50 protein-coding genes and 8 tRNA genes (1 of these 58 running past the window's edge) are annotated in these 57671 nt (G+C 58.5%); 47 read left to right on the top strand and 11 right to left on the bottom strand.

What is annotated here, in order from left to right:
* Positions 1–77: 77 nt before the first annotated feature.
* The 3 genes from GJV78_RS01360 to GJV78_RS01350 form a co-directional block, all read right to left on the bottom strand.
* Entirely contained in the window at positions 78–2228 is a 2151-nt protein-coding gene (locus tag GJV78_RS01360; protein ID WP_155106622.1) for a type I secretion system permease/ATPase, read from the bottom strand.
* Between the two features lie 13 nt (positions 2229–2241).
* On the bottom strand, positions 2242–3882 hold the full coding sequence (locus tag GJV78_RS01355; protein WP_155106621.1) for a TolC family outer membrane protein: 1641 nt from the start codon (positions 3880–3882) through the stop codon (positions 2242–2244).
* An 89-nt stretch (positions 3883–3971) separates the two neighbouring features.
* Entirely contained in the window at positions 3972–6569 is a 2598-nt protein-coding gene (locus GJV78_RS01350) for a phage tail protein (protein WP_407929008.1), read from the bottom strand.
* A gap of 316 nt (positions 6570–6885) precedes the next feature.
* Between GJV78_RS01350 and GJV78_RS01345 the strand changes: the two genes are divergently transcribed.
* Positions 6886–7554, top strand: coding sequence for a helix-turn-helix domain-containing protein (locus GJV78_RS01345; RefSeq protein WP_155106619.1), 669 nt, complete (start codon positions 6886–6888; stop codon positions 7552–7554).
* A gap of 413 nt (positions 7555–7967) precedes the next feature.
* On the opposite strand, the gene GJV78_RS01340 is transcribed toward GJV78_RS01345, so the two are convergent.
* Positions 7968–8174 carry a YbfA family protein gene (locus GJV78_RS01340; RefSeq protein WP_155106618.1) on the bottom strand — a complete coding sequence of 69 codons (207 nt, stop codon included), beginning with the start codon at positions 8172–8174 and terminating at the stop codon, positions 7968–7970.
* A 743-nt stretch (positions 8175–8917) separates the two neighbouring features.
* Between GJV78_RS01340 and speFL the strand changes: the two genes are divergently transcribed.
* The 4 genes from speFL to GJV78_RS01320 all read left to right on the top strand — a co-directional run bounded on the left by speFL (position 8918) and on the right by GJV78_RS01320 (position 13434).
* Entirely contained in the window at positions 8918–9022 is a 105-nt protein-coding gene (gene speFL / locus GJV78_RS01335; RefSeq protein WP_155106617.1) for a leader peptide SpeFL, read from the top strand.
* Between the two features lie 357 nt (positions 9023–9379).
* Positions 9380–11578 carry an ornithine decarboxylase SpeF gene (gene speF / locus GJV78_RS01330; RefSeq protein WP_155106616.1) on the top strand — a complete coding sequence of 733 codons (2199 nt, stop codon included), beginning with the start codon at positions 9380–9382 and terminating at the stop codon, positions 11576–11578.
* Positions 11575–12894 carry a putrescine-ornithine antiporter gene (potE, locus tag GJV78_RS01325; protein ID WP_155106615.1) on the top strand — a complete coding sequence of 440 codons (1320 nt, stop codon included), beginning with the start codon at positions 11575–11577 and terminating at the stop codon, positions 12892–12894. Before speF ends, potE begins: the two co-directional genes overlap by 4 nt.
* 63 nt (positions 12895–12957) lie before the next feature.
* A complete protein-coding gene (locus GJV78_RS01320) occupies positions 12958–13434 on the top strand; it encodes a pyridoxamine 5'-phosphate oxidase family protein (RefSeq protein WP_155106614.1) in 477 nt (158 codons plus the stop codon).
* A gap of 85 nt (positions 13435–13519) precedes the next feature.
* Here the strand turns inward: GJV78_RS01320 and pgm are convergent, their stop codons facing one another.
* Entirely contained in the window at positions 13520–15160 is a 1641-nt protein-coding gene (gene pgm / locus GJV78_RS01315) for a phosphoglucomutase (alpha-D-glucose-1,6-bisphosphate-dependent) (RefSeq protein WP_155106613.1), read from the bottom strand.
* Positions 15161–15184: 24 nt separating this feature from the next.
* The gene (seqA, locus tag GJV78_RS01310) at positions 15185–15730 is read right to left on the bottom strand and encodes a replication initiation negative regulator SeqA (protein WP_155106612.1); all 546 of its coding nucleotides are present in this window, start codon (positions 15728–15730) and stop codon (positions 15185–15187) included.
* A 183-nt stretch (positions 15731–15913) separates the two neighbouring features.
* Between seqA and ybfF the strand changes: the two genes are divergently transcribed.
* The 5 genes from ybfF to fur all read left to right on the top strand — a co-directional run bounded on the left by ybfF (position 15914) and on the right by fur (position 18532).
* Entirely contained in the window at positions 15914–16678 is a 765-nt protein-coding gene (gene ybfF, locus GJV78_RS01305; protein WP_155106611.1) for an esterase, read from the top strand.
* Positions 16679–16829: 151 nt separating this feature from the next.
* Positions 16830–17123 (top strand): LexA regulated protein, encoded by a 294-nt coding sequence (gene ybfE, locus GJV78_RS01300; RefSeq protein WP_155106678.1) that lies wholly within the window; start codon positions 16830–16832, stop codon positions 17121–17123.
* A gap of 149 nt (positions 17124–17272) precedes the next feature.
* A complete protein-coding gene (gene fldA / locus GJV78_RS01295; protein WP_155106610.1) occupies positions 17273–17803 on the top strand; it encodes a flavodoxin FldA in 531 nt (176 codons plus the stop codon).
* A gap of 203 nt (positions 17804–18006) precedes the next feature.
* Entirely contained in the window at positions 18007–18093 is an 87-nt protein-coding gene (locus tag GJV78_RS01290; RefSeq protein WP_155106677.1) for a ryhB-regulated fur leader peptide, read from the top strand.
* Complete coding sequence (gene fur / locus GJV78_RS01285) at positions 18086–18532, top strand: ferric iron uptake transcriptional regulator (protein WP_155106609.1); 447 nt, start codon at positions 18086–18088, stop codon at positions 18530–18532. Before GJV78_RS01290 ends, fur begins: the two co-directional genes overlap by 8 nt.
* Before the next feature lie 207 nt (positions 18533–18739).
* Here the strand turns inward: fur and glnS are convergent, their stop codons facing one another.
* Positions 18740–20407: a glutamine--tRNA ligase gene (glnS, locus tag GJV78_RS01280; protein WP_155106608.1), complete on the bottom strand. Its 1668-nt coding sequence runs from the start codon at positions 20405–20407 to the stop codon at positions 18740–18742.
* 172 nt (positions 20408–20579) lie between these two features.
* A complete protein-coding gene (nagE, locus tag GJV78_RS01275; protein WP_155106607.1) occupies positions 20580–22529 on the bottom strand; it encodes a PTS N-acetyl glucosamine transporter subunit IIABC in 1950 nt (649 codons plus the stop codon).
* 335 nt (positions 22530–22864) lie between these two features.
* Between nagE and nagB the strand changes: the two genes are divergently transcribed.
* From nagB to GJV78_RS01205, 14 genes are all read left to right on the top strand, one after another.
* Positions 22865–23665 carry a glucosamine-6-phosphate deaminase gene (gene nagB, locus GJV78_RS01270; protein ID WP_155106606.1) on the top strand — a complete coding sequence of 267 codons (801 nt, stop codon included), beginning with the start codon at positions 22865–22867 and terminating at the stop codon, positions 23663–23665.
* A 59-nt stretch (positions 23666–23724) separates the two neighbouring features.
* Entirely contained in the window at positions 23725–24873 is a 1149-nt protein-coding gene (gene nagA / locus GJV78_RS01265; protein WP_155106605.1) for an N-acetylglucosamine-6-phosphate deacetylase, read from the top strand.
* A gap of 8 nt (positions 24874–24881) precedes the next feature.
* On the top strand, positions 24882–26102 hold the full coding sequence (nagC, locus tag GJV78_RS01260; protein ID WP_155106604.1) for a DNA-binding transcriptional regulator NagC: 1221 nt from the start codon (positions 24882–24884) through the stop codon (positions 26100–26102).
* A gap of 271 nt (positions 26103–26373) precedes the next feature.
* Positions 26374–27126: an HAD-IIA family hydrolase gene (locus tag GJV78_RS01255; RefSeq protein ID WP_155106603.1), complete on the top strand. Its 753-nt coding sequence runs from the start codon at positions 26374–26376 to the stop codon at positions 27124–27126.
* A 268-nt stretch (positions 27127–27394) separates the two neighbouring features.
* Positions 27395–29059, top strand: coding sequence for an asparagine synthase B (gene asnB / locus GJV78_RS01250; RefSeq protein WP_155106602.1), 1665 nt, complete (start codon positions 27395–27397; stop codon positions 29057–29059).
* A gap of 218 nt (positions 29060–29277) precedes the next feature.
* Positions 29278–29354 (top strand) — tRNA-Met (locus GJV78_RS01245).
* A gap of 8 nt (positions 29355–29362) precedes the next feature.
* Positions 29363–29447, top strand: a tRNA-Leu gene (locus GJV78_RS01240).
* A 35-nt stretch (positions 29448–29482) separates the two neighbouring features.
* Positions 29483–29557 (top strand) — tRNA-Gln (locus tag GJV78_RS01235).
* Positions 29558–29592: 35 nt separating this feature from the next.
* Positions 29593–29667 (top strand) — tRNA-Gln (locus GJV78_RS01230).
* Between the two features lie 35 nt (positions 29668–29702).
* Positions 29703–29777, top strand: a tRNA-Gln gene (locus tag GJV78_RS01225).
* A 12-nt stretch (positions 29778–29789) separates the two neighbouring features.
* Positions 29790–29866, top strand: a tRNA-Met gene (locus GJV78_RS01220).
* A gap of 159 nt (positions 29867–30025) precedes the next feature.
* Positions 30026–30100 (top strand) — tRNA-Gln (locus GJV78_RS01215).
* A gap of 101 nt (positions 30101–30201) precedes the next feature.
* Positions 30202–30276: transfer RNA gene (locus GJV78_RS01210), tRNA-Gln, on the top strand.
* A 116-nt stretch (positions 30277–30392) separates the two neighbouring features.
* Positions 30393–30977, top strand: coding sequence for a hypothetical protein (locus GJV78_RS01205; protein WP_155106601.1), 585 nt, complete (start codon positions 30393–30395; stop codon positions 30975–30977).
* Between the two features lie 7 nt (positions 30978–30984).
* On the opposite strand, the gene ubiF is transcribed toward GJV78_RS01205, so the two are convergent.
* Complete coding sequence (gene ubiF / locus GJV78_RS01200) at positions 30985–32160, bottom strand: 3-demethoxyubiquinol 3-hydroxylase (RefSeq protein ID WP_155106600.1); 1176 nt, start codon at positions 32158–32160, stop codon at positions 30985–30987.
* A 147-nt stretch (positions 32161–32307) separates the two neighbouring features.
* Between ubiF and miaB the strand changes: the two genes are divergently transcribed.
* The 9 genes from miaB (at position 32308) to GJV78_RS01155 (ending at position 41649) form a co-directional block, all read left to right on the top strand.
* Complete coding sequence (miaB, locus tag GJV78_RS01195) at positions 32308–33732, top strand: tRNA (N6-isopentenyl adenosine(37)-C2)-methylthiotransferase MiaB (protein ID WP_155106599.1); 1425 nt, start codon at positions 32308–32310, stop codon at positions 33730–33732.
* Between the two features lie 216 nt (positions 33733–33948).
* On the top strand, positions 33949–34995 hold the full coding sequence (locus GJV78_RS01190; protein WP_155106598.1) for a PhoH family protein: 1047 nt from the start codon (positions 33949–33951) through the stop codon (positions 34993–34995).
* Entirely contained in the window at positions 34992–35462 is a 471-nt protein-coding gene (gene ybeY, locus GJV78_RS01185) for an rRNA maturation RNase YbeY (RefSeq protein WP_155106597.1), read from the top strand. Before GJV78_RS01190 ends, ybeY begins: the two co-directional genes overlap by 4 nt.
* Before the next feature lie 96 nt (positions 35463–35558).
* Positions 35559–36437, top strand: a complete 879-nt coding sequence (corC, locus tag GJV78_RS01180; protein WP_155106596.1) for a CNNM family magnesium/cobalt transport protein CorC — start codon at positions 35559–35561, stop codon at positions 36435–36437.
* A gap of 22 nt (positions 36438–36459) precedes the next feature.
* Positions 36460–38013 carry an apolipoprotein N-acyltransferase gene (gene lnt, locus GJV78_RS01175; RefSeq protein ID WP_155106595.1) on the top strand — a complete coding sequence of 518 codons (1554 nt, stop codon included), beginning with the start codon at positions 36460–36462 and terminating at the stop codon, positions 38011–38013.
* Between the two features lie 360 nt (positions 38014–38373).
* Complete coding sequence (locus GJV78_RS01170) at positions 38374–39291, top strand: amino acid ABC transporter substrate-binding protein (RefSeq protein ID WP_155106594.1); 918 nt, start codon at positions 38374–38376, stop codon at positions 39289–39291.
* A 218-nt stretch (positions 39292–39509) separates the two neighbouring features.
* Positions 39510–40250 (top strand): amino acid ABC transporter permease, encoded by a 741-nt coding sequence (locus tag GJV78_RS01165; protein WP_155106593.1) that lies wholly within the window; start codon positions 39510–39512, stop codon positions 40248–40250.
* Positions 40250–40924, top strand: coding sequence for a glutamate/aspartate ABC transporter permease GltK (gene gltK, locus GJV78_RS01160; protein WP_155106592.1), 675 nt, complete (start codon positions 40250–40252; stop codon positions 40922–40924). Before GJV78_RS01165 ends, gltK begins: the two co-directional genes overlap by 1 nt.
* The gene (locus GJV78_RS01155; protein WP_155106591.1) at positions 40924–41649 is read left to right on the top strand and encodes an amino acid ABC transporter ATP-binding protein; all 726 of its coding nucleotides are present in this window, start codon (positions 40924–40926) and stop codon (positions 41647–41649) included. Before gltK ends, GJV78_RS01155 begins: the two co-directional genes overlap by 1 nt.
* A 53-nt stretch (positions 41650–41702) precedes the next feature.
* Here GJV78_RS01155 and GJV78_RS01150 read toward each other — a convergent pair whose 3' ends face one another.
* Positions 41703–42185, bottom strand: a complete 483-nt coding sequence (locus GJV78_RS01150) for a zinc ribbon-containing protein (RefSeq protein WP_155106590.1) — start codon at positions 42183–42185, stop codon at positions 41703–41705.
* 223 nt (positions 42186–42408) lie between these two features.
* Here GJV78_RS01150 and leuS point away from each other — a divergent pair, with 223 nt between their 5' ends.
* The 4 genes from leuS to nadD are packed head-to-tail and all read left to right on the top strand — an operon-like array spanning position 42409 to position 47279.
* On the top strand, positions 42409–44991 hold the full coding sequence (gene leuS, locus GJV78_RS01145) for a leucine--tRNA ligase (RefSeq protein ID WP_155106589.1): 2583 nt from the start codon (positions 42409–42411) through the stop codon (positions 44989–44991).
* Between the two features lie 14 nt (positions 44992–45005).
* Positions 45006–45605, top strand: a complete 600-nt coding sequence (lptE, locus tag GJV78_RS01140) for an LPS assembly lipoprotein LptE (RefSeq protein WP_167519302.1) — start codon at positions 45006–45008, stop codon at positions 45603–45605.
* On the top strand, positions 45605–46636 hold the full coding sequence (holA, locus tag GJV78_RS01135; protein WP_155106588.1) for a DNA polymerase III subunit delta: 1032 nt from the start codon (positions 45605–45607) through the stop codon (positions 46634–46636). Before lptE ends, holA begins: the two co-directional genes overlap by 1 nt.
* A complete protein-coding gene (nadD, locus tag GJV78_RS01130) occupies positions 46629–47279 on the top strand; it encodes a nicotinate-nucleotide adenylyltransferase (protein WP_155106587.1) in 651 nt (216 codons plus the stop codon). The genes holA and nadD overlap by 8 nt, the downstream gene beginning before the upstream one ends.
* Here the strand turns inward: nadD and cobD are convergent.
* Positions 47254–48348, bottom strand: a complete 1095-nt coding sequence (cobD, locus tag GJV78_RS01125; protein WP_155106586.1) for a threonine-phosphate decarboxylase CobD — start codon at positions 48346–48348, stop codon at positions 47254–47256. The two genes, nadD and cobD, sit on opposite strands and share 26 nt — an antisense overlap.
* 94 nt (positions 48349–48442) lie before the next feature.
* Here cobD and GJV78_RS01120 point away from each other — a divergent pair, with 94 nt between their 5' ends.
* From GJV78_RS01120 to GJV78_RS01075, 10 genes are all read left to right on the top strand, one after another.
* Complete coding sequence (locus GJV78_RS01120; protein ID WP_155106585.1) at positions 48443–49051, top strand: adenosylcobalamin/alpha-ribazole phosphatase; 609 nt, start codon at positions 48443–48445, stop codon at positions 49049–49051.
* A 249-nt stretch (positions 49052–49300) separates the two neighbouring features.
* Positions 49301–49618 (top strand): ribosome silencing factor, encoded by a 318-nt coding sequence (rsfS, locus tag GJV78_RS01115; RefSeq protein ID WP_155106584.1) that lies wholly within the window; start codon positions 49301–49303, stop codon positions 49616–49618.
* 3 nt (positions 49619–49621) lie between these two features.
* Complete coding sequence (gene rlmH, locus GJV78_RS01110) at positions 49622–50089, top strand: 23S rRNA (pseudouridine(1915)-N(3))-methyltransferase RlmH (protein ID WP_167519301.1); 468 nt, start codon at positions 49622–49624, stop codon at positions 50087–50089.
* A gap of 30 nt (positions 50090–50119) precedes the next feature.
* Entirely contained in the window at positions 50120–52021 is a 1902-nt protein-coding gene (gene mrdA / locus GJV78_RS01105) for a peptidoglycan DD-transpeptidase MrdA (protein ID WP_155106583.1), read from the top strand.
* Between the two features lie 2 nt (positions 52022–52023).
* Positions 52024–53136: a peptidoglycan glycosyltransferase MrdB gene (gene mrdB, locus GJV78_RS01100; protein WP_155106582.1), complete on the top strand. Its 1113-nt coding sequence runs from the start codon at positions 52024–52026 to the stop codon at positions 53134–53136.
* 10 nt (positions 53137–53146) lie between these two features.
* Positions 53147–54229 carry an endolytic peptidoglycan transglycosylase RlpA gene (gene rlpA / locus GJV78_RS01095; RefSeq protein WP_155106581.1) on the top strand — a complete coding sequence of 361 codons (1083 nt, stop codon included), beginning with the start codon at positions 53147–53149 and terminating at the stop codon, positions 54227–54229.
* 237 nt (positions 54230–54466) lie between these two features.
* On the top strand, positions 54467–55678 hold the full coding sequence (gene dacA, locus GJV78_RS01090; RefSeq protein ID WP_155106580.1) for a D-alanyl-D-alanine carboxypeptidase DacA: 1212 nt from the start codon (positions 54467–54469) through the stop codon (positions 55676–55678).
* Between the two features lie 106 nt (positions 55679–55784).
* Positions 55785–56048: a DUF493 family protein YbeD gene (ybeD, locus tag GJV78_RS01085; RefSeq protein WP_155106579.1), complete on the top strand. Its 264-nt coding sequence runs from the start codon at positions 55785–55787 to the stop codon at positions 56046–56048.
* 209 nt (positions 56049–56257) lie between these two features.
* Positions 56258–56899, top strand: a complete 642-nt coding sequence (gene lipB / locus GJV78_RS01080; RefSeq protein WP_155106578.1) for a lipoyl(octanoyl) transferase LipB — start codon at positions 56258–56260, stop codon at positions 56897–56899.
* Between the two features lie 307 nt (positions 56900–57206).
* Positions 57207–57671, top strand: partial view of a YbeF family transcriptional regulator gene (locus GJV78_RS01075; RefSeq protein ID WP_167519300.1) — the beginning only. It continues 489 nt past the right edge of the window; the window shows 465 of its 954 coding nt (coding positions 1–465); its start codon is at positions 57207–57209; the stop codon falls past the right edge of the window.

Here is a 57671-nt window from a genome sequence, read left to right as displayed (position 1 = left end):
TCCAGCGCGTTGCCCGCCGTTCGCCATAGCTGGCGCAGAGTTAATTTTTTTGCCTTTTCCATTCAGTACGCCTTCTGCTAAAGCGAGTCGATCAGCTGTTCCCGCGGGGCGTCAATGACGATTCTCCCCTGCGACAGCACGATCGTTCTTTCGGTCAGTTCCAGAACCTTTTTGCGATGGGTGGCAATCAGTACCGTTCTTCCGGCCAGCCATGGCTTCATGCGGCGAATAAACTCGGCCTCTGTCTCTTCATCCATCGCCGCGGTGGGCTCATCGAGCAGAACGATCGACGGGTCGCGCAGGATCAGGCGGCTAAGCAACAGCGCCTGCTGCTGGCCGCCGGAGAGACCGATTCCCCCCTCCGCGATAAGGTGGTCAAGGCCGTCGGGCAGCTGATTGATAAAGGAGAGGGCCCCGGTTTTCTCCAGCGCGGCTACCAGCTCGCCGTCGCTGGCCAGCGGCATTCCGAGGGTTAAATTTTCGCGGATCGAGCCGTGGAACAGGCGCGAGCGCTGGGTCAGCAGGCCGATATCGCGGTGCAGATCCGCCGGATCGATGTTGTTCAGACGAATGTTGTCCAGCACAATCGAGCCGTTAGTGCAGAGCATATTGCCAGCCAGGGCGTTGAGCAGCGACGATTTCCCCGAGCCGTTGCGCCCCAGCAGGGCGATCCTTTCACCGGGGCGAATGGTCAGCGAATCAATATGCAGGACGCTCTGCCGGCTGGAGGCATGGTGGCGAAAATCGGCATCGGTGAGCACGAAGCCGCCGTGCAGAAAGGGCTTATGTACCCGCCTGCCGCTGCTTAACTCATCGGTCGGCAGCGCCATAATGCTGTCCAGCCCGGCAATAGCCACCTTCGTCTGCTGCCAGCGGGTCAGAATATTGGCAATCTGGGCGACGGGTGCCATCATCCGCGAGCTTAAGATCGAGGAGGCCACCAGCGCCCCGGTGGAAAGCTCGCCGCTCATCGCCAGCGGCGTTCCCGCCGCCACCACGCAGACGAACACGGCGTTCTGGATCAGATAGGACCACGAGGTGAGCTTATGGGTAAGATGCTTCAGATCGAGGCTACTGCTGGCGGTTGTGGCGCTATAGTTCAGCCACTGCTGCTGAAAGCGGTACTCCGCCTGCAGGGACTTGATGTCGTCCAGCCCCTGGATGCTCTCCACCAGCATGGCGCTGCGCAGGTTCGACTCCCGCATGGCGCTGCGGGCCAGTAGCGCCAGCTTTTTCTGACACAAAAAGCCCGGCAGCACCATCAGGATCATCCCGGCCAGCGGAACCAGAAACAGCATTCCGCCCAGCAGATAAATCACCAGCAAAAACAGAAAGAAAAACGGCAGATCCGCCATCGCGACGACGGTGGAGGAGGTGATCATCTCCCGCACCTGGTCCAGCTCGCGGATTTGCGAAATAAAAGTGCCGGTGGACTGGGGCCGGTGCGCCGAGTGAATGCGCAGCACGCGGCCAAACACCCGGTCGGCCATCCGCAGATCGGCGCGCTTGCCCACGATATCAATCACGCTGTAGCGCATCAGGCGCAGCGTCAGATCGAAGATAAAGGCCAGCACCACACCGGAAAAGAGCACCCACAGCGTCGGCCAGGACTGGGCGGGAATGATCCTGTCGTAGGTTTGCATGGAATAGGTAATGCCCGCCAGGCCAAGAAGGTTGATAAACAGCGAGCCGAGAATCACGTAATAGTAGGGGCGCATATCCTGGAAGATAATCTGCCAGGCCCAGTGCCTCTCAACCGGGCGAATATAGTCATCGACCCGGGGATCGGCGACGTTTTTCAGCGGACGCAGCAGGATAACGCGCAGCGCGTTCTGCTGCAGCTCGTCGTAGCTTAAGGTAGTCAGCAGCCCCTGCTCATCGGCATAGGCGCAGATCACATCCCGATCGTTTTCAATATTTTTAATCAGCGCAAAGCGGCCGTCGCGCATTTCAACAATGACCGGCAGCAGCCAGCTGCTGAAGGTGAACTGACCGATCGGCGTGATCTTCATCATCAGCCCGGCCTGTTTCGCCATCGCTCTCAGCACGTCATCTTTTTCGCTCTCATTGCACCAGCGGGCGGCGATAAGAATGTTTTGTTCAGAAATATCCAGCCGGTAGTGGTGGGCGATTTGTACTACCGCCTCTTTCCATAGCTCATAGTAGAAGTAGTCCACCGGCCGATCCTGCTGGTAATCGGGCGCGACGGCGGCGTTGTCGAAATCCATACGGAGGCATTCCTTATTCAGTAAAATAGCTCACCAGGTTTCCCGAGGTGTAAAGACAGTCGAGGGACAGCGTTGCGACGGTAAACTGACCATTCAGAATTTCCATTCTGGTCTGGTGAATTTCTGACTCCGCGCTGAGCAGATCGGAGAAAGAACGGTTGCCCAGTTCCAGATACTGCAGCCGGTAGAGATCGCGGGTGCGGATCGACTCTTTTTCACGCACCCGGCGGGCGCTGAGGCTTTCGTGCAGGCTGGCGATCTGGCTGCTGGCCTCAACGATCTTGCGTCGGGCCTCCGTTTTTTCCGCGTCCAGATTGAACTGGGACGCCTGTAACGCCCGCTCCGCCTGCTGAGTACGCGACAGGCGCGCCCCGCCCTCATACAGCGGCGCGCTGACGTTAAGAAAAATGCCCCACTCACCCTTACTGGCCCGGTTGCCGCGGCTGTCGCTGCGGTTTTCCAGCTCATACTCCCAGGTCGGGTTGACGGAGATGGTCGGGTAGTACTCCGCCCTGAACGCCTTCACCTGCTCTTTCGCCATCTTTATTTGCGCCTCCGCCAGGGCGATGGCCGGCGAGGTCAGATGATGGATATCCACGCGCTGGCAGGCGGCGTCCATTCCCTGGGGAAACTCCCGCTGCAGAGCGCCGGAAAGCGGCCGGTTGACGAGGCTGTCGAGCGCTGAGTTCCAGCGCCAGGCCTGCGCTTCATATTCATGCAGCTGCGCCTCGGCGGCGGCCAGCCTTACCTTTGACTGCGAATAATCAGACTCCGCGCTCGCGCCCAGCTTCGCGCGCCTTTGCGCCAGCGCGTTGATGGCGCTAATCCCCTGCACCTGCCCACGGGCGACTTCCACCATCTGCTGATAGCGAATCGCCTGGAGAAAGGCGCTGGCGGCCTCATAAGCAATATCGTTAATGCTTTTATCCAGCGAAAAGCCCGAGCGGTGGGTGGTGGCATCGGCCAGTTCAACCTTGCTGCTGGTTTTGCCAAAGTCATAAATCATCTGGCTGGCGTTAAGCGACAGGGTGTTGGATTTCTCATTGTCCCGCCGGTAGCTGTCCTGCTCGATGCCCGATTTGACCCTCGCGCTCAGGGTGGGATACCAGCCGGCCTTCGCCTCCTCGATCGACGCCTTGCTTTGCGCATACTCGCGCTCCGCGCGTTTGATGGTGGGGTGCCACTTCATCGCCAGCCTGACCGCGTCGCCCAGGGAGACGGCCGCGCCGCGCGACGACCTGCCGGGGTCGCGAACCGCGGGTGCGGCCTGAAGGCGCGGCGTTTCCTGTTTAGCGGCGATCGGGGTAGCGGTATTACCGCCATCGACCGCAAAGAGCGCGCCGCTCTTCCCGGCGGGGCGCGGAGGTTTGTCGGGCTTTGTCGCCCCGGCCACGGCGGGCAGAGAGTCGGCGCGTTTACGGTTCAGAAAAGCCGACGGGCTTTCGCGACGCTGGCTCTTCGTCCCGGAGGCGACGCGCGGCGCAGGCGCTGCGGGCGTCGCCGGTTGGACGGCGGGCGGCGCGGCTTCTGGCTCTGGGCCTGGCTCGTCAAAGGTGACGGGCCATATCAGCTCTGCGCCATGACTTTCCGAAGCCTGCGTCGCGGCAATCGCGGCCAGCAGCAGCGTGGCCAGCGGCAAATAGCGTCTGTTCATGAAGGCTAATTCTCATGATCGGTTCAGAACGAAACTTACTGGGTAAAAGAGGTGTTCGCGCGCTCTGTAAGAGCGCGCGTTTCCTGATATTACGCAGCAACCGGAAGCGACGAGTACATCTCGTCGGCTGCTGAAGGTGAATGATAATTTGTGACTGAAGAGGCTGGCTGATGATCCGCCAGCGGAGCACCCTTACTCTCCGCTGTTTCAGGCACCAGCTTGCTTAAGTTAATCTCGCCGCTTGCGTCGTGAGATTTCAGCAGCGCTTTCACCTCCGTCGAGCCGTCAGACGTTTGCTTGTTGAGCAATGTCTGCAGCATCTCCTGAAGCTCGCTGCCGTCGCCGTTGGTCACCTTACCGTCCGCGAAAGATTCCAGAACGGTTTTGATTAAATCAACGAAACCTGTGAACCATTTACCGGGCAGAGCGAGAGCGCTTTTAATGACGTCAATGCCGCTGTTAATGACGTCGAGGATATCCGAGCCCAGCTTCTCCAGCGACTCAAAAGGATTGCTCATCAGACCCTTGATGGTATCCATTATCGGTGCGACAATTTTTTCCAGCGGATTCTTGATAAAAGATTCGTACAGCGTTTTAAATACGTCGTTAATTGTATCCTGGAATACCTGGCCCTTAAGCGCCCACGCATCATCCCAGACGCCGCCTATCTGGGTAAACCCGTCCACAAAGTAATCCAGGATTTTCCCCGGAATATCTGAAATCACCTTCCAGACATTGGAAGCAACATTACTAATAACGCCGCCAACGACATCCGCCACAATGCCCACCCACTTCGTCGGGTTTATATAGTCAAGCAGGGTCATCCCCTGCAGGGCGTCGGAGATCCCCTTACCGATGCCGGAGAATATGGCGTCAGCGGCTTCAAAGAGTACGTTAACCGCGCCGCCCGGTATCTCTGTAATTTTGTTCCAGATGACCCCCACCTCTTTCGCAGCCCACGCAAACGGCTCGGTAATAAAGAAACCGAGCGCGCTGACCACCGATACAATGGCGCTGGCCCCACCGCTGACGAATGTACCCAGAACGTTCAGAACGGAGTCGATGCCCGATATAATTCCACTCGCGGCGGAGTGTAAAAACTCAAGCGGCTTTGAATTGATGACTTCGTCCCACACTTTGGCAGCGGAGTCGCCTATGCCGTTGACAAAGGTGCCAATAGCTTCGCCAATGGTCGCTTGTTCAGCCAGCTGTACGCCTTTATCGATAGGCTGCACAGCATCCACATCGATCGGCGTGACCTTCTGCGGCTTAAGCGCGGCGTCAACCGCAGGATTAATGTTATCCACGTCGGCGTTGGCCTTTGCCACCGCGGCGTTGGCCGCCTCCATCGCCTGACGCGCGCCGATCAGCGTCAGGTTCGCCTCCTCAATCGCCTTGTTCACTTCCTCAATGCGATCGGTCCGGTTGTCCTTCAGCACCTCCGCTTTCAGCGCCAGCGCCGCCGTCAGAGCGTCTTCCGCCTGCGCCTTCTGCTCTATCGCTACCTTCAACGCGGCCTCTGCGTCTTCCACGGCCTTGTAGGCCGTTTCCAGATCCAGCACGCTCTGCTCGGCCTGAGCGATGGAATCGGCCAGCGCGTCGTTCAGGGCGCTGTCTTTAGCATACTGCTCCTGCAGCGCCTTCAGACGGGCAGAGGCCTGGGTAACGTTGATCCCCTCCTGCTGCGCGAAGGCGATCTGCTGGGTCAGCAGATCGATTTGCGCCGCCAGGGCCTGCAGGCTCTGGCCGGACGCGGCCAGCTTCGCCTTTGCGTCGTCAATGGCGTCAGCCGCAGGCTGCTTATTGGCAATATCCACGGCCGTGCTGGTACTCTCCAGCGCCTTTGCCACCTGCGCTTCGGCCGCGTTGGCACCCTCTGCGGTTAAAATGACGGCGGTATTCGCCAGCTCGCCCGCCTGCACCAGCAGAGCGTCAGCATTAGCGCTGTCCGCTGCGGCCTGGGCATAGGTTTTTTCCGCTGCGGCGGTATCGATGCCCAACACCTTCGCGGCGTCAACGGCGCTCTTCAGCCTGGCGTTGGCGTCATTAAGAGCCTCCTGCGCTTTCTTAAGCGTCGCAGTGGCCTCCTCGACCGCACCGATGGTCGCGGCGGTCGGGTCATCCTGCATCGCTTTCATCGCTTCAGACAGAGCGTCCTGCGCCTGCGCCAGCTCGCTCTCTTTGGCGACCGTAGCGTTTTGCGCCTGGTCCAGCGCCTGCTTTTCTTTGCTGTCTCCACTGTGCTTGCTGCTGTGGGAGTCGCTATTGTTATGGTTATAAACGGCAACGCCGAGTCCGGCCGCGGCGACGGCGACCAGCGGCACCAGCCATACGGCGGTGCTGACCTCGCCCTCGGCTTCAGGCGCGGGGCGCTCGTCGGCAGCCTTTACCGGCACAAAGGAGAGTCCGGCAAAATGTTCAGCATTGTAATTGGCTTCCCAGGCTTTTCCGCCCTCTTCAAGAATCAGCTTGTTCTTTACACCACCTTCCGTTTTAAAAAAATCCTCCACGATAAATTTAGTGCCATCTTTTTGCAGAAGGATAAGATTGTCCTTATCCTTCTGTGCACCGCTAATCATCTTCTTCGACAGTGCGACTTTCACTGTCGTCCCCACTTGAGAGATCTTTATATGTTTTTGTCCAGCAGCCACTTCCATGTTTTTCCCTGCGGCATTTATAATTTCCATTTTTCGCATATAGCCTCACCCCTTTTATAAAAGTTTATTCCCCACGAATAGAAATGGCCTGACCCAGGCCGGTAATAAGAATAATCGAATAATTCCCCAAATAACACATAGGGTAGGTTAATTAAGAAAGCATTTAGTTTACCTGTAGCCACGCTTCATCAAACCAGTAATATCAATGAGTTAGATGTTTTTCTCATTCGGAATTTTCCTGGTCTTTATCAGGAAAATTCTCTTTTTCGTTCGAAAATTTGACTTTCACTGTAGAGAAATTCTTAAAAATCATTATAACCTCATCCTGCCGAGATAAACGACTACTATGGATGGGGTAACCATGGGAACAAAGAATACCAACAGGATAATTATTGTCGGAACCTGCCAATACACATCACTGGGCATAGCATCGCTACTTGATTACTTGTTTTACAGTAAAATTGTCTTTTACAAACGTTTCAGCGATATAGAGGAGGGGAGTAATGATTTTCTTACTATTGCGGCAATAGATGAGAATGATATTACTTACGACGATGTAATTTACCTTAAAAACCGCATGAAGAAAAATAACTGTAAGAATTTACTTATTTTATGCGATACGATGCTGAGGAGCATTTCACAATCAGTATTTAATATAAGTTGCGTTTATCTGCGGCGAAATATTTCTTTAAAAGAACTGCATCCTGTTATTGTAGATGTCCTCCTCCACGATCATAACGAAAATAAGCTGTCGCTAAAGCCGCAGCTAACCGGACTGGAGTCGCAGATCCTGATGATGCTCTCCGACGGGTTTACCGTTTCCGAGATCTCACGCATCAAGAACAGGAACTACAAAACCATCAGTAGCCACAAATACAATCTGATGAAAAAAATGGGGATGCCCAACACACGCAAATCGCTTTCCGTTCTGTCACTCTATCTCAAGTCAATTCGGGTGCCCGGTGAAGGAAACATAGCGCCGCGACGCTATGCAAACAGCAAAGAGCGCCACTGATCTGAACTCTACACCGCCCCCAGGCCGTCGGGGGCTTTTCCTTTGTGGCGGTCATGCCCTGACAGGCACCCGCTATTTTTTGAAGGATTGACGCCCGGACAGTAGAACGAAGGCTGCTCCCCGTAACAACCTGAAACGTTACGGCGCGTTTGTTCACCCGGCCAGCGTAAAGCCGCTTTCCCGCTGCGTGCATTCTCGTTCAATCAGCGTCTTTAACACGCGCTTCTCTTTACAGAACCTCTGAGCTGGAGATTCAGGTGCAAAAACGATGGAGCCGGCAGGATCTACAGATAAAAAAAACCGCCAATGGATTATTGGCGGTTTTCTGGCTCAGACTATTTTTCTTAACCGGGGTGGCCCGCGTCTTGTCCGGGAGGCTTACCCGACATGCCCGGATGATTAAAGAATACAGCCTAATAGAAGTCGCAGGTGGCCTTTTCAGCCTGCTCCATCCACACCGGCTTATCGCTGGTCTTGCTCCAGACCCGGTGCAGATAGCTATAAAAACGCGCGCGATCCTTCCAGAACAGCATCACCGGCAGCGCCAGTACGCCAGCCAGCACGGCAAAAGTACGGCGCAGCAGAACCACGTGCAGCGGATAGTCTTTGTAAAGTTCCATACCTTTCTCCCCTTATCTGTTCGGTGAAGTGCACCGGTAAATTGAAGCTGGTTATCTGCCGAAAAGAGTAGCGCTTTGTTCGTAATTTTACTACTCATCCGACCACTTATTTATAGTTATCGGAGCCAAATTTACATTCATCACGTAATTAAGTTACAAAAAAGTTAATTTATTACTAACTATTAGTTAAACAAAAGGCAACTTCTTTATAGCTTCCGCCATCCTGCCGCGGTCGTCCGGGAAAACAGGCCAGAGAACAACCTGCGCTTTACCCCATCACAACAAAACTAACATGAAGGCCGGGCCACTATCCGGCGTCGTGCAGATCCCGACCGCCTGCCATTCTCCTGACGGCGGCCAGCGGAGCGTACCTGGGCGACGCCGATATGCTGGCGATGCTCCCCGGACGCCAATTTGCGTTTTGCCCGCTGGCGGCAGGCTTATGGAGAAGCCGGGACATCATAGAGTCAGGATACCTGTAGGCTGCAATGTGGCGGAGAGATATTTTTATATTATCCGGAATCATCAACTATTAATGCATGGATCCCAGGTTAAATTTCGCCGATATTAAAAGCACACTCTTTTAACAGCGGGGAAACAATACAACATGTTATATCGCGAGTTCTCTGCACAATAATAAATCATTTTGCCGATGCGCGACTTTTATTGACCTTCTCCAGGAGGTGTGATACTTTTCCGGGTAAAAGAACTCCCCCTTAACTTCTACAGTAAAGGTGACCACAATGGAAAATAACAGCCGTACCATGCCCCATATTCGGCGGACAACCCATATCATGATGTTCTCTCACCGCAACAGCTTCGACTTTCACTTCTTCAACGCCCGCTAAACCTTCAACTCAGGGCACTCCAGTACACAGGCCTCTCTGTATCGCAGCCTGCCTGTAGCACGGTGCTCAAGCGCAAAAACCCTATAAATCCTGATACATTCATGCTGCAGAAAGCCTGCTATAGCCTGAATCCCAGCCCATTGTTTTATCTGCGGCCAGGGAAACAGAGACAGCTGGTCACAGGCAACCTGAATAATATCGGCGATCCCCGTGACCGGACGGGCGTGGGTTTATTGCATCCAGAAAAAGTAATTTACTGATTTATTTATCAGCGGCATTACTTTGCTTTTTTCCGGCGCTATCAATTTCCATTCGGGAAATTGTTGACCTGCTATTTGTGAAAATAAAGAGTTGAATATGTCTGAATTAAAAATTGCCGTAAGTCGTTCCTGCCCGGATTGTTTTTCCAGCCAGCGCAGCATCGTTAATATTGATGAAACCAATTTCATTGACGTTGCCGCTGCGGTGTTATCCGTTGAAGATATTGAAAAAGGCAAACTCGACGAAATTAACGCAACCGGCTACGGTATTCCGGTATTTATCGCCACGGAAAGCGCAGAGCGCGTCCCCGCCGCCTGGCTGCCGCGCATTTCCGGTGTGTTTGAGCATAATGAAGCCCGCACCGGGTTCTACGGCCGCCAGCTGGAGACTGCCGCCAGCCATTACGAAACTCAGCTGCGCCCGCCGTTCTTCAGCGCGCTGGTCGACTATGTGAAACAGGGCAACAGCGCCTTTGACTGCCCCGGGCACCAGGGCGGTGAATTCTTCCGCCGTCATCCTGCGGGCAACCAGTTCGTGGAATATTTTGGCGAAACGCTGTTCCGCTCCGACCTGTGCAACGCCGACGTGGCGATGGGCGACCTGCTGATCCACGAAGGCGCGCCGTGCAACGCTCAACAGCACGCGGCGAAAGTGTTTAACGCCGACAAAACCTACTTCGTGCTGAACGGTACCTCCTCCTCTAACAAAGTGGTGCTCAACGCCCTGCTCACCCCCGGCGACCTGGTGCTGTTTGACCGCAACAACCATAAATCGAACCACCACGGCGCGCTGTTACAGGCTGGCGCTACGCCAATCTATCTGGAAACCGCCCGCAACCCCTACGGCTTTATCGGCGGTATCGACGCCCACTGCTTTGAAGAGAGCTATCTGCGCGAACTGATCGCCGAAGCAGCCCCCCAGCGCGCTAAGGACGCGCGTCCGTTCCGGCTGGCGGTTATTCAGTTAGGCACCTACGACGGCACCATCTATAACGCCCGTCAGGTGGTGGATAAAATCGGTCACCTGTGCGACTACATCCTGTTTGACTCCGCGTGGGTCGGCTACGAACAGTTTATCCCGATGATGGCCGACTGCTCGCCGCTGCTGCTGGAGCTGAACGAAAACGATCCGGGCATTCTGGTGACCCAGTCGGTGCACAAACAGCAGGCCGGTTTCTCCCAAACCTCGCAGATCCACAAAAAGGACAGCCATATTAAAGGCCAGTCCCGCTATGTGCCGCATAAGCGCATGAACAACGCCTTTATGATGCACGCCTCCACCAGCCCGTTCTACCCGCTGTTCGCCGCCCTCGACGTGAACGCCAAAATGCATGAAGGCGTCAGCGGCCGCAACATGTGGATGGCGTGCGTGGCCAACGGTATCGACGCGCGTAAGCTGATCCTCGATAACTGCCGCCACATCCGGCCGTTCGTCCCGGCAACCGTGGACGGCAAACCGTGGCAGTCTTACCCGACAGAGGAGATCGCCAACAACCTGCGCTTCTTCCACTTCGTTCCGGGCGAACGCTGGCACGCCTTTGACGGCTACGCCGAGCATCAGTATTTCGTCGATCCGTGCAAACTGCTGCTGACCACCCCCGGCATCAACGCGGGCAGCGGCGAATATGAAGCCTTTGGCGTTCCGGCCACCATCCTCGCCAACTTCCTGCGCGAAAACGGCGTGGTGCCGGAGAAATGCGACCTGAACTCGATCCTGTTCCTGCTGACCCCGGCGGAAGATATGGCCAAGCTGCAGCAGCTGGTAGCGCTGCTGGTACGCTTTGAAAAACTGCTGGAGTCCGATGCGCCGCTGGCCGAGGTTCTGCCCTCAATCTACAAACAGCACGAAGCGCGCTATGCCGGCTACACCCTGCGCCAGCTGTGCCAGGAGATGCACGATCTGTACGCCCGTCATAACGTTAAGCAGCTGCAGAAAGAGATGTTCCGTAAAGCCCACTTCCCGCGCGTTAGCATGAACCCGCAGGAGGCCAACTACGCCTACCTGCGTGGAGAAGTCGATCTGGTGCGTCTGCCGGATGCCGAAGGCCGTATCGCGGCGGAAGGTGCCCTGCCGTATCCTCCGGGAGTGCTGTGCGTGGTTCCGGGCGAAGTCTGGGGCGGTGCGGTTCTGCGCTACTTCAGCGCGCTGGAGGAGGGGATCAACCTGCTGCCGGGCTTTGCGCCTGAACTGCAGGGGGTCTACATCGAAGAGCGGGACGGTCGCAAAGAGGTCTGGTGCTACGTGATTAAGCAGCACAAAGAAGAGCGCGCCTTATTAAAAGGGGAAAACTTATGAGCAAAGCCAAAGCCAATAAGATGGGCGTTGTTCAGCTCACCATCCTGACGATGGTTAACATGATGGGCTCCGGCATCATCATGTTGCCCACCAAGCTGGCGGAGGTCGGGACCATCTCGATTATCTCCTGGCTGGTGACCGCCGTCGGCTCGATGGCGCTGGCCTGGGCATTCGCCAAATGCGGCATGTTCAGCCGTAAACCCGGCGGCATGGGCGGCTACGCCGAATATGCCTTCGGCAAATCCGGCAACTTTATGGCCAACTATACCTACGGCGTGTCGCTGCTGATCGCTAACATCGCCATCGCCATCTCTGCGGTCGGCTACGGCACCGAGCTGTTCGGCGCGGCCCTGTCGCCGGTACAGATTGGTATAGCCACCATCTGCGTGCTGTGGATCTGCACCGTCGCCAACTTCGGCGGCGCGCGGATCACCGGCCAGCTCAGCAGCGTCACCGTCTGGGGGGTGATTATCCCGGTGGTGGGCCTGTGCATCATCGGCTGGTTCTGGTTCAGCCCGTCCCTGTACGCCGCCTCCTGGAACCCGCATCACGTGCCGTTCTTTAGCGCGGTCGGCTCCTCCATCGCCATGACGCTGTGGGCCTTCCTCGGTATGGAATCTGCCTGCGCCAATGCGGAAGTGGTGGAAAATCCGGAACGCAACGTACCGATCGCCGTACTGGGCGGTACGCTGGGGGCGGCGGTGATCTATATCATCTCCACCAACGTTATCGCCGGGATCGTGCCGAACATGGATCTGGCGAACTCCACGGCACCGTTCGGCCTGGCCTTCGCCCACATGTTCACCCCGGCCGTCGGTAAAGTGATCATGGCGCTGATGGTGATGTCCTGCTGCGGTTCGCTGCTGGGCTGGCAGTTCACTATTGCCCAGGTGTTTAAATCTTCGGCTGACGAAGGCTATTTTCCGAAGATTTTCTCCCGCGTCAGCAAAGTGGACGCGCCGGTGCAGGGGATGCTGACGATTGTGATCATCCAGACGCTCCTGTCGCTGATGACCATCAGCCCGTCGCTGAACAGCCAGTTTAACGTGCTGGTCAACCTGGCGGTGGTGACCAACATCATTCCCTACATTCTGTCGATGGCCGCGCTGGTCATTATTCAGAAAATGGCGAATGTGCCGTCATCCAAAGCCAAAGCGGCAAATATCGTGGCCTTTATCGGTGCCATCTACAGCTTCTACGCCCTGTACTCCTCCGGTGAAGAGGCGATGCTGTACGGCTCCATCGTGACCTTCCTCGGCTGGACGCTGTATGGCCTGGTGTCACCGCGCTTTGAGCTGAAGAATAAGCACAGTTAATTCTCCCTCCACGGACTGCAGGCCCCTGCAGTCCGTTTTCCCTCCTGATACGAAGATAACGCAATGAGTCATCCAGAACGAATGGTCACCTCACCTGACGACATTCTCGCCATTATCAAAAACCAGCAGATTTGCCGGATAGCGCTTAACGACGATCCATGGCCCTATATCGTGCCGGTCAACTTCGGCTACGACTACCAGGATGGCCGCTGGACGATCTGGTTCCACGGCGCGCGCAGCGGTAAAAAGATGCGACTGCTGCGCAGGAACCCGGCGGTCAGCGTGGAGATAGACGGCGGCTACCGACTGCTTCCGGCCGCGGACGCCTGCGACTATAGCTGCGCCTACGCCAGCATTATCGCCGGCGGACGGGCGACGATAGTGCAGGATCGCCATGAAATAGCGGCCGGTATGGACAGGATTATGCGCCAGGCGGTGCCGGATAAAACGTTCAGTTACCGCGACGATATGATGAAGGCGGTCTGCGTGGTCCGCGTCAACTGCGAAACGCTAACCTGCCGTCGCCACGCCGCCGGGTAAAGCGGCCGCGCAGCGAGCCGCAGCCGGCGGTTTTCCGCAGCGGACAAAAAAGGAGCCTTTCGGCTCCTTTTTACATTCACCCTGTTCAGGCGTTTTTCAGCACGTCGCTGACGATCTCCACCGCCTCTTTTTCGATCTGCAGGCGGTGCGCTTCGCCGAGGAAGCTTTCGCAGTAGATCTTATAGGCATCTTCGGTGCCCGACGGGCGCGCGGCGAACCAGCCGTTGTCGGTCATCACCTTCAGGCCGCCGATGGCGGCACCGTTGCCCGGCGCGGCGGTCAGGCGCGCGACGATCGGGTCACCCGCCAGGGTGCTGGCGCTGACCATGTCCGGCGACAGCTTAGACAGCGCCGCTTTCTGGGCCGAAGTGGCGGGAGCCTGCAGGCGGTTGTAGCTCGGCGCACCGAAGCGTGCCGCCAGCTCATCGTAGTGCTGCTGCGGGTTTTTCCCGGTGACGGCGGTAATTTCTGCCGCCAGCAGGCACATAATAATGCCGTCTTTGTCGGTAGACCACGGCGTACCGTCGAAGCGCAGGAACGACGCCCCGGCGCTCTCTTCGCCGCCAAAGCCGAAGCTGCCGTCGAACAGGCCGTCAACGAACCACTTAAAGCCCACCGGCACTTCCACCAGCCTGCGGTCCAGGTCGTTCACCACGCGGTCGATCATCGCCGAAGAGACCAGGGTTTTACCCACGGCAACATCCTTGCCCCACTGCGGACGATGCCGGAACAGGTAGTTGATGGCCACTGCCAGATAGTGGTTCGGGTTCATTAATCCGGCCGGGGTGACGATGCCGTGACGGTCATAGTCCGGGTCGTTGGCAAAGGCCAGATCGAACTTATCGCGCAGCTGCAGCAGACCCGCCATCGCGCACTCGGAGGAGCAGTCCATGCGGATCGCGCCGTCTTTATCCAGATGCATAAAGCGGAAGGTCTGATCCACCTGATCGTTAACGAGGGTCAGGTTGAGCCTGTAATGCTCCGCAATGCGCTTCCAGTATTCGATACCGGAGCCGCCCAGCGGATCGACGCCCAGGGTCAGCCCCGCTTTCTGGATGGCGGCCATATCGACAATGTCCGCCAGCCCTTCAATGAACGGCTGCACCAGATCCTGCTCTTTAACGTGACCGGAGGCCATCGCCGCGTCCAGGGAGAGACGCTTCACCCCTTCCAGGCCGGCGGCCAGCAGTTCGTTGGCGCGGTTTTCAACAACTTTGGTGACGTTGGTATCCGCCGGGCCGCCGTTCGGCGGGTTGTACTTGATGCCGCCGTCTTCCGGCGGGTTATGGGATGGCGTAATAACAATGCCGTCCGCCCGGGGGCCGCCTTTTTGGTTATGGACCAGGATGGCGTTCGATACGGCGGGGGTCGGCGTAAATCCATTCTTTTCCTGAATAATAACGTCAACGCCGTTGGCCGCCAGCACTTCCAGCACGGAGATAAACGCCGGTTCGGACAGCGCGTGGGTATCTTTGCCCACGTAGCAGGGGCCGGACACACCGTTCTTCGCGCGCTCTTCGGCGATGGCCTGGGCGATAGCCAGAATGTGCGGCTCGTTGAAACTGTGGCGGCCTGCGCTGCCGCGGTGGCCGGAGGTGCCGAACTTCACCGCGTGCTCTGCGTTTCCGGCTTCGGGCTTCAGCGCATAGTACTGCGCCGTCAGCCGGGCGACGTTAATCAAATCGCTTTGTTGCGCAGGTTGACCTGCACGATCGTGGATTGCCATTGCCTGGTCCTTTTAATGCAAGGATTAAATTGTTCCGCAAACCTTTTCAATCAATTCCGCCGGGAATTGCATTGACTGCATGATGTGCTCGATCATGCTGCATTTACGGCCGGTGTTGGTGTTGGTAATCACCCAGTACGGCGTGCCCGGCACGCGCTTTGGCTTGGTCTGGCTGCCGTTTTTCAGCAGCGTTTGCTCGTCGGCGGCGAAGTAGACGCGCGTACGCCCGTGCAGGGACTCCGTCGCGTCGGCAAAACCCTGCCGATCCAGTGACCACAGTGTAGACAACACCAGCATAAAGCGGTTAACCGCCCGCTTCTGCTCCGCGTATTCGTCGGAGAGCAGCAGCTCGCGCACGGCGCGTACTCTGTCTTTGATGGAGGTTGCCGGTGCCTCTGCGGGGGTGACAGGCTGCGCGGCACGGGCCGTTTTTACCGTCGCTGCGGCGGGCTGTGATACGGCGGAAAATTTTAACATGCGCCGTAAAATGTCGGATGCGCTCTCACCGATATGCCTGGTATGGCTGGCGATATAGCTATAGAGTTCATCATCAACTTCAATCGTTTTCATCGTAATCCAGTGCGGTGTCTTAGCTGAAATTATTAGTCAGGATTATAGGAGCAAATCCCAACGGCGGATAGCGTGGCGTCGGGCCGATCGACAAACCCGACGTAAACCGTCGTTGTTGCAGCCCTCTGGCAGAATGGTCAACATAATACCCTAACCCGACTGAGCGAAAAAAAGAACTTTGCCATGAAATTGAACATCCGGGCGCAATCTGCGCAAACCCCGCACAATAATTCTCCTGTCGTACTGGTTCACGGCCTGTTCGGTAGCCTGGACAACCTCGGCGTGCTGGCGCGCGATCTGGTGAGCGATCGCGACGTGATCCAGGTTGACATGCGCAACCACGGCCTCTCCCCTCGCGATCCGCAAATGAATTACCCGGCAATGGCTGCGGATCTGCGCGATACCCTCGACGCTCAGGGGATCGAAAAAGCGACCTTTATCGGCCACTCAATGGGCGGTAAGGCGGTGATGGCGCTGACCGCCCTGGCCCCGGAGCGTATCGACCGGCTGGTAGCTATCGACATCGCACCGGTTGACTATCAGCTGCGTCGCCACGATGAAATCTTTGCCGCCGTTAACGCGGTCAGCGAATCCCTGGTCCCCACGCGCCAGCAGGCGGCGGCGATAATGCGCCAGCATCTGCAGGAGGAAGGGGTGATTCAGTTCCTGCTGAAATCCTTCGTCGACGGCCAGTGGCGCTTTAACGTACCGGTGCTGTGGCAGCAGTATCCGCACATCGTCGGCTGGGAGACCATTCCGGCCTGGGATCGTCCGGCGCTGTTCATTCCCGGCGGCAACTCCCCTTACCTGACGGAGGCGCACCGCAGCGCGCTGCTGGCTCAGTTTCCCCAGGCGCGCGCCCACGTGGTCGCCGGTGCCGGGCACTGGGTTCACGCCGAAAAGCCCGAAGCGGTGCTGCGCGCCATTCGTCGCTATCTGGCCGGGTAGGCCGTTCCCCCGGGCCAACTGCTTAAAAACCCGCCGTCCGCACGTGATTACGCGCGGGAACGTTGGCGTCCCTGATGCGCTGATGTATGATGGCGCGCTATCCATCCGGGCGGACGCCCGGCTGACCGTTTCCCCGAAGTCACCCAAAATCATGGCCAAAGAACAAACGGACCGTACGACATTAGATCTGTTCGCGCACGAACGTCGCCCGGGACGACCCAAAACCAATCCGCTTTCGCGTGACGAGCAGCTGCGCATCAACAAGCGCAACCAGCTGAAGCGCGACAAGGTTCGTGGGCTTAAGCGCGTCGAGCTGAAGCTCAACGCCGGGGCCGTCGACGCGCTGAATGAGCTGGCGGAGTCGCGTGATATAAGCCGCAGCGAGCTTATCGAAGAGATGCTAATGAACCAGCTGGCGACCCTGCGCGGCCAGGGGCTGGAGTGAATTTCCGCCCCCAGCCCTTTTAATGTGTCACGAAGTGCAATCCTGCACGTTTGCTGTTTCCGCATACCTGCCTGTTCTGCTATGATTGCCCTTATCCGTGGGCAATTCGCCACCACCATTTCAATAAGTTTCAAGAGGTTAATTTACTCATGGCAATAATCGGCATTTTTTTCGGCAGCGACACCGGCAATACCGAGAATATCGCGAAGATGATTCAGAAGCAGCTTGGTAAAGACGTTGCCGACGTGCATGACATTGCAAAAAGCAGCAAAGAAGACCTCGAAGGGTATGACATTCTGCTGCTGGGCATTCCGACCTGGTATTACGGCGAAGCGCAGTGCGACTGGGACGACTTCTTCCCGACGCTGGAAGAGCTGGACTTCAACGGCAAGCTGGTGGCGCTGTTCGGCTGCGGCGATCAGGAAGATTATGCGGAGTACTTCTGCGACGCGCTGGGCACCCTTCGCGACATCCTCGAGCCGCGCGGCGCAACCCTCGTGGGCCACTGGCCGACGGCGGGCTACCACTTCGAAGCCTCCAAAGGCCTGGCGGACGACGACCACTTTGTCGGCCTGGCCATTGACGAAGATCGCCAGCCGGAGCTGACCGCTGAACGTGTCGAGAAATGGGTAAAACAGATTTCCGCAGAACTGCACCTCGACGAAATCATCAGCGCCTGATTTTCCGCGGCGCAGCGCTAAGGCTGCGCCGCATCAATAGACAAGTCCTATTAAAACAATTGCTACAAATTTGTTACTTTTCTGCTCATACCTGTACAATAGGCAGGATATAGTAGGTGGCTCGCCGGGTTGTTAGCGATACCACATTTTTATTAACATTTGCTCAAGGCTTGCGGTTTTCATTTAGACGCGGCAGCCCTATAATGATACGCATTATCTCGAGTGCAATTTCTGTCACTTCGCCGTTTGAAGTGAATCGTATAGTAACAGGACAGATCCCGCATGACTGACAACAATACCGCATTAAAGAAGGCTGGCCTGAAAGTAACGCTTCCTCGTTTAAAAATTCTGGAAGTGCTTCAGGGACCGGATAATCATCACGTCAGTGCGGAAGACCTCTACAAACGTCTGATCGACATGGGCGAAGAGATTGGCCTGGCAACCGTATACCGCGTTCTGAACCAGTTTGACGACGCCGGTATCGTCACCCGACACAATTTTGAAGGCGGCAAGTCCGTTTTCGAACTGACCCAGCAGCATCATCACGATCATCTTATCTGCCTCGACTGCGGCAAGGTGATTGAATTCAGCGACGACTCTATCGAAGCGCGCCAGCGTGAAATCGCGGCAAAGCACGGCATTCGGTTAACCAACCACAGCCTCTATCTTTACGGCCACTGTGCGGAAGGCAACTGCCGCGAAGACGAGCGCGTCCACGACGCCAAATAGCGTTATGCCGTGCGAACTGCCAGCCCTGCGGCTGGCTTTTTTATGCCCGGCGTTTGTCACTCCAGCCAGGCCACCCGCCGCGCTCCCGGTCTGATGAGCGCTTTTGGAACCACCGCGGCCGCCGTCGGCCCTTTTCGCAACCGGCACAGCGTCAGGACGGACAAAAAGCCCCGGCAGGCGCGGAGCGGCCTGCCGGTACTGCGTGACCTACTGGCCGATTTTCGCCCAGGTATCGCGCAGGCCGACGGTGCGGTTAAATACCAGCTTATCCGCCGTGGCGTAACGGCCGTCGAGACAGAAGTAGCCTTCACGCTCGAACTGATACGCCCTGCCCGCTTCCGCACTCTTCAGCGAAGGCTCGCCATAGCCCTGCTTAATCACCAGCGATTCCGGGTTGATGACCGACAGGAAATCCGCTTCCGCACCGGGATTCGGCACGCTGAACAGGCGGTCGTAGAGGCGAATCTCAACCGGCAGCGCGTGAGAGGCGCTGACCCAGTGGATCACCCCCTTCACCTTGCGGCCGTCCGCCGGATCTTTACTCAGGGTATCCGCATCGTAGCTGCAGAAAATAGTGACGATATTGCCGGCCGCGTCTTTCTCTACGCGCTCTGCCTTGATCACGTAGGCGTTGCGCAGGCGCACCTCTTTCCCCAGCACCAGGCGCTTGTACTGCTTGTTGGCCTCTTCGCGGAAGTCTGCGCGATCGATCCAGATTTCAGCGCTGAACGGCACCTCGCGGCTGCCCATTTCCGGTTTGTTCGGATGGTTCGGCATGGTGACCATTTCGCTTTCGCCCTGCGGATAGTTCTCGATAACCAGCTTAACCGGATCGATTACCGCCATCGCGCGCGGCGCGTTCTCGTTCAGATCTTCGCGGATGCAGGACTCCAGCGAGGCCATCTCGATAGTGTTATCCTGTTTGGTCACCCCGATGCGCCTGCAGAACTCGCGGATCGCCGAAGCGGTGTAGCCGCGACGACGCAGGCCGGAAATGGTCGGCATCCGCGGATCGTCCCAGCCCTCCACGTGCCCGTCGGTGACCAGCTGGTTCAGCTTGCGCTTGGACATCACGGTATATTCCAGGTTCAGGCGCGAAAACTCATACTGCCTCGGGTGCGCCGGAATGGTGATGTTATCCAGCACCCAGTCGTACAGGCGACGGTTGTCCTGGAACTCAAGGGTGCACAGGGAGTGGGTGATCCCCTCCAGCGCGTCGCTGATGCAGTGGGTGAAGTCGTACATCGGATAGATGCACCACTTATTGCCGGTCTGATGATGCTCGGCAAACTTAATACGGTAGAGTACCGGATCGCGCATGACGATAAAGGGTGAGGCCATGTCGATCTTTGCCCGCAGGCAGGCGCTGCCTTCGGCGAAGCCGCCGCTGCGCATCTTTTCGAACAGCGCCAGGTTCTCTTCCACGCTGCGATCGCGGAACGGGCTGTTTTTGCCCGCCTGGGTCAGCGTGCCGCGGTATTCGCGGATCTGCTCAGGCGTCAGCTCATCGACGTAGGCGAGGCCTTTGTTAATCAGCTCAATGGCGTAGGCGTGCAGCCGATCGAAGTAATCCGAAGAGTAGCGAACGTCGCCGGCCCAGTGAAAGCCCAGCCACTGCACGTCATTTTTGATCGACTCAACGTACTCAATATCTTCTTTTGCCGGGTTGGTGTCGTCAAAACGCAGATTGCACTGCCCCTGATAATCCTGCGCAATGCCAAAGTTCAGACAGATAGACTTCGCGTGGCCGATGTGCAGATAGCCGTTCGGCTCCGGCGGAAAACGGGTGTGGATCGCGGTATGCTTGCCGTTGGCCAGATCTTCATCGATGATCTGACGAATAAAGTTAGTCGGGCGGGCTTCAGCCTCACTCATCGTGGATTCCTCAAAGCGTAAACAACGTATAACGGCGTATGATCTTATAAGCCGGACGGGCTGACAACCTTTAGTTACGCAAAAAACGTCGGGCAGCGAGAATGCGGGACGCCGACAGAAAAAAAGCGGCGAGGTTTCCCCCGCCGCTCCGCTCTGTTTGCCGTCAAAAAGCTTATTTACTCTTAATCTCGTACAGCGGGGTCTGACCGGCAACCACCTGCCCCTGCGCCTTGATCGCCAGACCGCTGAAGTCGTCGATGTTGCTGCACACCACCGGGCTTATCATGGAGCGCGCGTGGGCGTTCAGGTACTCCAGATCCATCTCCAGGATCGGCTGGCCCGCCGTCACTTCCACCCCTTCGTCTACCAGCCGCGTAAAGCCCTGGCCGTTCAGGGCCACGGTGTCGATCCCCATATGCACCACGATCTCCGCGCCTTTTTCTGTTTCGAGGCAGAACGCATGGTTGGTGTTGAAGATTTTAACGATGGTACCCGCCGCCGGCGCAACCACCGTTTTACCGGTCGGCTTCAGCGCCACACCGTCGCCTACCGCCTTGCTGGCGAACGCTTCATCCGGCACCTGGTCCAGCGCCACAACTTCGCCGCTCACCGGGGCAACCAGTTCGACAACGGTGGCCGCCGCAGAGGCTGCTTTCGGCTTCGCCACCGGCGCTGCGGCTGCGGACACTGCATCAGCCGACGCTGCGGCAACCGGACCGCGCGCCACCACTTTCTTCATCGCATCGCTAATCGATTCGGCCTTCGCGCCAACAATCACCTGAATGGTCTGCTTGTTCAGCTTCACCACGCCAGAGGCCCCCAGGCGTTTACACATCGCGTCGCTGACGCGGGCAGAGTCGCCTACCGACAGGCGCAGGCGGGTAATGCACGCATCGATGGCCTTCAGGTTGTCACTCCCGCCGATGGCGGCAATGTAGCTGGTCGCCAGCTGGAGCATTCCTTCCTCAGTATTGCTGTTGGCCTCTTCCAGCACCACACTGCCGTCTTTATCTTCGCGGCCCGGCGTTTTCAGGTTAAACAGGCGAATCACCGCGCTGAACAGCACAAAGTAAATAACGAAGAAGATCAGCCCCATCACCAGCAGTATCCAGACGTTGTTGCTGGCCGCCGGCAGGTTGTACATCAGCACGTAGTCGATGGCACCCGCAGAGAAAGAGAAGCCCGCGTGAATATCCAGCAGGGTGGCAATAAACAGGCTGATGCCGGTAAGCACCGCGTGCAGAAGGTACAGCAGCGGAGCCAGGAACATGAACAGGAATTCCAGCGGCTCGGTAACGCCGGTCAGGAAGGCGGTAATCGCCACCGACAGCAGCATCCCGCCAACCATCGGACGGCGCGCCTTCGGCGCGGCCAGATACATTGCCAGCGCCGCGCCCGGCAGACCGAACATCATGATCGGGAAGAAACCGGACATAAACATTCCCGCGCTGCCGTCCCCCGCATAGAAGCGGTTGATATCGCCGTGGAAAATCGCCCCGGCCGCGTTGGTGTATTCACCGATCTGGAACCAGGCGATGGTGTTCAGCACCTGGTGCAGGCCGGTCGGGATCAGCAGACGGTTAATAAAACCAAAGATACCCGAACCCAGCGCACCCGCGGAGACGATCCACTCGCCCCCTGCATGGATGGCATGCTGCACCGGCGGCCAGACGTAGCCAAAGATCGCCGCCAGCACCAGGCAGAAAAAGCCGGTGGCGATAGGCACAAAGCGCTTACCGCCGAAAAAGCTCAGGAAGTCGGGCAGTTTAATGCCGGACCAGCGGTTATAGACCGCGCCGCCGACCAGGCCGGTAATAATGCCGGCCAGCACGCCCATGTTAATTTCCGGATTAATGGTGACCATGGCTTTGGTCAGCACGAAGTAGCCGACCGCCCCGGCCAGCGCTGCCGCCCCGGCGCTATCCCTGGACCAGCTGGACGCTACGCCGATGGCGAAAATCAGCGCCAGGTTTTCGAAAATTGCCCCGCCCGCCTGGGCGATAAAGGGCACGTTCAGCAGATCCGGCAGACCGAATCGCAGCAGTAGCGCCGCCACCGGCAGCACGGCAATAGGGAGCTGTAACGCCCTACCCAGCCGCTGGAAAAAACCTAAAATATTCATCTTATTCCCCCTCCGAAACCCCGATATGGCCGGTATTAAGCCACTTTTTATATGCAACAATTTATGAATGGTAAAACTTTGTCATCGAGTTGTTAGATCATCACCCGCAGAGTGTGTTAAAAATTAATTTGTACCGCAAATTAAAAGCGTCTTATTTGTGATTTTAATCACCAAATATCGCCAGAGCCAGTCGTTTTTACTGGCTAACCGCGAAAACTTATTTTATGATTCAAAAAATCACTACACACTGACGCCCGGCTGCCTTAAGCAGGTTATGCTTATCCGGGTCACGTCGCGCAATCCGTCAACGTTTACATTTAATTCTGAGGTGAAGAATGAGACTGATCCCGCTGGCTTCCGCCGAACAGGTTGGCAAATGGGCCGCACGTCACATCGTTAAGCGTATTAACGCTTTTAACCCCACGGCGGATCGCCCGTTTGTGCTGGGTCTGCCGACCGGCGGCACACCGCTGTCCACCTATCAGGCGTTAGTGGCAATGCATAAAGCGGGCCAGGTCAGCTTTAAGCACGTCGTCACCTTTAATATGGATGAGTATGTCGGCCTGCCGGAAGAGCATCCGGAAAGCTATCACAGCTTTATGCACCGCAACTTCTTCAACCATATCGATATTCCGGCAGAGAACATTAACCTGCTCAACGGCAATGCGCCGGACGTTGACGCCGAGTGCCGTCAATATGAAGAAAAAATCCGTTCTTACGGTAAAATCCATCTGTTTATGGGCGGCGTCGGCAACGACGGGCATATCGCCTTTAATGAGCCGGCCTCCTCCCTGGCCTCGCGCACGCGCATTAAAACGCTGACCCATGACACTCGCGTGGCCAACTCCCGCTTCTTCGGCGGCGATGTGGACCAGGTGCCAAAATATGCGCTGACCGTGGGCGTGGGCACGCTGCTTGACGCCGAAGAGGTGATGATTCTGGTGCTGGGCCATCAAAAGGCGCAGGCGCTGCAGGCGGCGGTGGAAGGCAACGTCAACCATATGTGGACCATCAGCTGCCTGCAGCTGCATCCGAAGGCGATAGTGGTATGCGACGAGCCGTCCACTATGGAGCTGAAAGTCAAAACACTGAAATATTTTAACGAGTTAGAAGCGGAAAATATTAAAGGTCTGTAATGTTATACCCGTCCTGCCGACAGGCGGCGGGGCAATCTATGCTGAAATCGGGGGTCGGAATGTATGCTTTAACCCAGGGCCGGATCTTCACCGGTCACGAAATTCTTGATGACCATGCGATTATTATCGCCAATGGCCTGATTGACCGCATCTGTCCGCAGGCGGATCTGCCGCCCGGCATCGAGCAGCGCCCGCTGGACGGAGCTGTTATCTCCCCCGGTTTCATTGACGTACAGCTCAACGGCTGCGGCGGCGTACAGTTCAACGATACCGCAGAGGCGGTCTGCCTTGAAACGCTGGAGATTATGCAGGCCGCCAACGAAAAATCGGGCTGCACCAGCTTTTTACCCACGCTGATCACCACCAGCGACGATCTGATGAAACAGGGCGTTCGCGTGATGCGCCAATACCTGGCAAAGCATCCTAACCAGGCGCTGGGGCTTCATCTGGAAGGGCCGTGGCTAAATCTGGTGAAAAAAGGCACCCATAACCCGGACTTCGTGCGGGAGCCTGACGCTGCGCTGGTTGAATTTCTGTGCAATAATGCCGACGCCATCAGCACCATCACCCTGGCACCGGAGAAAGTGCCCGCCGGGGTAATAGCCCAGCTGTCCGCTGCGGGCATCGTGGTCTCCGCCGGGCACTCTAACGCCACGCTGAAAGAGGCGAGGGCCGGTTTCCGCGCGGGCATCACCTTCGCAACGCACCTGTATAACGCCATGCCGTACATCACCGGACGCGAACCGGGCCTGGCCGGAGCGGTTCTCGACGACGCCGGGATCTACTGCGGCATCATTGCCGACGGTCTGCACGTTGATTACGCCAACGTTCGCATCGCGAAACGCCTGAAAGGCGACAGGCTGTGCCTGGTGACCGACGCCACCGCTCCGGCGGGTGCCGATATTGAACAGTTCATTTTTGCTGGTAAAACAATATACTACCGCAATGGACTTTGCGTGGATGAAAACGGTACGCTAAGCGGCTCCTCATTAACCATGATTGAAGGCGTGCGTAATCTGGTGGAACACTGCGGCATTGCGCTTGATGAAGCCCTGCGTATGGCGGCGCTCTATCCAGCCAGGGCGATTGGCGTTGAACAGCGGCTCGGCAGCATCGCCGCCGGAAAAGTGGCTAACCTGACCGCATTCACCCGTGACTTTAACATTATCAAGACCATCGTTAATGGTGACGAGGTCGTTACCGAGTAAGAAAAAGTATGACACCTGGCGGACAAGCTCAAATCGGCAATGTTGATCTCGTAAAACAGCTTAACGGCGCGGCCGTTTACCGCCTGATCGATCGACACGGCCCCATCTCGCGAATTCAGATAGCCGAGCAAAGCCAGCTTGCTCCCGCCAGCGTTACCAAAATCACGCGCCAGCTTATTGAGCGCGGCCTGATTAAAGAGGTGGATCAGCAGGCCTCCACCGGCGGCCGCCGCGCCATCTCTATCGTCACCGAAACCCGCGGCTTTCACGCCATCGGCGTCCGGCTGGGCCGCCACGACGCCACCATTACCCTGTTCGATCTGAGCAGCAAAGTGCTGGCGGAAGAGCACTACCCGCTGCCTGAACGCACCCAGGAGACGCTGGAACACGCCCTGTTGAACGCCATCGATGCGTTTATTAAAGCCAGCCAGCGCAGGCTGCGCGAGCTGATCGCCATTTCGGTGATCCTGCCGGGTCTGGTCGATCCGGAAAGCGGCGTGATCCGCTATATGCCGCATATCCCGGTGGAAAACTGGAGTCTGGTCGGGGCGCTGGAAAAACGCTTTAACGTCACCTGCTTCGTCGGCCACGATATTCGTAGCCTGGCCCTGGCGGAGCACTACTTCGGCGCAAGCCAGGACTGCGAAGACTCCATTCTGGTGCGCGTGCACCGGGGAACCGGTGCCGGAATCATCTCTAACGGGCGTATTTTCATTGGCCGCAACGGCAACGTCGGCGAAATCGGCCATATTCAGGTAGAGCCGCTGGGCGAACGCTGTCACTGCGGTAACTTCGGCTGCCTTGAGACTATCGCCGCCAACGCCGCCATTGAGCTGCGGGTGCAAAATCTGCTGAAACAGGGCTACCAGAGCCGGGTGACAGCGGACGACTGCAGCATAAAAAGCATCTGTCGGGCGGCGAACAAAGGCGACGGTCTAGCCTCTGAAGTGATCGAGCACGTTGGCCGCCAGCTGGGTAAAACCATCGCCATCGCCATCAACCTGTTCAATCCGCAAAAGATCGTAATTGCCGGCGAGATAACCGAAGCGGATAAGGTGCTGCTGCCGGCCATTGAGAGCTGCATCAACACTCAGGCGCTGAAAGCGTTTCGCAAAAGCCTGCCGGTGGTGCGCTCGACGCTGAACCACCGTTCCGCCATTGGTGCCTTTGCGCTGGTGAAGCGCGCAATGCTCAACGGCATTCTGCTGCAGCATTTACTGGAAAACTGACGATCTGCTTTCCTTCAAGGCGGCGGCGTCCGGAATAATGCGCCCGACCGCAGGTGGCCTTCGGCGAGGGACAAGGCTATCCCTCATTCCTTCCGGGAGCATAGCGAACTCTGTGACCGGGGCGAGCCTCATGAATGAGACGAGTAACCAGAGGCAGCCTGCGGCTGTTCAAATTCGTTCCTGACGAATTTGTCACTGCGTTGCCGCCTTCATACAACTCGAATGATTTAGGGTATAGTAGCGGATCACTGTTGCTTTTCCTGGGGCCTTCATGACCATCAAAAATGTAATTTGCGACATCGACGGCGTACTGATGCACGACAACGTTGCCGTCCCCGGCGCGGCGGAGTTCCTGACGGGGCTCCTTGAAAAAGGCCTGCCGCTGGTTTTACTGACCAATTATCCCTCGCAGACCGGCCAGGATCTGGCCAACCGCTTTGCCACCGCCGGCATCAACGTACCGGACAGCGTATTTTATACCTCGGCAATGGCCACCGCCGACTTCCTGCGTCGCCAGGAGGGGAAAAAAGCCTACGTGGTGGGGGAAGGCGCGCTGATTCATGAGCTGTATAACGCTGGCTTTACCATTACCGACGTTAATCCCGACTTCGTGATCGTCGGTGAGACCCGCTCCTGGAACTGGGACATGATGCATAAGTCCGCCTACTTTGTTGCCAACGGCGCACGCTTTATCGCCACCAATCCTGATACCCACGGCCCCGGCTTCTCCCCCGCCTGCGGCGCGCTCTGCGCAGGCATCGAAAAAATCACCGGCCGCAGACCGTTTTACGTTGGCAAGCCCAGCCCGTGGATCGTACGCGCCGCGCTCAATAAAATGCAGGCGCATTCGGAAGAGACGGTGATCGTCGGTGACAATCTGCGCACCGATATTCTGGCCGGTTTCCAGGCGGGTCTGGAGACGATTCTGGTGCTCTCCGGCGTCTCCACCATTGACGATATCGACAGCATGCCGTTCCGCCCCAGCTGGATATACCCTTCGGTTGCCGAAATCGACGTGATTTAGCGAAAGCGCTGCCGGATGCCCCAAAGCAGAACCCATAACGCTCTGCGTCAGGGCGGATTTCACGATAACCCGCCCAATTCTTCATTTAATAAATCGGCCAATTAATTAAATAATCGCTAATTTACCAGCCATTTTACCTGGTGTTTTTCAACATGCCGCAATGTTCATTGCGTTTTTTCCTTATGAACCGGCAAACCGCTTGCCTCCTCTGTGGCTTTACGTCATTTTCTAAGGCAGATAAACACGCAACGGGTTAACGGAGAAGGCTATGTGCTCTATTTTTGGCGTATTTGATATCAAAACGGACGCGGGCGAACTGCGTAAAAAAGCGCTGGAGCTGTCGCGCCTGATGCGCCATCGCGGCCCGGACTGGTCCGGCATTTTCGCCTGCGACAGGGCAATTCTGGCCCATGAGCGCCTGTCGATCGTCGACATCAACGCAGGTGCCCAGCCGCTGTATAACGAAAAAAGAACCCACGTGCTGGCCGTCAACGGCGAGATCTATAACCACCGGGCGCTGCGCGACGAGTATGGCGATCGCTTCCGCTTCCAGACCGGCTCCGACTGCGAGGCGATTCTCGCCCTCTATCAGGAAAAAGGGCCGGCATTTCTCGACGAGCTGCAGGGCATGTTCGCCTTTGCGCTCTACGACAGCGAGCAGGATGCTTACCTGATCGGCCGCGACCACCTCGGCATCATTCCGCTCTACATGGGCTATGACGAGCATGGTAACTTCTACGTCGCCTCGGAAATGAAGGCGCTGACGCCGGTCTGCCGCACGATTAAAGAGTTTCCGGCGGGCAGCTACCTGTGGAGCAAGGAGGGCGAAATCCGCCGCTACTATCAGCGCGACTGGTTCGACTATGATGCGGTAAAAGAGAACGTAACGGATAAAGCGGAACTGCGTCAGGCGCTGGAAGATGCCGTGAAGAGCCACCTGATGTCCGACGTGCCTTACGGCGTGCTGCTCTCCGGCGGCCTGGACTCGTCGATCATTTCCGCTATCGCCAGGAAGTTCGCCGCCCGCCGGGTGGAGGATCAGGATCGCTCAGAGGCCTGGTGGCCGCAGCTGCACTCCTTTGCCGTTGGCCTTGAAGGCTCGCCGGATCTGCAGGCCGCCAGGGAGGTGGCCGACCATCTGGGCACCGTGCACCACGAGATCCACTTCACCGTACAGGAGGGGCTGGATGCGATTCGCGACGTTATCTGGCACATCGAAACTTATGACGTGACCACCATCCGCGCCTCCACGCCGATGTACCTGATGTCACGTAAAATCAAGGCGATGGGCATTAAAATGGTGCTGTCGGGAGAGGGCTCCGACGAGGTGTTTGGCGGCTATCTCTACTTTCATAAGGCCCCCAACGCCAGAGAGCTACATGACGAGACCGTGCGCAAGCTGCAGGCGCTGCACATGTTCGACTGCGCGCGCGCCAATAAAGCGGTGTCCGCCTGGGGAGTGGAAGCCCGGGTGCCGTTCCTCGACAAAGCGTTCCTTGATGTGGCGATGCGCATCAACCCACAGGATAAGCTGTGCGGTAACGGCAAAATGGAAAAGCATATACTGCGCGAATGTTTTGAGTCTTATCTGCCGGCAAGCGTCGCCTGGCGTCAGAAAGAGCAGTTCTCCGACGGCGTCGGCTACAGCTGGATTGACACCCTGAAAGCGGTGGCGGCAGAGCAAATTTCCGACCAGCAGCTGGCCACGGCGGCGTTCCGCTTCCCATATAACACGCCCGGATCGAAAGAGGCCTATCTGTACCGGGAGATTTTTGAGTCGCTGTTCCCGGTATCGGACGCCGCCGAGTGCGTGCCGGGCGGCCCGTCCGTCGCCTGCTCTTCCGCTAAAGCCATTGAGTGGGACGAGGCGTTTAAAACCATGAACGATCCTTCCGGACGCGCGGTCGGCGTACATCAATCCGCCTATCGGTAATGCGCCGTAAAAAGTGCCCTGCCGGGCACTTTTTTGAGCGAAATTCCCCGCCGAAAGCGATCAATAATCGATAATTGCCGATAATTGCGCCACGCTGTTCGCAACCTGAGCAAACGGTCGTATTCCGGCGTTTTTCGATGAAAAAGAGGTTGACGCTTCAGGGTTCAATACGCATAATGCGCCCCGCAACGCCGATAAGGTAACGCGCGAAAAAAGAGGGCTACGTAGCTCAGTTGGTTAGAGCACATCACTCATAATGATGGGGTCACAGGTTCGAATCCCGTCGTAGCCACCATCTTTTTTGCGGGAGTGGCGAAATTGGTAGACGCACCAGATTTAGGTTCTGGCGCCGCAAGGTGTGCGAGTTCAAGTCTCGCCTCCCGCACCATTCACCCGTATGCGTTGCAATAAGAACAGTGTTGTTGGGGTATCGCCAAGCGGTAAGGCACCGGTTTTTGATACCGGCATTCCCTGGTTCGAATCCAGGTACCCCAGCCATAATCTTCGGGTTTGCGGGCTGCCGCGACGGTCATTGGGGTATCGCCAAGCGGTAAGGCACCGGTTTTTGATACCGGCATTCCCTGGTTCGAATCCAGGTACCCCAGCCATAATCTTCGGGTTTGCGGGCTGCCGCGACGGTCATTGGGGTATCGCCAAGCGGTAAGGCACCGGTTTTTGATACCGGCATTCCCTGGTTCGAATCCAGGTACCCCAGCCACCGAAGAAAAAAGGCTACGTAGCTCAGTTGGTTAGAGCACATCACTCATAATGATGGGGTCACAGGTTCGAATCCCGTCGTAGCCACCATATTGATAGCGTGCCGTTTGATTACGGCAGGTTGGAAAGCAATTAATCAGGGTATCGCCAGATTTCTGGCACAGCATACCAACAGAGAATTAATTGGGGTATCGCCAGGCTGTAAGCCACCGGGCTGATTCTGGCACAGCATACCAACAGAGAATTAATTGGGGTATCGCCAAGCGGTAAGGCACCGGATTCTGATTCCGGCATTCCGAGGTTCGAATCCTCGTACCCCAGCCACTTTTAAAAGCGTTCGGCAGCGCACGCTGAGGATAGTTGGGTATCGCCAGGCTGTAAGCCACCGGGCTGATTCTGGCACAGATTAACCAACATAAGACAATTGGGGTATCGCCAAGCGGTAAGGCACCGGATTCTGATTCCGGCATTCCGAGGTTCGAATCCTCGTACCCCAGCCAATTAAAAAGCTCGCTTCGGCGAGCTTTTTGCTTATCCGCGCCGCCAGAGGGCCCCGCGCTGTATCCTCTCTCAATCTGATGTTACATTATCCGCTTCATAACAAAAGGATTTTGCGATGAACTATCAGATTTTGCCGCTCTTTTTTAGCCACCTGTCCACATTGCTCTTTTTTCTCAGCGCCATTGGCCTCACCTTTTTTGGTCTCTCAGCGCCGGTGGTCTATTTCATCCTGCTCGTCCTGGTCCTTCCCATCGGCCTCTCTATGCATCTGCACCGGCTGAATGAAACGGGCACCGCGCTGACGCTCAGCGAAAATGTCTGGTGGATGACCTATGTTTATGGTTTACCGGCTCCGGAGCAGCGGGCGATGCTTAAAAACCCCTGCTTTTATTCTACGGACCGCATTCAGCAGTTTTTCATTCGCGGCTTCGCCGGCAAAATAAGCCTGCAGCTGACCTGTATCGCCATTCATATTTACGAGTGCTTTGCGCTGGAAAAAGAGCCGCTTTCGATAGCGCTTGCGCTGTTGGTACTGCTATTTCTGCTCTGTGCGCTGGGGAGAAGCGCCTTCACCGCGTCGCTTATCGTGACCGGGAAGTGGCAGAGCGAAACCCTGACGACCGACAGCGGAAGCGTCTGGTATCAGGGAGTGATAACCAAAGGCACCCGCAGGGAAACACTGTTTTCGCGGCTGGTATAGCCGGACGCTACAGCCCCAGCGCATACTTCAGCGCCCGGCGCTTCAGCACGCCCGCCCGCGCCGCCGCCATCAGCCCGAGATTGCGCATCAGACGCAGCGGCGGAAGAGAGTTGCTGAACCCGGCGTAGAAGAGATCCATTCCGCTTTGCATCATGAAGTTATCCATCATGCGCCGCGTTTGATATCGCATCAGCACCGACCGGCTGGCCCACGCCTCGTCGTGCGCGCGGGCATTCGCCAGCACCTCAAGCAGCGCATCGACGTCCCGGTAGCCCAGGTTCACCCCCTGCCCCGCCAGCGGATGGATGGTATGCGCGGCATCGCCCACCAGCGCCAGCCCCGGCTGCACGTACTGCAGGGCATGGCGACGGGTGAGCGGAAAAGCGCCCGCGGCCACCGGCGTTACCGCGCCCAGCCGCGCCGGAAAGCATTGGCTGATTTCCTTTTGCAGCTGCGCCATATTCATCCCCTGCAGCTGGCGAATCCGCGCCGGCGCATCGTACCAGACCAGCGACGCCCAGTCGTCAAACAGCGGCAGGAACGCCCGCGGCCCGGCGGGGGTAAACTGCTGCCACGTGGCGTCGCCCGGCGATGCCTCGCAGCGCACGGTGATTAACATACAGGACTGGGCATAGTGCCAGGCATGAATGCCGATCCCGGCCATCTGCCGCACCTGGGAATTGGCCCCGTCGGCTCCGATAACCAGCCGCGCCGCGATCCGTTCGCCGTTATCCAGCGCCAGCGCGTAGCCGTCGGAGTGACGATGCAGGGCGGCCAGCGACGCGGGAACGCGCAGCGTCACCGCAGGATGCGCCGCCAGCGCCTGCCAGATTGCCTGCTGCAGGACGGTGTTCTCCACCATATAGCCAAGCTGCGGCAGCGTTAGCTCGGCGGCGTCGAAGGCCACGCGGGCGCTCTCCCACTCCCAGGTCTCCAGCCGCCGGTACGGATGGCAGCGCATCCCCTGCACCGCTCCCCAGACGCCCAGCCCCTGCAGCAGCGCCACGGAGGCCGCGCTGACCGCCGAAATCCGCACGTCAGGCGGCGCGTCGGGGGTAAACGGCCCCGGTTCGCTCCTGTCGATAACGGTTACCGTAAAACCGCGCTGCGCCAGCCCCAGCGCCAGCGCGCCGCCGACCATTCCGCCGCCAACAATGGCGACTTCCGTTGATTGCTGTGTCATGGCCACTCATCCTGTCAGGTGTATCATCTCAGTTTACAGGATTTCCGCGCGCTGTCGCAGCGTGATGCGTCACGCTGGTCACCAGGGCGGCAAAGCATTACACTATGCGCCCTGCATTCCCGGCCACTATTTCGCAAGAGCAAGTCGATGACCAAAAAACTCCATATTAAAACCTGGGGCTGTCAGATGAACGAGTACGATTCATCGAAGATGGCCGATCTGCTGGATGCCACCCACGGCTATCAGTTGACCGACGTGGCGGAAGAAGCGGACGTGCTACTGCTGAATACCTGCTCTATTCGCGAGAAAGCGCAGGAGAAAGTCTTCCATCAGCTGGGACGCTGGCGGCTGTTAAAAGAGAAGAACCCTGACCTGATTATCGGCGTCGGCGGCTGCGTGGCCTCGCAGGAAGGCGATCATATTCGCCAACGCGCCCACTATGTCGACATTATCTTTGGCCCGCAGACGCTGCACCGCCTGCCGGAGATGATCAACTCCGTACGCGGCAACCGCAGCCCGGTGGTGGACATCAGCTTCCCGGAGATCGAAAAATTCGACCGTCTGCCGGAGCCACGCGCGGAAGGCCCCACCGCCTTCGTCTCCATCATGGAAGGCTGCAACAAGTACTGCACCTACTGCGTGGTGCCCTACACCCGCGGCGAGGAGGTCAGCCGGCCGTCTGACGACATCCTGTTTGAAATCGCCCAGCTCGCCGCCCAGGGCGTACGCGAAGTGAACCTGCTCGGCCAGAACGTTAACGCCTGGCGCGGTGAGAACTACGACGGCACCACCGGCTCTTTCGCCGATCTGCTGCGCCTGGTGGCAGCCATTGACGGCATTGACCGCATTCGCTTCACCACCAGCCATCCCATCGAGTTCACCGACGAGATTATCGAGGTGTATCGCGATACGCCGGAGCTGGTGAGCTTCCTGCACCTGCCGGTACAGAGCGGCTCGGACCGGGTGCTTAACCTGATGGGCCGCACCCATACGGCGCTGGAGTATAAGTCGATTATCCGCAGGCTACGCGCGGCGCGCCCGGACATTCAGATAAGCTCCGACTTTATCGTTGGCTTCCCCGGCGAAACCGACCAGGACTTTGAGCAGACCATGAAGCTGATTGCCGACGTCAACTTCGATATGAGCTATAGCTTTATTTTCTCCGCGCGTCCGGGCACCCCGGCGGCCGATATGGTTGACGACGTGCCGGAAGAGGAGAAAAAGCAGCGCCTGCAGCTTCTTCAGCAGCGGATCAACCAGCAGGCGATGGCCTGGAGTCGCCGGATGCTCGGCACCGTGCAGCGTATTCTGGTGGAAGGAACTTCGCGTAAGAACATCATGGAGCTGTCGGGGCGCACCGAGAACAACCGCGTGGTGAACTTCGAGGGCGAACCGTCAATGATCGGTAAATTTGTCGATGTGGAGATCGTCGACGTCTATCCCAACTCCCTGCGCGGCAGGGTCGTGCGCACGGAAGAGGAGATGGGCCTGCGGGTGGCGGAGACGCCGGAGTCGGTCATCGCCCGCACCCGTAAAGAGAACGATCTGGGCGTCGGTTTCTGGCAGCCCTGACCCGACAGCGCCCTCCCCCTGCGGCGAGACCAGGGCGGGCGCTTTACGCTCTGCCGCCGCCCCTTCATCCCCGAAGGAAAAGGGGCGGGCCTTGTAATTCCCCTCTTCGTCCCCATCATCTTTGCAATGCTTGCGCCTTTATCCCATGGCGTGAATAATTTCCCTGGCAGCCGGCGAACGTTCGCTTCCGGCAACCTATGCATACAGAGGAACAGTTTGAACATAGATACTCGTGAAATCACCCTCGAACCCGCCGACAACGCCCGTCTGCTGAGCCTTTGCGGCCCGTTTGATGACAACATCAAGCAGCTGGAGCGCCGTCTCGGCATCGAGATCGGCCGCCGTGACAATCACTTTAAGCTGACCGGCCGCCCGCTTTGCGTCACCGCCGCGGCGGATATTCTGCGCAGTCTGTATGTGGATACCGCCCCCCTGCGCGGCCAGACCCAGGATATCGAACCGGAGCAGATCCACCTCGCGATTAAGGAAGCGCGCGTGCTTGAGCAGAGCGCGGAGAGCGTGCCGGAATACGGCAAGGCGGTGAATATCAAAACTAAGCGCGGGGTGATTAAGCCGCGCACGCCGAACCAGGCGCAGTACATCGCCAATATTCTCGATCACGATATCACCTTCGGGATCGGCCCGGCGGGCACCGGGAAGACCTATCTGGCGGTGGCCGCGGCGGTCGACGCCCTTGAGCGCCAGGAGATTCGCCGCATTCTGCTGACCCGTCCGGCGGTCGAGGCGGGCGAAAAGCTCGGCTTTCTGCCGGGCGATCTGAGCCAGAAGGTGGACCCTTATCTGCGCCCGCTGTACGACGCCCTGTTTGAAATGCTCGGCTTCGAGAAAGTGGAAAAGCTGATTGAGCGCAACGTGATTGAGGTTGCGCCGCTGGCCTATATGCGCGGCCGGACGCTGAACGACGCCTTTATTATTCTCGACGAGAGCCAGAACACCACCATCGAGCAGATGAAAATGTTCCTGACGCGCATCGGCTTTAACTCGAAGGCGGTGATCACCGGCGACGTCACCCAGATCGACCTGCCGCGCAGCACCAAATCCGGCCTGCGCCACGCCATTGAGGTGCTGTCGGAGGTGGATGAAATCAGCTTTAACTTCTTCCACAGCGAGGACGTAGTGCGCCACCCGGTGGTTGCCCGCATCGTTAACGCCTATGAGGCGTGGGAAGAGGCGGAGCAGAAACGGAAGGCGGCACTGGCGGCGGAACGCAAGCGCGAAGCCCAGGAGCAGGAGCAGAAATGAGTCAGGTGATTCTCGATTTACAGCTGGCCTGTGAAGACAGCAGCGGCCTGCCGGCGGAGAGCCAGCTCCAGGCGTGGCTGGATGCGGCCATCCTGCCGTTTCAGGCGGAGGCGGAGGTGACGATCCGCCTGGTGGACGAGGCCGAAAGCCACGAGCTTAACCTCACCTGGCGCGGGAAAGACAAGTCCACCAACGTGCTCTCCTTCCCGTTCGAAGCGCCGCCGGGCATAGAGGAGATGCCGCTGCTGGGCGATCTGGTCATCTGCCGCCAGGTGGTGGAGCGGGAGGCCCACGAGCAGGGCAAGCCGCCGGAGGCCCACTGGGCGCATATGGTGGTGCACGGCAGCCTGCATCTGCTGGGCTACGACCATATTGAAGATGATGAAGCGGAAGAGATGGAGTCCCTCGAAACCGAGATTATGCTTGCCCTGGGCTACGAGGACCCGTACATTGCCGAGAAGGAGTAAGCTGCCGGGCTTTCCGCCCTGCGGCTGCCGTAATGTCGGGCGCTGAGTTTTCGCGCGCCGGCACCGTTTAACTAACATGAGAACCCACACGACGCCATGAGCGACGACAATTCACACAGTAGTGACACACCAGGCAACAAGAAGGGATTTTTCTCCCTGTTACTGAGCCAGCTTTTCCACGGGGAGCCGAAAAACCGTGAGGAACTGCTGGCGCTGATCCGTGATTCCGGGCAGAACGAGCTTATCGATGAAGATACGCGCGATATGCTTGAAGGGGTGATGGACATCGCCGACCAGCGCGTTCGCGACATCATGATCCCCCGCTCCCAGATGATTACCCTGAAACGCAATCAGTCCCTGGACGAGTGCCTCGACGTCATCATTGAGTCCGCCCACTCGCGCTTTCCGGTGATTAGCGAAGATAAGGATCACATTGAAGGGATTCTGATGGCCAAGGATCTGCTGCCGTTTATGCGCAGCGACGCCGAAGCCTTCAGCATGGAAAAAGTGTTACGACCGGCCGTCGTGGTTCCGGAGAGCAAGCGCGTTGACCGTATGCTCAAGGAGTTCCGCTCCCAGCGTTACCACATGGCAATTGTTATCGACGAGTTCGGCGGCGTTTCCGGGCTGGTGACTATCGAGGATATCCTGGAGCTTATCGTCGGCGAAATCGAAGATGAGTACGACGAAGAGGATGACATCGACTTCCGCCAGCTCAGCCGCCACACCTGGACCGTCCGGGCGCTGGCTCCGATTGAGGACTTCAACGAGGCCTTCGGCACTGGCTTCAGCGATGAAGAGGTGGACACCATCGGCGGGCTGGTGATGCAGGCGTTTGGCCACCTGCCGGCCCGCGGTGAAACCATCGACATCGACGGCTACCAGTTTAAGGTGGCGATGGCCGACAGCCGCCGCATTATTCAGGTTCACGTCAGAATTCCGGACGACTCCCCACAGCCCACGCTGAACGAATAACACCGACTGGATGAAAAACTAAATGGCATTTGCCCCTTTACCTGAACGCCAGTGCATTCGCCTGCTGCTGGCGTTATTATTCGGTGCCTGCGGCACGCTGGCCTTCTCCCCCTACGACTTCTGGCCTGCGGCGATTATTTCGCTGGCGGGCCTGCAGGGGTTGACCTTCAATCGCCGTCCGCGGCAGTCCGCCGCCATCGGCTACGTCTGGGGGCTGGGGCTGTTCGGCACCGGCGTCAACTGGGTCTACGTCAGCATCGCGCAGTTCGGCGGTATGCCAGGCCCGGTAAACGTGCTGCTGGTGGCGCTGCTCGCCGCTTATCTTTCGCTCTATACCGGCCTGTTCGCCGGTCTCCTTGCGCGCCTGTGGCCAAAAACCAGCTGGCTGCGGGTGGCCGTCGCCGCGCCGGTGGTCTGGCAAATCACCGAGTTCCTGCGCGGCTGGGTACTGACCGGCTTCCCGTGGCTGCAGTTTGGTTACAGCCAGATCGACGGCCCGCTGAAAGGGCTGGCACCGGTGATGGGGGTGCAGGCGATCACCTTCCTGCTGATGATGAGCAGCGGCCTGCTGGCCCTGGCGCTGGCGACCCGCAGCTGGCGTCCGCTGCTGGCGGCGGCGCTGCTGCTGGCCCTGCCCTTCCCGCTGCGCGTTGTTCAGTGGTATACGCCGCTGCCGGAGAAAACCACCCGGGTGTCAATGGTGCAGGGCAATATTCCGCAGTCGCTGAAGTGGGACGAAGGCCAGCTGATTAACACGCTGAAAATCTACCTCAACGCCACCCGGCCGCTTATGGGCCAGTCGCAGCTGATTATCTGGCCGGAGTCGGCGATTCCGGATCTGGAAGCCAACCAGCAGCGCTTCCTCGGCATGATGGACGATCTGCTACAAAAGCAAGGCAGCACCCTGATCACCGGCATCGTCGATGCGCGCCTGAATGCGCAGAATCGCTACGATACCTGGAATACCATCATTACCCTGGGCAAAACCAGTCCGTACCGCTACGACTCCAGCAACCGCTACAATAAAAACCATCTGGTGCCGTTTGGCGAATTTGTCCCGCTGGGGTCAATCCTGCGCCCGCTCGCGCCATTCTTCGATCTGCCGATGTCCTCGTTCAGCCGTGGGCCGTACGTGCAGCCGCAGCTGCGCGCCCAGGGCCTTAAGCTGACGGCGGCCATCTGCTACGAAATTATTCTCGGTGAACAGGTGCGGGATAACTTCCGTCCGGATACCGACTACCTGCTGACTCTCTCCAACGACGCCTGGTTTGGTAAATCCATCGGGCCGTGGCAGCACTTCCAGATGGCGAGAATGCGTTCGCTGGAGCTGGCGCGGCCGCTGCTGCGCAGCACCAACAACGGCATTACGGCGGTAATTGGCCCGCAGGGCGAGATCCAGGCGATGCTGCCACAGTTCACCCGCGACGTGCTGACCGCCAGCGTTACGCCCACCGCCGGGCTGACGCCGTACGCCCGCCTCGGCGGCTGGCCGCTGTGGGCCCTCACCGCGCTGTTCGGCTTTATCGCGGTACTTGCAAGCCTGCGTCAGCGACGCCGTCGGGACGCCTCCCTGTAACCTCAGATACCGGACGGCATTTTCCTCCCCCGCCGTCCGGCCCGCTCCCTTCTCCTTCAATGCAAACTGGCACGTCCATTGCTTTGTTTTATATGGCAAACCGTGCGATGACCGCCAGAGCCGTCCGGGCGCACCAAATGCGATCGCCGACAGCACTAAAACGGTGCAACAGCGGCAGATTGCTTTAAAACGGTGCGGCGCACTTCGCAAAAAACAAACAATATTGCAGCAAAATATTTACATTAAGCCACACTCAATGTTAACAAACACACCAGAAACTGTGGACCGATAGCCGCAGATAATCCTTCCTTACAACGGATATTGAGGCTTCGATGGCGCAGACGATAAAAGGAGTTGGATATGCAATTATGTAAACCAGCCACGGCAATGCTGATCGTGGGAATGACCACCGCTCTGGCCCATGCGCAAGACGCCGCACCCGCCGCGGGCGGCACCCTGGAGAAAATCGCCAAAAACGGCGTTATCGTCGTTGGCCATCGGGAATCCTCCGTGCCATTTTCCTACTACGATAACCAGCAAAAAGTGGTGGGCTATTCTCAGGACTTCTCCAACGCCATCGTTGAGGCCGTCAAGAAGAGGCTCAATAAGCCCGATCTGCAGGTCAAGCTGATGCCGATTACCTCCCAGAACCGCATTCCGCTGCTGCAGAACGGCACCTTCGACTTTGAGTGCGGCTCCACCACCAACAACCTTGAGCGCCAGAAGCAGGCCGCCTTCTCCAACACCATTTTCATCGTCGGCACCCGCCTGCTGACGAAAAAAGAGGGCGGCGTTAAGGACTTCGCCGATCTGAAAGACAAGGCGGTGGTCGTCACCTCCGGCACCACCTCGGAAATTCTGCTGCACAAGCTGAATGAAAAACAAAAAATGAATATGCGCATCATCAGCGCCAAGGATCACGGTGACTCCTTCCGCACGCTGGAAAGCGGCCGCGCCGTCGCCTTTATGATGGATGACGCCCTGCTGGCCGGCGAGCGCGCCAAGGCGAAGAAGCCGGAAAGCTGGGAGATCGTCGGCAAGCCGCAGTCCGAAGAGGCCTACGGCTGTATGCTGCGTAAGAACGATCCTGAGTTCAAAAAGCTGATGGACGACACCATCGCCCAGGTACAAACCTCCGGCGAAGCGGCAAAGTGGTTTGATAAGTGGTTCAAAAATCCTATTCCGCCGAAAAACCTGAACCTGAACTTTGCGCTCTCCGACGAGATGCAGGCCCTGTTCAAAGCGCCGAATGATAAAGCCTTTAGCCCGACGGAGTGATCGCCCCAAAGGTTCGCGTTTCCGGCTGCGCATCAGCGGCTGAGGAGCACTACCTGACACAATAATACAGGGCAGGTTGACCTTGCCCTCCCGATTGTCGTTCAGCACGGACAGACTATAAGCCGGGCGGTCGTTCCCCGCCGGGCCTGAAAAGCGCAACAGGCTGAGCAACAATCTTTGGGGGTAGCGCTGCTACCCTTTTTTTTCGGAGTAGATGTATGTCAATAGACTGGAACTGGGGGATCTTTTTACAACAGGCCCCCTTTGGCAACACCACCTATCTCGGCTGGCTGTGGAGCGGCTTTCAGGTCACCATTGCCTTATCCCTCTGCGCCTGGCTCATCGCTTTTCTAATCGGCTCTCTGTTTGGCATCCTGCGCACCGTGCCCGGCCGCGCGCTTTCCGGCATCGGCACGCTGTACGTGGAGCTGTTCCGCAACGTGCCGCTGATCGTACAGTTCTTCGCCTGGTATCTGGTGGTGCCGGAGCTGCTGCCGGAAAATCTCGGCATGTGGTTTAAGGCGGAGCTGGACCCGAACGTGCAGTTCTTTCTCTCCTCGATACTTTGCCTGGGGCTGTTTACCGCCGCGCGCGTCTGCGAGCAGGTTCGAACCGCCATCCAGTCGCTGCCCCGGGGGCAGAAGAACGCCGCGCTGGCGATGGGCCTGACCCTGCCGCAGGCCTACCGCTACGTCCTGCTGCCGAACGCTTACCGGGTTATCGTCCCGCCGATGACCTCGGAGATGATGAATCTGGTGAAAAACTCGGCCATCGCCTCCACCATCGGCCTGGTCGATATGGCCGGCCAGGCGGGCAAGCTGCTGGACTACTCGGCTCACGCCTGGGAGTCCTTTACCGCCATTACCCTCGCCTATGTGCTGATTAACGTCGTTATCATGCTGGTGATGAGCCTGGTGGAACGCAAGATCCGCCTGCCCGGCACGATGGGAGGCCGCTGATGTACGACTTCGACTGGAGCTCTATCCCGCCCTCTCTGCCATATCTGCTGGCCGGGCTGACCATCACGCTGAAGATCACCGCCACGGCGGTGGTGGTCGGCATCGTCTGGGGCACAATCCTTGCGGTAATGCGCCTCTCCCGCTTTGCCCCCATCGCCTGGTTTGCCAAAGCTTACGTCAACGTGTTCCGCGCCATTCCGCTGGTGATGGTGCTGCTGTGGTTCTATCTGATCGTGCCGGGCTTCCTGCAAAACGTGCTGGGCGTGTCGCCAAAAACCGATATCCGGCTGATCTCGGCGATGGTCGCCTTTGCGATGTTTGAAGCGGCCTACTATTCGGAGATTATCCGCGCCGGCATCCAGAGCATCTCCCGCGGGCAGTCCAGCGCCGCCCTGGCGCTGGGGATGACCCACTGGCAGTCGATGCGGCTAATTATCCTGCCGCAGGCGTTCCGGGCGATGGTGCCGCTGCTGCTCACCCAGGGCATCGTGCTGTTCCAGGACACCTCGCTGGTCTATGTGCTTAGCCTGGCGGACTTCTTCCGCACCGCCACCACCATCGGCGAGCGCGACGGCACTCAGGTTGAAATGATCCTGTTCGCCGGTGCCGTCTATTTTGTCTTCAGCCTGAGCGCATCGCTGCTGGTCAGCTGGTTAAAGAAAAGGACCGTATAATGATTACCCTGAAAAATGTTGCAAAATGGTATGGCCACTTTCAGGTGCTGACCGACTGCTCCACCACCGTGCAGAAAGGCGAAGTGGTGGTGGTCTGCGGCCCCTCCGGCTCCGGTAAATCGACGCTGATTAAGACCATCAACGGGCTGGAGCCGGTGCAGCAGGGCGAGATCGCCGTCGACGGCATCGTCGTTAACGACAAAAAAACCGACCTGGCAAAACTTCGCTCCCGGGTCGGGATGGTATTTCAGCACTTTGAGCTGTTTCCACATCTGTCGATTGTGGAGAACCTGACCCTCGCCCAGGTCAAGGTACTGAAACGCGACAAGGCCGCCGCCCGCGACAAGGCGCTGAAGCTGCTGGAGCGCGTGGGCCTCTCCGCCCACGCCGACAAGTTTCCGGCACAGCTCTCCGGCGGCCAGCAGCAGCGCGTGGCCATCGCCCGCGCCCTCTGTATGGACCCCATCGCCATGCTGTTTGACGAACCCACCTCGGCCCTCGATCCCGAGATGATCAACGAAGTGCTGGACGTGATGGTGGAGCTGGCCAACGAGGGGATGACCATGATGGTGGTGACCCACGAAATGGGCTTTGCCCGCAAAGTGGCTAACCGGGTGATCTTTATGGATGAGGGCAAAATCATCGAAGACTCACCGAAGGAGTCATTCTTCGCCAACCCGCAGTCCGGTCGGGCGAAAGACTTCCTCGCGAAGATCCTGCACTAACGCTCGCGGCGCGCGTCCGATCGCGCGCCGCAAACCCTGGCGACAGGCGGCGACTATGGCTCGAACGGCCGACGCTGGAAATGGTCATGCCCGCACTTCGGGCACAGCGGCAGCACGTCCGGCGTGTAGACCGCCAGGTGATAATGGCACTTTTCGCACACCAGGTTCCCCAGCCCGACCACCTCGCCGCTCTGATAGACTCCGTGATGGTTCAGATCCTGGAACACCTCTCGCCACTCAAGCTGCGTTTTGTCGGTGATGTCCGCCAGCTCCTGCCACAGGCTCTCTTTAATCACCCGCATAAACACGCTGTCGTTTTCCTCTTCCCGGCTCTCCTCATAGCTCATGGCGAACTCTTCCAGATCGCGCCTGACGGCGCGCGTCAGCTCGTCCACTTCGGTTCGCGTAAGCTCTCCCGCCTGTATTACCCGCTGGCGCGCCTGCGCCACCAGCGCGTCGATATCGCGTTCGCCATTGCGTAGCCGCTCGCTTAAAGACGCCACCAGCTCACGGTAATATTGCGCAACCTTATTCATCGCCACCTCTCCCGGCTCGTTAACCCACTATAATGATAGACGTTATTTCCGCCGCGCCTGGTGCAATCAGAGGATTTCCGGCCGGAACGCCCGGCGCGGGAATTCACCGCAGAATGCGCGAAAGGCTGTTTTGAAGCGGGCGTTTGGGCTATGCTATGCGGATCTGAAACACCACCCCGAAGCTACGTTTGTAGCCGTATTGAAAACAGGACCACTGGCTGCCATGCAAGAGCAATACCGCCCGGAAGAGATAGAATCCAAAGTACAGCGTCACTGGGATGAGAAGCGCACGTTCGAAGTAACCGAAGACGAGAGTAAAGAGAAGTATTACTGCCTGTCTATGCTTCCCTATCCTTCCGGTCGACTACACATGGGCCACGTGCGTAACTACACTATTGGCGATGTTATTGCGCGCTACCAGCGTATGCTCGGCAAAAACGTTCTGCAGCCCATCGGCTGGGATGCGTTCGGCCTGCCCGCGGAAGGCGCGGCGGTGAAAAACAACACCGCGCCGGCTCCCTGGACGTACGACAACATCGCCTACATGAAAAACCAGCTCAAAATGCTGGGCTTCGGCTATGACTGGAGCCGCGAGCTGGCGACCTGCACCCCGGAATACTACCGCTGGGAGCAAAAGTTCTTCACCGAGCTGTACAAAAAAGGGCTGGTCTATAAGAAAACCTCGGCGGTGAACTGGTGCCCGAACGACCAGACCGTGCTGGCGAACGAGCAGGTCATCGACGGCTGCTGCTGGCGCTGCGATACCAAAGTCGAGCGTAAAGCGATCCCCCAGTGGTTTATCAAAATTACCGCCTACGCCGACGAGCTGCTGAACGATCTGGACAAGCTGGACCACTGGCCTGACACCGTGAAGACGATGCAGCGCAACTGGATCGGCCGCTCTGAAGGGGTGGACATCACCTTTGACGTCAAGGATAACGACGACACCCTGACCGTCTACACCACCCGCCCGGACACCTTTATGGGCTGCACTTACCTGGCGGTGGCCGCCGGCCACCCGCTGAGTGCGAAAGCGGCGGCGTCGAACCCTGAGCTGGCGGCCTTTATCGACGAGTGCCGCAACACTAAGGTGGCCGAAGCCGAGATGGCGACCATGGAGAAAAAAGGCGTCGACACCGGCTTTAAGGCCATCCACCCGCTGACCGGCGAAGCGATCCCCATCTGGGCGGCAAACTTCGTGCTGATGGAGTACGGCACCGGCGCGGTGATGGCCGTTCCGGGACACGACCAGCGCGACTACGAGTTCGCCAGCAAGTATGGTCTGAACATCAAGCCCGTTATCCTGGCAGCGGACGGTTCTGAACCCGATCTCTCCACCCAGGCGCTGACCGAGAAAGGCACCCTGTTTAACTCCGGCGAATTCAGCGGCCTGAGCTTTGAAGAGGGCTTCAACGCCATCGCCGATAAGCTGGCCTCGCTGGGCGTCGGCAAGCGGAAGGTCAACTACCGCCTGCGCGACTGGGGCGTTTCCCGCCAGCGCTACTGGGGCGCGCCGATCCCGATGGTCACCCTGGAAGATGGCACCGTGCTGCCGACGCCGGAAGACCAGCTGCCGGTGATCCTGCCGGAAGACGTGGTAATGGACGGCATCACCAGCCCAATTAAGGCCGACCCCGAGTGGGCGAAGACCACCGTCAACGGCCAGCCGGCGCTGCGCGAAACCGACACCTTCGACACCTTTATGGAGTCCTCCTGGTACTACGCGCGCTACACCTGCCCGCAGTACGACAAGGGGATGCTCGATTCTGACGCCGCCAACTACTGGCTGCCGGTGGATATTTACATCGGCGGTATCGAACACGCCATCATGCACCTGCTCTACTTCCGCTTCTTCCACAAGCTGATGCGCGATGCGGGCATGGTCACCTCCGATGAGCCGGCGAAGCAACTGCTGTGCCAGGGGATGGTGCTGGCGGACGCTTTCTACTACGTCGGCAGCAACGGCGAGCGTAACTGGGTTTCGCCGAAAGAGGCCATCGTTGAGCGCGACGAGAAGGGGCGCATCGTCAAAGCGAAGGACGCCGCGGGGCACGAGCTGGTTTACACCGGCATGAGCAAAATGTCGAAGTCGAAAAACAACGGCATCGACCCGCAGGAGATGGTCGAGCGCTACGGCGCGGACACCGTGCGCCTGTTTATGATGTTCGCCTCCCCGGCGGATATGACCCTTGAGTGGCAGGAGTCCGGCGTGGAGGGGGCCAACCGCTTCCTGAAGCGCGTCTGGAAGCTGGTTTACGAGCACGTTTCCCTGGGCGACGCGGTTGCGCTGAACGTTGACGCCTTAAATGACGATCAGCAGGCGCTGCGCCGCGACGTGCACAAGACTATCGCCAAAGTCACCGACGATATCGGCCGCCGCCAGACCTTCAATACCGCGATTGCGGCGATTATGGAGCTGATGAACAAGCTGGCGAAAGCGCCGCAGGAGAGCGAGCAGGATCGCGCGCTGATGCGTGAAGCGCTGCTGGCGGTCGTGCGTATGCTTAACCCGTTCACCCCCCACGCCAGCTTTGCCCTGTGGCAGGAGCTGAAGGGCGAAGGCGACATCGACAACGCGCCGTGGCCGGTTGCCGACGAAGCCGCTATGGTGGAAAACAGCACGCTGGTGGTGGTGCAGGTGAACGGCAAAGTGCGCGGCAAAATCACCGTTCCGGTGAACGCCACCGAACAACAGGTGCGCGAACGCGCCGCTCAGGAGCACCTGGTGGCAAAATATCTTAATGGCGTTACCGTCCGTAAAGTGATTTACGTGCCGGGCAAACTCCTCAATCTGGTCGTTGGCTAAGCGCAGGAGGAAGCGTGCGATATCTGGCAACTTTACTGTTATCCCTGGCGGTGTTAACCACCGCCGGGTGTGGCTGGCACCTGCGAAGCACCACCCAGGTTCCGACCACCATGAAAACGATGATCCTCGACTCCGGCGATCCGAACGGTCCGCTCAGTCGCGCGGTGCGTAATCAGCTGCGTCTGAACAACATCGAGCTGCTCGACAAAGACACCCTGCGCCAGGACGTACCGTCGCTGCGGCTGGGGAGCGTCAGCATCGGTCAGGATACGGCCTCCGTCTTCCAGGACGGTCAGACGGCGGAGTATCAGATGGTGATGTACGTCAGCGCCTCCGTGCTGATCCCCGGCCGTGATATCTATCCTATCAACGCCAAGGTGTACCGCTCATTCTTCGATAACCCGCAGGTGGCGCTGGCGAAGGACAACGAGCAGAGCCTGATTATCCAGGAGATGTACGACAAGGCCGCCGAGCAGCTGATCCGCAGGCTGCCCAGCGTTCGCGTCGCCGAGGCGCACTCCGCCGCGGAAGAGGCCCCAGCGCAAGAGCCTGTCGCGAAGAGCGCAACGCCGACGACTTCGCCCGCGCGCGTCTCCACCACGCTGGAAGAGTGATGATTCGGCTGTACCCTGAACAGCTCCGCGCGCAGCTCACCGAAGGGCTGCGCGCGGCGTATCTGCTGCTCGGCAACGATCCGCTCCTGCTGCAGGAGAGCCAGGAGGCCATTCGCCAGGCCGCGGTGGAACAGGGCTTCACAGAGCATCACACCTTCGCCCTCGACGCCGGCACCGACTGGCACGCGCTCTTCTCACTGTGCCAGGCGATGAGCCTGTTCGCCAGCCGCCAGACCCTGCTGCTGCTGCTGCCGGAGAACGGCCCCAACGCGGCGCTGAATGAACAACTCGGCGTTCTGACCGGCCTGCTGCATGACGATCTGCTGCTGATCGTGCGCGGCAACCGGCTCAGCAAGGCGCAGGAGAACGCCGGGTGGTTTACCTCGCTGGCCAGCCGGAGCGTGCAGGTCAGCTGCCAGACGCCGGAGCAGGCGCAGCTGCCGCGCTGGCTTGCCGCCCGGGCGAAACAGAACAACCTGCAGCTGGACGACGCCGCCAGCCAGCTGCTGTGCTACTGCTATGAGGGCAATCTGTTAGCCCTGGCCCAGGCGCTGGAGCGGCTGTCGCTGCTCTGGCCCGACGGCAAGCTGACCCTGCCCAGGGTGGAGCAGGCGGTTAACGACGCGGCGCACTTTTCCCCCTTTCACTGGGTGGACGCGCTGCTGGCGGGCAAAAGCAAACGCGCGCTGCATATTCTGCAGCAGCTGCGCCTTGAGGGCTGCGAGCCGCCTATCCTGCTGCGCACGCTGCAGCGCGAGCTGCTGCTGCTGGTGAACCTGAAGCGGCAGTCGGTCCATACGCCGCTGCGCACGCTGTTTGACCGCCATCGGGTCTGGCAAAATCGTCGGGCGCTGACCGGCGAGGCGCTGAACCGGCTCGATCTGACGCAGCTTCGCCAGGCCGTCCACCTGCTGACGCGAACGGAAATTACGCTTAAACAGGATTATGGTCAGTCGGTATGGGCCGAGCTGGAGGGGCTATCCCTTCTGCTGTGTCATAAAGCGCTGGCGGATGTCTTTATCGATGGCTGAGGTAAAAACGCTGCAGGCGCTGTTTGGCGGCACCTTCGATCCGGTACATTACGGCCATCTGAAACCCGTTGAAGCGCTGGCGAATCTGATTGGCCTGGCAAAGGTCATCATTATGCCTAACAACGTCCCCCCCCACCGCCCGCAGCCGGAGGCCAGCAGCGCCCAGCGGAAGGCGATGCTTGAGCTGGCCATCGCCGACAGGCCGCTGTTCACCCTCGATGAACGCGAGCTGCGACGCGACGCCCCCTCCTACACCGCCAGTACGCTGAAGGCATGGCGCGAGGAGCAGGGGCCGGACGCGCCGCTGGCGTTTATCATCGGCCAGGACTCCCTGCTCACCTTTCCCGACTGGCACGACTACGAGACCATTCTCGACAACACGCACCTGATCGTCTGCCGCCGTCCGGGCTATCCGCTGAAGATGGCGCAAGCTCGGCACCAGCGGTGGCTGGAGCGCCACCTGACCCACACGCCGGAGGCACTGCACCATCTGCCGGCGGGCAAAATCTATCTGGCCGAAACCCCGTGGTTCGCTATCTCCGCCAGCCTGATCCGCGAACGACTGGAAAACGGCGAACCGTGCGACGACCTGCTGCCGGACGCGGTGCTCGATTATATCAATCAGCAGGGGCTGTACCGCTGAGCGCCGCGCCCAGCGCCGCCAGCAGGCGTTCGTTTTCCGCCCGGCTTCGTATCGCCACCCGGTAGTAGCGGGCGTCCAGCCCCGGATAGTTAGCGCAGCTGCGGATGAGAATGCGCTGTGCCAGCAGGGCCTGCTGGAGTTCCTGCCCCCTCTTTTCGCAGCGCAGCAGAAGATAGTTGGCCCGCCCTGGATAAACCGTCAGCCCGGCCAGCCCGCTCAGCCGTTGATAAAAGCGCGCGCCCTCTTCCGCCAGCCAGCGCCAGGTCGCCTGCTGATAATCCCGCTCCTCCAGAATCATTTCGCCGGCCAGCGCCGCAAAGGCGTTAATCGACCAGGGCATCTGCCGGGCCTTTATGGCGGCCACCGCCCGGGGATCGCTGTTCACCAGGTAGCCCAGCCGCAGCCCAGGTATCGCGTAGAACTTGGTCAGCGAGCGCAGCACCCAGACGTGGGGATACGCCTGCAGCATCGGGATCAACCCCGGCTCGTCAGGAATAAAGTCGAGAAACGCTTCATCAACAATCAGCGCGATCCCCAGCGCCCCGCAGCGCCGGGCGATGGCCAGCAGCAGTTCCCGCTCCGGCAGCAGCCCCGTCGGGTTATTCGGGGTACAGAGGAACAGGCAGTCCAGCGCCGGCGTCAGCGCCGGCAGAATGGCATCGGTAAGCTGCCAGCCATCCGCCTCCCGCAGCGGAAAGGCTTCGATTTCACATTCGCCCCAGCGCAGCGCCCGGCGATACTCCGCGAAGCCGGGGGTGACGATCATCGCCCGCCGCGGCTTCAGCCCGCAGGCGAGGGTAAAAATGGCCTCCGTCTCGCCGTTGGCGGCCAGAATCCACTCCGCCGGTATCCCGTGATGCGCGGCCAGCGCCTGGTGCAGGCGCAGGTAGTCAACGTCGGGATAGCGCTCGGCGTGCGACAAACTGTTGACGATGGCACATTTCAGCGCATCGGGCATCCCCAGAGGATTAATATTCGCGCTAAAATCCAGCAGTTGTTCAGGCGTAACACCTGCCAGCGCCGCGGCCTCCCGCGTATTGCCGCCGTGGGCGCTTTTAAATAAAGACATCGTGCCGCTCCGGGTAAAAGCGGCTATTTTAAAGAAAAAAGGGCCGGCAAACAGGACAAACGTCATGTTTTGCGCGTCCGCTTCCGGGGGAAAAATGCGACTCTGGTTAGTTCGCCACGGGGAAACTGAAGCCAACGTTGCCGGGCTGTACAGCGGCCACGCCCCGACGCCGCTGACGGCGAAAGGCATCGCCCAGGCGCAGGCTCTGCACGGGCTACTGCGCAACGCGCCGTTCGATCGCCTGCTCTGCAGCGAGCTGGAGCGCGCCCGCCATACCGCGCGCCTTGTGCTGCAGGCGCGCGAGGTGCCCCGGCAGATCCTGCCGGAGCTGAATGAGATGTTTTTTGGCGACTGGGAGATGCGCCACCACCGCGATCTCCGCCTGGAGGATGCGGAAAACTATGCCGCCTGGTGCGCCGACTGGCAGAACGCCGCCCCAACCAACGGGGAGGGCTTCAGCGCCTTTGCCCGGCGCGTCGAGCGCTTTATCGGGCAGCTCGCCGGGCGGCAGGAGGAGAACCTGCTGGTGGTCAGCCATCAGGGGGTACTGAGCCTGCTCATCGCCCGGCTGCTGGGTATGCCCGCGGAGGCAATGTGGCGCTTTCGCGTGGAGCAGGGATGCTGGAGCGCGCTGGATTTTTGCGAAGGCTTCGCCACCCTGAAAGTGCTGAACAGCCGCGCGGTCTGGCAGCCGGACGAATAAAATCTGTTTTTTTTCCGCAGAGGCGTTTCGGACATTGACACCCCCTGACAGGCTGTTATTCTCCGCAGCCGGGCTTTTTTTCGCCGACGCTTCGCGGACGTTTTTTTCAGCATGGCGAGACGAGCCATTATGCGAGAGAGAACGATAGCCCGCACTCGCCAGCCGATTCGGCGATTCGGATCCGATATCGCCACAGGTTCAGGTATACTGGCGAACCGTTTCCATTTTTTCATGCGCCCAGGGGGACACTTGCAGGGTAAAGCACTCCAGGATTTTGTTATCGACAAAATTGACGACCTTAAAGGTCAGGACATTATCGCCTTAGACGTTCAGGGTAAATCCAGCATCACCGACTGCATGATCATCTGCACCGGCACCTCCAGCCGTCACGTTATGTCAATCGCCGACCACGTCGTTCAGGAGTCCCGTGCGGCGGGTATGTTACCGCTGGGCGTTGAGGGCGAGAGCGTCGCCGACTGGATCGTCGTTGACCTCGGCGACGTGATCGTCCACGTCATGCAGGAAGAGAGTCGCCGCCTGTATGAGCTGGAAAAACTCTGGAGTTAATGCGTGAAGCTTCAGCTTGTCGCCGTTGGCACCAAAATGCCCGACTGGGTGCAGAGCGGATTTAGCGAATATCTGCGGTGCTTTCCCAAAGATCTACCCTTTGAGCTTATTGAAATTCCGGCGGGCAAACGCGGCAAAAATGCCGACATTAAGCGGATCCTTGAGAAAGAGGGCGAGCTGATGCTGGCGGCTGCGGGCAAAAACCGTATCGTCACCCTCGATATCCCCGGCAAGCCGTGGGATACACCGCAGCTGGCGAACGAGCTGGAGCGCTGGAAGCAGGACGGCCGTGACGTCAGCCTGCTGATTGGCGGGCCGGAAGGGCTTGCTCCCGCCTGCAAAGCGGCAGCGGAGCAGAGCTGGTCCCTCTCTGCGCTGACGCTGCCACACCCGCTGGTGCGGGTGCTGGTGGCGGAGAGCCTGTACCGGGCGTGGAGCATTACCACTAACCATCCTTATCACCGTGAGTGAAGGTTGAGCCTTGAATAGATTACGCAGCGGATGAAAATACAGAATTCTTTTCGCGACTATACGGCTGAGTCCGCGCTGTTCGTGCGCCGGGCGCTGATCGCCTTTTTGGGTATTTTGCTACTCACCGGCGTGCTGATCGCCAATCTGTATAATCTGCAAATCATCCGCTATAACGACTACCAGACCCGCTCAAACGAAAACCGGATCAAGCTGGTTCCGATCCCCCCCAGCCGCGGGATCATCTATGACCGCAACGGTATTCCGCTGGCGTTGAACCGCACCATCTACCAGATCGAGATGATGCCGGAGAAGGTCGATAACGTGCAGCAGACCCTGGAAGCCCTGCGCGGCGTGGTGGATCTGACCGACGACGACATCGCCGCCTTCAAAAAAGAGCGCTCGCGCTCGCACCGCTTCGTCTCCATTCCGGTAAAAACCAACCTGACCGAAGTGCAGGTCGCGCGCTTTGCCGTTAACCAGTACCGCTTTCCGGGGGTCGAGGTTAAAGGCTACAAGCGCCGCTACTACCCCTACGGCTCCGCCCTGACCCACGTTATTGGCTACGTGTCGAAGATTAACGATAAGGACGTGGAGCGCCTCGACAGAGAGGGCAAGCTGGCCAACTATGCCGCGACTCACGACATCGGCAAACTGGGCATTGAGCGCTATTACGAAGAGGTGCTGCACGGCCAGACCGGCTACGAAGAGGTGGAGGTCAACAACCGCGGCCGGGTGATCCGCCAGCTTAAGGAAGTGCCGCCCCAGGCCGGGCACGATATCTGGCTGACGCTGGATCTCAAGCTTCAGCAATATATTGAAACCCTGCTGGCGGGCAGCCGCGCCGCCGTGGTGGTAACCGACCCGCGCACCGGGGGCGTGCTGGCGCTGGTCTCCATGCCGAGCTACGATCCAAACCTGTTCGTCAACGGCATCTCCAGTAAGGACTACTCCGCCCTGCTCAACGATCTCAATACCCCGCTGGTCAACCGCGCCACGCAGGGCGTCTATCCCCCCGCCTCGACGGTGAAACCCTACGTGGCGGTTTCGGCGCTCAGCGCCGGGGTGATCACCCGCAACACCAGCCTCTTCGATCCCGGCTGGTGGCAACTGCCCGGCTCGGAAAAACGTTACCGCGACTGGAAAAAATGGGGCCACGGGCATCTCAACGTCACCAAATCGCTGGAAGAGTCGGCGGACACCTTTTTCTATCAGGTCGCCTATGATATGGGCATCGATCGCCTCTCCGAATGGATGGGCAAGTTCGGCTACGGCCACTATACCGGCATCGACCTCGCGGAGGAGCGCTCCGGCAATATGCCCACCCGCGAGTGGAAGCAGAAGCGCTTTAAAAAACCCTGGTATCAGGGCGACACCATTCCGGTAGGCATCGGCCAGGGCTACTGGACCGCCACGCCGATTCAGATGAACAAGGCGCTGATGATCCTGATTAACGACGGGGTGGTGAAGGTGCCGCATCTACTGATGAGCACCGCCGAGAACGGCAGGAAGGTGCCGTGGGTGCAGCCGCACGAGCCGCCGGTGGGCGACGTCCACTCAGGCTTCTGGGAGCTGGCAAAGGACGGTATGTACGGCGTGGCCAACCGCGGCAACGGTACGGCGCATAAATATTTCGCCAGCGCCCCTTATAAAATCGCCGCCAAATCCGGGACGGCCCAGGTCTTCGGCCTGAAGGCCAACGAAACCTATAACGCGCATAAAATTGCCGAAAGGCTGCGCGATCACAAGCTGATGACGGCCTTCGCCCCCTATAACAACCCCCAGGTTGCGGTGGCCATGATCCTCGAAAACGGCGGTGCCGGACCGGCGGTCGGCACCCTGATGCGCCAGATCCTCGATCACATCATGCTGGGCGATAACAACACCACGCTGCCTGCTGAAAATCCGGCGGTAGCCGCAGCGGAGGACCAATAGCCATGACGGATAATCCGAACAAAAAAACGTTCTGGGACAAAATTCATATCGACCCCACCATGCTGCTGATCCTGCTGGTGCTGCTGGCCTATAGCGCGCTGGTGATCTGGAGCGCCAGCGGCCAGGATATCGGCATGACGGAGCGTAAAATCGGTCAGATCGCCATGGGACTGGTGGTAATGGCGATCATGGCGCAGATCCCGCCGCGGGTGTACGAAGGCTGGGCCCCCTGGCTCTATATAATCTGTATCATCCTGCTGGTGGCCGTCGACGCCTTCGGTGCCATCTCTAAGGGCGCTCAGCGCTGGCTGGATCTCGGCATCGTACGCTTTCAGCCTTCGGAAATCGCCAAAATCGCCGTCCCGCTGATGGTGGCGCGCTTTATTAACCGCGACGTCTGCCCGCCGTCGCTAAAAAACACCGCTATCGCGCTGGTGCTGATCTTTATGCCGACGCTGCTGGTGGCGGCGCAGCCGGACCTCGGCACCTCAATCCTGGTGGCGCTCTCCGGCCTGTTCGTGCTGTTCCTCTCCGGCCTGAGCTGGCGTCTGATCGGCATCGCCGTCCTGCTGCTGGCGGCCTTTATTCCGATCCTGTGGTTCTTTCTGATGCACGACTACCAGCGGCAGCGCGTCATGATGCTGCTCGATCCGGAGAGCGATCCGCTCGGGGCGGGCTACCATATTATTCAGTCTAAAATCGCCATCGGCTCCGGCGGCCTGCGCGGCAAGGGCTGGCTGCACGGCACCCAGTCGCAGCTGGAGTTTCTGCCCGAACGCCATACCGACTTTATCTTCGCGGTGCTGGCGGAGGAGCTGGGCCTGGTGGGAATACTGATCCTGCTGGCGCTGTACATTCTGCTGATTATGCGCGGCCTGTGGATCGCCGCCCGGGCGCAAACCACCTTCGGCAGGGTTATGGCCGGCGGGCTAATGCTAATATTATTCGTTTATGTCTTCGTAAATATTGGTATGGTAAGCGGTATTCTGCCCGTGGTGGGCGTCCCGCTGCCGCTGGTCAGCTACGGAGGCTCCGCGCTGATCGTGCTGATGGCCGGATTTGGCATAGTAATGTCGATCCATACCCACCGAAAAATGTTGTCGAAAAGCGTATAAGGAGTGCGCAATGCGTAAGCAGTTGCCTGGAGTCTGCGTCGCGGCAGGAATTATGCTGCTCGCCGCATGTACGAACGATAGCGGACAGCAGCAGGCTGTCATCGCGCCGCAGCCGACGGTATGCAGCGGTCCGGTCGTTGAAATTAGCGGCGCGGAACCCCGCTTTGAACCGCTCAGTCCGACGGTGAATCAGGATTATCAGCGCGACGGTCAACGCTTCTCGATCGTGCAGGACCCTTCCCGCTTTAGCCAGTCCGGGCTGGCGGCGATTTATGACGCCGAGCCGGGCAGCAACCTGACCGCTTCCGGCGAGCCGTTCGATCCGATGCAGCTGACCGCGGCGCATCCAACCCTGCCCATTCCCAGCTATGCGCGCATCACCAACCTGGCCAACGGCCGGATGATCGTGGTGCGCATTAACGATCGCGGCCCGTACGGCAACGGTCGGGTGATTTCGCTCTCCCGCGCGGCGGCCGACCGGCTGAATACCTCCAACAATACAAAAGTACGCATCGATCCCATTATCGTCGCCCAGGACGGTTCCCTCTCCGGGCCGGGGATGGCCTGCACCACGGTGGCTAAACAGACCTACGCCCTGCCCCCGCGTCCGGATCTGAGCGGCGGTACAGAGGGAGCTTTCTCGCCTGCCGCTCCGGTTCAGCCCCAGGGCGGCGAGGTCATGGCCATTAATAACGCCACGCTGAGCGGCGGTGACGCCCCCGGGGCACCGGTCAACGGCGGCGGTTTTCTCGGCGCGCCGACGACCTTAGCGCCGGGCGTGCTGGAAGGCAGCGAACCCACGCCGCCGCAGCCGGCGACATCCGCACCGGCGGAACAGCCGGTGAGCGCCACCGTAGCGCCTGCCGATGGCCGCTTTATGGTACAGGTCGGGGCGGTCAGCGACAGCGAACGCGCCCGACAGTACCAGCAGCAGCTGAGCCAGCGGTTCGGCGTGCCGGGCCGTGTGGTGCAGAACGGTGCCGTCTGGCGCATCCAGCTCGGGCCGTTCAGCGGACGAAGCGAAGCCGCCGCGCTGCAGCAGCGTCTGCAGGATGATGCACAGCTGCCGTCGTTTATTACCGGCGCTCAGTAACAAGCCACCCTTCGACGGCGCGGACAACGTTTTACCGGCCCCGGACCGGCTTTAAAAAGCGCGGCCGGAAGCCGGATACAAAAATGGCGCGCCCGCCGAACGCGGTATAACCTGCAGGTTTGTCAGTTTCCGTAAATGATATTAACAAAGTCATGCGGAAAGTCAGATGCTTGCAGATTATGCATTTGCTATAGTAAAGCACTTTTTAATTCCATCACGGATGTCGTAGTACAGACTATGAAGATCACTTTCTCCGCTCGTTTCATGCAGCGCATGGCGCTCGCCGCGTCGCTTTGCGCCGCCTTAGCCTCTGGCGCGCATGCCGATGACCTGAATATCAAGACCATGATCCCAGGTGCACCGCAAATCGATGCGGAATCCTGGATTCTAATCGACTATAACTCCGGTAAAGTGCTGGCAGAACAGAACGCTGACGCCCGCCGCGACCCGGCCAGCCTGACTAAAATGATGACCAGCTACGTCATCGGCCAGGCGATGAAGGCGGGCAAGTTTAAAGAGAGCGATCTGGTCACTATCGGCAACGACGCCTGGGCCACCGGCAACCCGGTGTTCAAAGGCTCCTCGCTGATGTTCCTCAAGCCCGGAATGCAGGTTCCCGTTTCGCAGCTTATTCGCGGCATCAATCTGCAGTCCGGTAACGACGCCTGCGTCGCCATGGCCGACTACGCCGCCGGTAGCCAGGATGCGTTTGTTGGCCTGATGAACCGCTACGTGAACGCGCTGGGGCTGAAGAACACCCACTTCCAGACCGTTCACGGCCTTGACGCAGACGGCCAGTACAGCTCCGCGCGCGATATGGCGCTCATCGGCCAGGCGCTGATCCGCGATGTGCCCAACGAATACGCTATCTATAAAGAAAAAGAGTTCACCTTTAACGGCATCCGTCAGCTGAACCGCAATGGCCTGCTGTGGGACAATAGCCTGAACGTTGACGGCATCAAGACCGGCCACACCAGCAAGGCGGGCTATAACCTGGTGGCCTCCGCCACTGAAGGGCAGATGCGCCTGATCTCTGCGGTAATGGGGGGTCGCACCTTCAAGGGCCGGGAAACCGAAAGCAAAAAGCTGTTGACCTGGGGTTTCCGCTTCTTTGAGACCGTCAATCCGCTGAAGGCAGGTAAAGAGTTTGCCTCTGAACCCGCCTGGTTTGGCGATACCGATCGCGCCTCGCTGGGTGTCGATAAAGACGTTTATCTGACGATTCCCCGCGGGCGGATGAAGGATCTGAAGGCCAGCTATGCTCTCACCACCACCGAGCTGCACGCGCCGCTGCAGAAAAATCAGCAGGTCGGCACCATTGAATTCCAGCTGGATGGCAAGGTTATCGATCGACACCCGCTGGTGGTGCTGCAGGAGATCCCGGAAGGCAACTTCTTTGGCAAAATGATTGATTACATTAAGCTAATGTTCCACCGCTGGTTTGGTTAAAAAACGCGCGCTTGAAAGCGCGGTTTCCAACCCCATATACTGTGTATCCTGATAACTCCCACCCGCTGTGGGAGTTATTGTTTTTTGACGTAACGCCGGAGCTGACATGAAAACCAAACTTAACGAACTGCTTGAATTCCCTACTCCTTTTACTTACAAGGTAATGGGGCAGGCGATGCCCGAGCTGGTTGATCGGGTGGTTGAAGTGGTACAGCGCCATGCGCCTGGCGACTACTCTCCGACGGTGAAGCCAAGCAGCAAAGGCAACTACCACTCGGTCTCTATCACCATCAACGCGACCCATATTGAGCAGGTTGAAACGCTGTACGAAGAGCTTGGCAATATCGAAATCGTCCGCATGGTTCTGTAGGCCGGCTCCCTTAATCGTTCGTGAGCGTCGCTGGCGGTCGCTCAGATCCGGGACATGGTGCGAACCGTAGGTCTGATTATTCCAGATGCGCAGCGAGCAACGCGACAACGCCCCTGAACGGCCGCCCGGCGTTACCGGTCGGCCCTCCCTCCCCCTCCGGCTGTGATATACTTTTTCTTCGTTTATTCACTCTCTACGGAGATGCCGTTTTGTCTCAGGATAAAATTCTGGTTCGCCAGCTCGGCCTGCAGCCCTATCAGCCCGTATCCCGGGCAATGCACGACTTCACCGATACCCGCGATGACCACACCCCGGATGAGATCTGGCTGGTGGAACACCACCCCGTCTTCACCCAGGGACAGGCGGGCAAAGCAGAGCACATCCTGATGCCCGGTGATATCCCGGTAATACAGAGCGATCGCGGGGGGCAGGTCACCTATCACGGTCCGGGTCAGCAGGTGATGTATGTCTTACTGAACCTTAAGCGACGCAGGCTTGGAGTAAGGCAACTGGTTACTTTGCTGGAACAGACGGTGGTGAACACGCTGGCGGAGCTTGATATCGAGGCTCATCCGCGCGCCGACGCGCCTGGAGTCTACGTGGGAGAAAAAAAAATATGTTCACTGGGGCTGCGCATTCGCCGCGGCTGCTCATTCCACGGCCTGGCGCTGAATGTAAATATGGATCTTGCACCTTTTCTGCGCATTAACCCCTGCGGCTATGCCGGCATGGAGATGGCTAAAGTGGCGCAGTGGAAAGATGACGCCACCACGGAAAGCGTTGCTCCCCGGCTATTAATTAACATGTTAGCACAACTAAATAATCCACCTTATGAATACATCAGCGCTTAAATAAGGCAGAAACTTGACCCGGCTAGATCTACGGGTCATATAGCATATATCTTTTGAATGCTTTACATCTGGTTCCGCTTTCTATATTTTCGTTCTACCTTAACTCATACTGCTAACAGTTTTACCCGGACAAGGACTGCGACCGTCCGGGGTATTTTATCGTGGGCACTATCCCGATGGCAGAATGCTTTGACTTATTAAAGAGGTTAATTTTTTACGCGCAGCAGGCAATAATTGAGAATAACAATACACACAGCAAATATGTTCTCAATTATTATTAACGATATATATATCCCGGAGCGCTTACGTGAGTGATAATAACCAATCTGATACCGCTATTACCGATCTTCATCTCGCCGATAAACCACAAATATTCCGCACCCTCCGCAATATCGATCTTAACCTTTTGACTATTTTTGAAGCGGTATATGTACATAAGGGCATTGTAAACGCGGCAAAAATACTCAACCTCACTCCTTCCGCTATTAGCCAGTCGATTCAAAAACTACGGTCAATATTTCCCGACCCGCTGTTTATCCGTAAAGGACAGGGGGTGACTCCAACCACCTACGCCACGCATCTGCATGAGTATGTCAGCCAGGGGCTGGAATCCATTCTCGGGGCGCTCGACCTGACCGGCAGCTATGACAAACAGCGGACGATCACGATTGGCACCTCCCCATCCATCGGCGCGCTGGTGATCCCGACTATTTATGAGGCTATCAGAACGCACAGTCCCCAGCTGCTGCTGCGCAACATCCCGGTGATTGAC

The sequence above is a fragment of the Intestinirhabdus alba genome, from assembly GCF_009711095.1.
In the GTDB taxonomy this organism is placed as follows: Bacteria; Pseudomonadota; Gammaproteobacteria; order Enterobacterales; family Enterobacteriaceae; genus Intestinirhabdus; species Intestinirhabdus alba.
Note: the sequence above shows the minus strand (reverse complement) of the source record. Positions and strands in the feature narration are given on the sequence as shown.

Bases quoted from the DNA above. Each gene is read 5' to 3' on its own strand.
- GJV78_RS01360 (WP_155106622.1), bottom strand. From the start codon at position 2,228: ATGGATTTCGACAACGCCGCCGTCGCGCCCGATTACCAGCAGGATCGG.
- GJV78_RS01355 (WP_155106621.1), bottom strand. From the start codon at position 3,882: ATGAACAGACGCTATTTGCCGCTGGCCACGCTGCTGCTGGCCGCGATT.
- GJV78_RS01350 (WP_407929008.1), bottom strand. From the start codon at position 6,569: ATGGAAATTATAAATGCCGCAGGGAAAAACATGGAAGTGGCTGCTGGA.
- GJV78_RS01345 (WP_155106619.1), top strand. From the start codon at position 6,886: ATGGATGGGGTAACCATGGGAACAAAGAATACCAACAGGATAATTATT.
- GJV78_RS01340 (WP_155106618.1), bottom strand. From the start codon at position 8,174: ATGGAACTTTACAAAGACTATCCGCTGCACGTGGTTCTGCTGCGCCGT.
- speFL (WP_155106617.1), top strand. From the start codon at position 8,918: ATGGAAAATAACAGCCGTACCATGCCCCATATTCGGCGGACAACCCAT.
- speF (WP_155106616.1), top strand. From the start codon at position 9,380: ATGTCTGAATTAAAAATTGCCGTAAGTCGTTCCTGCCCGGATTGTTTT.
- potE (WP_155106615.1), top strand. From the start codon at position 11,575: ATGAGCAAAGCCAAAGCCAATAAGATGGGCGTTGTTCAGCTCACCATC.
- GJV78_RS01320 (WP_155106614.1), top strand. From the start codon at position 12,958: ATGAGTCATCCAGAACGAATGGTCACCTCACCTGACGACATTCTCGCC.
- pgm (WP_155106613.1), bottom strand. From the start codon at position 15,160: ATGGCAATCCACGATCGTGCAGGTCAACCTGCGCAACAAAGCGATTTG.
- seqA (WP_155106612.1), bottom strand. From the start codon at position 15,730: ATGAAAACGATTGAAGTTGATGATGAACTCTATAGCTATATCGCCAGC.
- ybfF (WP_155106611.1), top strand. From the start codon at position 15,914: ATGAAATTGAACATCCGGGCGCAATCTGCGCAAACCCCGCACAATAAT.
- ybfE (WP_155106678.1), top strand. From the start codon at position 16,830: ATGGCCAAAGAACAAACGGACCGTACGACATTAGATCTGTTCGCGCAC.
- fldA (WP_155106610.1), top strand. From the start codon at position 17,273: ATGGCAATAATCGGCATTTTTTTCGGCAGCGACACCGGCAATACCGAG.
- GJV78_RS01290 (WP_155106677.1), top strand. From the start codon at position 18,007: ATGATACGCATTATCTCGAGTGCAATTTCTGTCACTTCGCCGTTTGAA.
- fur (WP_155106609.1), top strand. From the start codon at position 18,086: ATGACTGACAACAATACCGCATTAAAGAAGGCTGGCCTGAAAGTAACG.
- glnS (WP_155106608.1), bottom strand. From the start codon at position 20,407: ATGAGTGAGGCTGAAGCCCGCCCGACTAACTTTATTCGTCAGATCATC.
- nagE (WP_155106607.1), bottom strand. From the start codon at position 22,529: ATGAATATTTTAGGTTTTTTCCAGCGGCTGGGTAGGGCGTTACAGCTC.
- nagB (WP_155106606.1), top strand. From the start codon at position 22,865: ATGAGACTGATCCCGCTGGCTTCCGCCGAACAGGTTGGCAAATGGGCC.
- nagA (WP_155106605.1), top strand. From the start codon at position 23,725: ATGTATGCTTTAACCCAGGGCCGGATCTTCACCGGTCACGAAATTCTT.
- nagC (WP_155106604.1), top strand. From the start codon at position 24,882: ATGACACCTGGCGGACAAGCTCAAATCGGCAATGTTGATCTCGTAAAA.
- GJV78_RS01255 (WP_155106603.1), top strand. From the start codon at position 26,374: ATGACCATCAAAAATGTAATTTGCGACATCGACGGCGTACTGATGCAC.
- asnB (WP_155106602.1), top strand. From the start codon at position 27,395: ATGTGCTCTATTTTTGGCGTATTTGATATCAAAACGGACGCGGGCGAA.
- GJV78_RS01205 (WP_155106601.1), top strand. From the start codon at position 30,393: ATGAACTATCAGATTTTGCCGCTCTTTTTTAGCCACCTGTCCACATTG.
- ubiF (WP_155106600.1), bottom strand. From the start codon at position 32,160: ATGACACAGCAATCAACGGAAGTCGCCATTGTTGGCGGCGGAATGGTC.
- miaB (WP_155106599.1), top strand. From the start codon at position 32,308: ATGACCAAAAAACTCCATATTAAAACCTGGGGCTGTCAGATGAACGAG.
- ybeY (WP_155106597.1), top strand. From the start codon at position 34,992: ATGAGTCAGGTGATTCTCGATTTACAGCTGGCCTGTGAAGACAGCAGC.
- corC (WP_155106596.1), top strand. From the start codon at position 35,559: ATGAGCGACGACAATTCACACAGTAGTGACACACCAGGCAACAAGAAG.
- lnt (WP_155106595.1), top strand. From the start codon at position 36,460: ATGGCATTTGCCCCTTTACCTGAACGCCAGTGCATTCGCCTGCTGCTG.
- GJV78_RS01170 (WP_155106594.1), top strand. From the start codon at position 38,374: ATGCAATTATGTAAACCAGCCACGGCAATGCTGATCGTGGGAATGACC.
- GJV78_RS01165 (WP_155106593.1), top strand. From the start codon at position 39,510: ATGTCAATAGACTGGAACTGGGGGATCTTTTTACAACAGGCCCCCTTT.
- gltK (WP_155106592.1), top strand. From the start codon at position 40,250: ATGTACGACTTCGACTGGAGCTCTATCCCGCCCTCTCTGCCATATCTG.
- GJV78_RS01155 (WP_155106591.1), top strand. From the start codon at position 40,924: ATGATTACCCTGAAAAATGTTGCAAAATGGTATGGCCACTTTCAGGTG.
- GJV78_RS01150 (WP_155106590.1), bottom strand. From the start codon at position 42,185: ATGAATAAGGTTGCGCAATATTACCGTGAGCTGGTGGCGTCTTTAAGC.
- leuS (WP_155106589.1), top strand. From the start codon at position 42,409: ATGCAAGAGCAATACCGCCCGGAAGAGATAGAATCCAAAGTACAGCGT.
- holA (WP_155106588.1), top strand. From the start codon at position 45,605: ATGATTCGGCTGTACCCTGAACAGCTCCGCGCGCAGCTCACCGAAGGG.
- nadD (WP_155106587.1), top strand. From the start codon at position 46,629: ATGGCTGAGGTAAAAACGCTGCAGGCGCTGTTTGGCGGCACCTTCGAT.
- cobD (WP_155106586.1), bottom strand. From the start codon at position 48,348: ATGTCTTTATTTAAAAGCGCCCACGGCGGCAATACGCGGGAGGCCGCG.
- GJV78_RS01120 (WP_155106585.1), top strand. From the start codon at position 48,443: ATGCGACTCTGGTTAGTTCGCCACGGGGAAACTGAAGCCAACGTTGCC.
- mrdA (WP_155106583.1), top strand. From the start codon at position 50,120: ATGAAAATACAGAATTCTTTTCGCGACTATACGGCTGAGTCCGCGCTG.
- mrdB (WP_155106582.1), top strand. From the start codon at position 52,024: ATGACGGATAATCCGAACAAAAAAACGTTCTGGGACAAAATTCATATC.
- rlpA (WP_155106581.1), top strand. From the start codon at position 53,147: ATGCGTAAGCAGTTGCCTGGAGTCTGCGTCGCGGCAGGAATTATGCTG.
- dacA (WP_155106580.1), top strand. From the start codon at position 54,467: ATGAAGATCACTTTCTCCGCTCGTTTCATGCAGCGCATGGCGCTCGCC.
- ybeD (WP_155106579.1), top strand. From the start codon at position 55,785: ATGAAAACCAAACTTAACGAACTGCTTGAATTCCCTACTCCTTTTACT.